Origin of the sequence: Chitinilyticum litopenaei DSM 21440, assembly GCF_000428145.1 — a bacterium.
Taxonomy (GTDB): domain Bacteria; phylum Pseudomonadota; class Gammaproteobacteria; order Burkholderiales; family Chitinibacteraceae; genus Chitinilyticum; species Chitinilyticum litopenaei.
In genome coordinates, this window is record NZ_ATZJ01000016.1 from 1 (window position 1) to 57,671 (window position 57,671).

Here is a 57,671-nt window from a genome sequence, read left to right on the forward strand (position 1 = left end):
ATGCAAGGGCTTTGCAACGCCGTGTCAGGCCAAAAACAGCCAAACCCGGCGGGCTGGGCGCTTTTTGCGCCGACTCTGCGTTGTCGCTTCGCTGACATAACCGGTTATGCGGCGCTCGCAACGCCTTGATTCGGCGCGAAAAGTGCTCCAGCGTGAACGCAAACAAAACGTCAACAGAACCTAGGCCGCATCCGGTAAACTGTCGGGCTATCCATTTTGCCTAAGTCATTGTGAACAAAGCCGCTTTTTCCTCGCTCGCCCTGCCGCCCGCCTTTTTGCAAAACCTCGACAGCCTCGGCTATCAGCAGATGACGCCCATCCAGGCCGCCAGCCTGCCCGATGCGCTCGACGGTCGCGACCTGATCGCCCAGGCCAAGACCGGCAGCGGCAAGACGGCCGCCTTCGGCATTCCCATCCTGCACAAGCTCAATCCGCGCTTTTTCGGCGTGCAGGCGCTGGTGATGTGCCCGACGCGCGAGCTGGCCGACCAGGTCGCCAACGAACTGCGCCGGCTGGCGCGCCACATCGACAATGTGAAGATCGTCACGCTGTGCGGCGGCGTGCCGATGGGCCCGCAGATCGGCTCGCTGGAGCATGGCGCGCACATCGTCGTGGGCACCCCCGGCCGCCTGCAGGACCATCTCTACCGCGAAACGCTGGATCTGTCGCGCGTGCACACGCTGGTGCTCGATGAAGCCGACCGCATGGTCGACATGGGCTTTGTCGACGACATCACCCGCATCGTCCGGGCCTGCCCGAAATTCCGCCAGACGCTGCTGTTCTCGGCCACCTACCCCGATGCCATCCGCAAGATCGCCGCGCCTTTTCTGCGCAGCCCGCTGGAAATCCGCATCGAAAGCCAGCATTCGGACAAGCTGATCGAGCAGCGTTTCTATGCCGTTGCGCACGAAGAGCGCAATGCACTGGTGTCCGAGCTGCTGCGCCACTACCGCCCGGTGTCGGCGCTGGCGTTTTGCAATACCAAGATCCACTGCCGCGAGCTGGTCGAACAATTGCAGGACGCCGGCTTTGCCGCGCTGGCGCTCTACGGCGAGCTGGAACAGCGTGATCGCGACGAAACGCTGGCGCAGTTCGCCAATCGCAGCATCACGGTACTGGTGGCCACGGACGTGGCCGCGCGCGGGCTGGACATCTCCGGCATCGATCTCGTCATCAATGTCGACATCGCCAAGGACACCGAGGTGCACATCCACCGCATCGGCCGCACCGGCCGCGCCGGCGACAAAGGCCTGGCGGTGAGCATCGCCAGCCCGCAGGAAAAGAAGTGGGTGCGCTTCATCGAGGAATACCAGGGCGGCCCGGTACGCTGGTTCGAGCGCGACACGCTGACCGACACCGATCCCGCGCCGCTGCTGCCTCCGATGCGCACCCTGCAGATCGCCGGCGGCAAGAAGGACAAGCTGCGCCCCGGCGACATCCTGGGCGCGCTGACCGGCGACGGCAAGCTCAGCGCAGGCCAGGTCGGCAAGATCAGCGTGTTTGACCAGCACTGCTTTGTCGCCATCGCCAGCGACGTCGCCGACGCGGCATTCCGGCGGCTGGAGCACAGCAAGATCAAGGGCCGGCAATTCAAGATGCGCTGGCTGGGCTGAGTGCCGAGCCGGACTTCCCGCCCCACACTTTCGCAATCGTACTCATGCAAACGACCATTTCACGCGCAATAAGAGCGAGCATCCACCTGCTGTTACTGGTGCTGCCAAACGTCGCGACACAGGCCGCTGCCGGCACGGATAGCCGCTTCAGCGACCCGGAAGACGGGCAATTTGATCTCAGCGAACATCTGCTGAACCACAAGGGCTTTCTGCCGATTCCGCTGATCATCACCGAGCCGGCGCTCGATTTTGGCGGCGGCGTGGGCCTGCTGTGGTTCAGCGATTCGCTGGCCAGCTCCGGCGAACGCGCCAAGACCGGTCATGGCCGCTTCACCCCCCCTGCCATGGGTGGCCTGTTCGGCTTTCGCAGCGGCAATGGCAGCAAGGGCGCCGGAGGCGGCTATTTCATCCCGCTGGATGATGATCGCCACCGCTATCTCGGCGGCGCCGGCGCCGTTGATCTGCAGCTGGACCATTACAGCCTGCGCGGCGATGCCCGCAGCTATGCGCTCAGTGGCACCGGTCTGGTCCAGCAATGGCTGTCGCGGCTTGGCGACAGTGACTGGTTTATCGGCCCGCGCTATGTGTTTTTCCGCTCGGAGGCGCGCTTTGGCGGCAGCGGCCAGCCAGACCGGCTGCCGCGTGATCTGGACGTGCGCATCAGCCAGCTGACCGCCGTCATCGATTACGACAGCCGGGACAATATGTTCACGCCCAATCGCGGCGACTTTCTGGAAATCGAGCTTGGCACGGTAAACCAGGCGCTGGGCGCCAGCGTCGATTACAACTCGCTCAATGCCCGTGGCTACCATTACGAACCGCTTGGCAAACAGATCGTGCTTGGTCTGCGCGGCGATGCTCGCTCGGTCAGCAGCGGCGCTCCCTTCTTTGCCCAGCCCTATGTCAATCTGCGCGGCGTACCGGCGCTGCGCTACCAGGACAGCCGCACACTGGTGGCCGAAACCGAAGTCCGCTGGAATGTGACGCCGCGCTGGGCCGTGATCGGCTTTGCCGGTGCGGGCAAGGCCTTTGGCGAGCGCAGCAGCTGGGACGGCAGTGAAACGGTGCATGCGGGCGGCATCGGCCTGCGCTATCTGCTGGCACGCAAGCTGGGTCTGTATGGCGGCATCGATCTGGCACGCGGCCCGGAGGATAACGCCGTCTATATCCAGATCGGCAGCGCCTGGCGCTGAAACCCGCCCGCTGACCTTTAGCGCCTGAGCAGCTGTCCGTTCTCCAGCCTGACCGGGTCGCCTTGGGCAAAGCCGTGGTCGGCCTCCTCAAGCACCACGCTTTCCTCGCGGCCATCCTCGAAGAGCACGGTGACTTCCCAGGCTTTTTCCACTGCTAGCTGGCGGTCCAGCTCGGCGCCGAGCAGCGCGCCGCCCAGTGTGCCCAGAATGATCGCCAGCGTACGCCCGCTGCCCTCGCCGATCTTGCTGCCCAGCATGCCACCGGCGGCCGCGCCGCCGATGCGCCCCAGCCACGGCCCTTCGCCACGACGCTCGATTTCCTGCACGCGACTGACCACGCCACACTCCCGACAGCCGGTATCGGCCGGCCGGGTCATGGCGCGCTTGAGTTCGGCCTTCTTGCGACTGATGGCTTCGCCGCGACAGGCGGCCTGGCTGGCCTTGTCGAGTTCACGGCACATGCCCAGCAGCAGCTGGTACTGGCTTTCGATCTGCAGCTTCTGGGCAGGCAGATCACCGTCATAGCCGGCAACCGCGGCGTTGCGGTCACGCGCAGTCCACCAGCGCTGATAGGCAAGCTGGCGCTGGGTCTTCGCATCCTGCAGGCAGGCCGGCTGATCGGCGCTGGCAAATTCGTGGCAGATTGCGACTTCCAGCCGGTAATCGCTTTCGATGCGCTCGCGCTGCGCCGGCAGATCGCCGGCCCATGCGAGAGGGCCCAGCAAGACGGCCAGGCAGCCGAACAGACATCCGTGAACAAGGCGGGCCATGGCCGTCTCCTGCTGCGTGCTTGAAAACCCAGCATAGTCTTTGGCACGCCGCCCGGCTGTGACGGCGGCCTCAATCGATGACGAAGACGCCGTGGCTGAGGCGCCTGCCCTGCGGCCGGCGCGCGAAATACACCCAGGCGATCAGCTCCTCGCCCGAGGGGCCGCGCACGCGCACCTGTTCGCGGCAATAGGCATCGGGATGCCCTTCCAGCTCGTCGAGGTCCAGCAGGGTGGCGTAATCGACCAGATACAGCTCGCCGCGCACCGGGTAGCTTTCCTCCTCGCGCACCAGATGCGGCACGGCATCCGCGTAGAGCGTATACCAGTCCACGGTTTCGGCCTCGCCCAGGAGGGTGGCGCCCGCCAGCCAGCGGTGGTTCCAGCCGCCACGCTTGAGCGTGCCATACACAAAGACGGTAATCGGATGCATCATGGCCCGCTCCTGCGCACTGCCGACATACGTTACAACCCATCCACCCACAGCCATTCAACAGAATAGGCTGCATGGCAATACCCACCAATATCAACGCAGGCAGATCAGCAATGCTCGATCTGCAGCTGCACCGCACGCTCACCGCGAAATTCGTTGATACCGATACGATAGGCGGCATGAATCTCGGCCGGCAAGGGCTCGGCGTGCTGGAAGCGCATGGCATCCAGCACGAGGCCGTGCGGCGTGGCCAGGCGCAGTTTCAGATGTTTCTCGCCGACCAGGCGCTGCTCGACGACGCGGAATGCGCCGGTGAACACCGGCGGCGGAAAGCCCTGCCCCCAGACCTGCTGCTCCAGCCGTTCGACCTGGGCAAAGTGATAGCCCTCGGGCGGCAACTCGCCGTCGGTATCGATCTGCTGCTCGGGCAGGCGCCCTTCCAGCAGCTCGCCGCACACCGTCTCGAAGAGGCTGGCAAAACGCGCAAAATCGGCCGGGTGCAGCGACAGGCCGGCGGCCATGGCATGCCCGCCAAAGCGGGCAATCAGGCCTGGCGCGCGCTTGCTGACCAGATCGAGCGCATCGCGCAGGTGCAGGCCCGGAATCGAGCGCCCCGAGCCCTTGATTTCGCTGTCGCTGGCCTGGGCAAAGACGATGGTCGGGCGATGAAAGCGCTCCTTCACCCGCGCGGCGACAATCCCGACGACGCCCTGATGCCAGTCGGGCTGATACAGCGCGACGCTGAAGCGGCCTGCCACATTGACATGCTCGAGAATGCGCTCGGCCTCTTCACGCATGCCGCCCTCGATTTCGCGGCGCGCGCGGTTCATGCGGTCGAGCTCGCGCGCCAGCGGCTCGGCGGCGTCTTCGCTGGCGGCCAGCAGGCAGGCGATGCCCAGGCTCATGTCATCCAACCGCCCGGCGGCGTTCAGTCGCGGCCCGAGCGCAAAGCCGAGGTCAAAGCAGCCGGCGCGCGCCGGATTGCGCCCGGCGATGCGCAGCAGCGCGAGAATGCCCGGCGCACAGCGACCGGCGCGAATGCGGCGCAGACCCTGCTCGACCAGAATGCGGTTGTTGGCATCCAGCCTGACCACGTCGGCCACTGTTCCCAGCGCGACCAGATCAAGCAGCATGCCCAGATTGGGTTCGGTTTTTCCGGCAAAGGCGCCGCGCTCGCGCAGCACGGCGCGCAGCGCCATCAGCACGTAAAACATCACGCCGACGCCGGCGAGGTTCTTGCTGGGAAATTCGCAGCCCGGCTGGTTGGGGTTGACGATCAGCGCCTCGGGCAAGGCATCGCCGGGCAGGTGGTGATCGGTGACCAGCACCTCCATGCCGAGTTCGCGCGCGCGCGCCACGCCGGCCACGCTGGCGATGCCGTTGTCCACCGTGATCAGCATAGCGGGGGAGCGCGTGGCGGCCTCGTCGACGATTTCCGGCGTCAGGCCGTAGCCATATTCGAAGCGGTTGGGAACGATGAAGTCGACCAGCGCCCCCATGGCCGCCAGACCGCGCATGGCGACCGCGCAGGCGGTCGCGCCGTCGGCGTCATAGTCGGCAACGATGAGCATTTTCTGCCCGGCGGCAATGGCATCGGCCAGGCGCTCGGCCATGACGCGAGCATTGTGCAGCTGCTGCCAGGGCAGCAGCCGGCCCAGTTCGTGCTGCAGTTCGGCCACGCTGGCAATGCCGCGCGCGGCGTAGATGCGCGCCTCCAGCGGCGTGAGACCCTCGGCGGCCAGCCGGGCGGCCAGCCCGGCTTCGACCGGACGGGCCTGCAGGTGAATGGGGCGCAATGCGGCGGACGAGCTCATTCGCGCACCTCCGGCAAGGCGGGACGACGCCAGAAGCACCAGCGCGAGCCGGCGGCAAGCTGACGGCTTTCGCCCAGCTCCGGTGCGATCAGGGTGATGCTGCGGACGGTTCCGGCCTGCCAGGCGGCCAGCAGCGGTGCAAACCAGTCACGTTCCAGCGCCTGCCAGGCGGCAAACCAGGCCACCGGGTTGGCGGCCTGCAGGGCCGGCAGCGCCTGATCCAGAACCGCACAGCGCAGCGGCGGCGCGAAGGCGGCGGGCAGCGGCGTCACCGGCAGGCCGGCCGCCTGCTGGATGGCACAGAGCAGCGCATCACTGCTCGCCACCCCGTCAGTCAGGCCGGCCGGCGACTGCGGCAGGGGCCAGACTCCGCCACCGGAAAGCCACACGCCACTGACCAGCGGCAAGCCCTCGGCCGAGCGCCGGTCGTTCACCGGGTGGGCATAGAGCAGCATCTGGATTTCATTGAGCAGGCCATGCCAGTGCAGGGCATCTGCTCCTTGCGGCAAGGCTGCGCCAATGGCGCGCCCGAGCACCTGCGCCAGTGGCGTGAACGTCACCGCCGGTGCCTGCGGCAGGCGCAGGAACCAGCCATCCGCCACACTGCGGCATTGCCAGCCGTCGCCGGCAAAATGCCGGGCAATGGCATCCAGCAGCGCCGCGCCATCTGCGGCGGGCAGACTGCCGGCCGGCAAGGCATGCAGCACCAGGCCATCGTTCTGCACATCCAGCGTGACCGGATCCATGCGCAGCCAGTAGCCCGGCTCGGGCTGGCTGGCGGCCAGCAGCAGCGGTGCTTCCGGCAAGGGATCCAGCCCGGCCAGCTTGGTGCGCCAGCCGGCCAGACCAGCCTCCGGCACGCGGGCCGGGCGTCCCAGTCCCCACAGCCGGGCCAGTGCCGGCATCGGCAATTCGCGGCGGGCGGCACGATTGATGTCGGCATCGGGCCAGCGCCAGCCAAAAAGATAAAGCGTCATGTCCATGGCGCGATGTTAGCATGAAGCCCGGACCAGCGATTCCGGCCCCGACCCGCCAGACAGCCCCTTGCCCCCTCACCCGCACAGCGACTGCGCAGCGGTTTCGCGTTAAACTGCGCCCCTTGATTCCGACTGTGTTCCGGCATGGCTTTTCTTGCACTCGATACCGCGACCGACCATCTGTCCCTTGCGCTTGCCACGCCCACCGGCCTGGTGGCGCGCGACTGGCACGTCGGCCAGAAACACGCCGAGCTGACGCTGCCGCGCTTGCGCGAGCTGCTGGAAGAAAGCGGCACGCCGCTCGCCGCGCTGGAGGGGCTGGCCTTTGCCGCCGGCCCCGGCTCCTTTACCGGCCTGCGCATCGGTTGCGGCATCGCCCAGGGTCTGGCCTTTGCGCTGGGCATTCCGCTGCTGGGCATTTCCACGCTGGAAGCGCTGGCCGAGGCGGCCCAGGCGACGCATCCGGATCAGCCGCAGCGCGTGTACTGCTGCCTGGATGCCCGCATGAACCAGGTCTATGCCGCCGCCTATGCACGCACGCCGGCCGGCTGGCAGCTGGAAACCGGCCCCGTCGTCTGCGACCCGCAGGCCATTCCCCTGCCCGCCGGTACGGACTGGCTGGGTGCGGGCAGCGGTTTTGCGCTGTATGGCGATGTATTGCAGGCGCGCCTGGGCGAGCAGCTCGCTGGCATCGATGCCACGCTGGCGCCGCGTGCCAGCCACATGCTGGCGCTGGCGCAGCCGCGTTTTGCAGCCGGCCAGGGCGTGCCGCCACACGAAGCCGAGCTGCTCTACCTGCGCGACAAGGTCGCGCTGAAAACCCACGAGCGCGGCTGATGATGGATCAGGGGATTTGCCGGCTGGCCAGCAATGATCTGGCGGAGCTGCAGGCGCTCGATGCCGCCACCAATGCGCACCCCTGGAGCACGGCCGGCTGGCAGTCGTCGCTGGCAGGCGATCTGTGCCTGGGCTGGCGCGCCAGCGGGCAGCTGCAGGGCTTTGCGGTTTGCCAGTTGCTGGCCGGTGAGGCCGAGCTGCTGCTGATCGCGGTTACCCCCGAACACCAGAGACAGGGTATTGCCTCGAAACTCTTTCAGGCATTGGGCTCAGAGCTGGATACCCGGCAAGTTGAACGGATTTTTCTTGAAGTGCGCGCCAGCAATGCACCCGCGCGCGCCTGCTATGAGCGCCACGGCTTTCGCGAATGCGGACGGCGCAAGAATTACTACCCGGCGGCTGCGGGACGCGAAGACGCCATCCTCTACGCCCTGGAACGCCGTGCCAGCGAGGAGCCGCAATGAACGCACGCAGCGAGAAACTGTCGGCACTGGGCATCGGCCCCTTCTGGCTGCGGCGCGAGCTGCTGGCGGAACTGCGCACCGAAGCGGCCGTAGCACAAGCGGACACGCCACCCGCACAAGCCGCGCCCGCGCCGGAAACCGCTGCACCGGCTACCCTGGCCGGACACGGCACGCCAGTGGGACATGGCACGCCAATCGCGCGCACGGCGCAAAAACTGCTGGAACAGGTTACGCGCGCCGCCAATCCGCTGCTGCAGCAGCGCCATCAGCAAACGCTGCAGCAAGCCGCACGCACCGCGGACGGCGCACCGGCCGACGAGCGCGGTGCGCGCATCGCCATGCTGGACTGGCAGGCGCTGCAGGACGAAGTCGCCGGCTGTCGCGCCTGCGGCCTGTGCGAGCAGCGCACGCAAACCGTCTTCGGCGTGGGCCAGACGCGGCCCGAGGTGGTGGTGGTCGGCGAAGCGCCCGGCGCCGAGGAAGACCGACAGGGCGAACCCTTTGTCGGCGCGGCGGGCCAGCTGCTCGACAATATGCTCAAGGCCGTGCGCCTGTCGCGGCGCGAGCAGGTCTATATCGCCAACGTGCTGAAATGCCGCCCGCCCGGCAACCGTAATCCGGCGCCGGCCGAAGTGACGCAGTGCAGCGTCTTTCTCGATCGCCAGCTGACCCTGCTGCAACCGCAGGTGATCTTCGCCGTCGGGCGCTTTGCCATTTCGCACCTGCTGGGCAGCGATGCGCCAGTCTCCGCCCTGCGTGGCAAGGTGCATGAATGGCGGGGCATTCCGGTCATCGTCAGCTATCACCCCGCCTATCTGCTGCGGAATCTGCCGGACAAATCCAAGGCCTGGTCCGACCTGTTGCTGCTGGAGAACACGCTGGCACAAAAGCGCGGCTAGGCTCCCCATCCCGCGCCGGCTTCGTCTAAAGTTAGTCAAATCATTCCAACAAGCCGCGCAATGACCACCACACTGCACATTGGCCGCCAGCCAATTGTCAACAGATCGGGAGAACTGTTCGCCTACGAGCTGCTGTTTCGGGACAGCCAGATCAATCAGGCGACGGTCATCGACGATCTGGCGGCCACCTCGCAGGTCATCCGCAATGCCTTCAGCGAGTTTGGCGTGCGCCATGTGCTGGAAAACCATCGCGGCTTCATCAATGTCAGCGCCGATCTGCTGATGTCGGATGCCATCGAGCTGCTGCCGCCGCAGGCGGTGGTGCTGGAAATCCTGGAAACCGTGGCGCTCACGCCGGACCTCGTGGCGCGCTGCGCCGAGCTTGTGACGCGCGGCTTCACGCTGGCGCTGGACGATGTGCACCACCTGGCGCCGGAACACCTGCCCATCCTGCCGCACATCAGCTTCATCAAGCTCGATCTGCAGGCCTGCACGCCCGCCGAACTCGCCGAAACCATGGCGGCCTTTCGCCCCTACCGGCTGCAGATGCTGGCCGAGAAAATCGATACCGAGGAACAATTCGCCCATTGCCACGCGCTGGGCTTCGACCTCTTTCAGGGCTATTTTTTTGCGCGGCCGACCATCCTCACCAGCCGCCAGCCGCGCACGCCCAACTGGGCGCTGCTGCAGTTGCTGGGCCTCTTGAACCAGGACGCCGATACCCGCGATCTGGTGCGCGCCTTCCAGCCCTCGCCGCAGCTGAGCTTCACCCTGCTCAAGCTGGTCAATTCGGTGGCCTGCGGCGCGCCCTGCCACATCGACAGCATTGAACACGCCCTGAGCCTGCTGGGCCGGCGACAGCTGATGCGCTGGGTGCAACTGCTGCTGTTCACCCGCAACGACACCGGCCTTGCCCGCCAGGATCCGCTGACCAATCTTGCCGTTTGCCGCGCCCGGCTGATGGAACTGCTGTGCCTGCAGCGTCATCCGGGGCAGCGCACACTGGCCGAACAGGCCTTCATGGTGGGCCTGCTGTCGCTGCTGGAAGCACTCTACCAGGAGCCGCTGGCCGACCTGCTGGCGCAAATGCAGCTGCACGCCGAGATCGAGGCGGCCCTGCTGGCTGGCGAAGGCAGGCTGGGCGAGCTGCTGGGTGAGGTGCTGCTCCTGGAACGCTGCGAAGCCAGCGGCAGCATCGATGCCCGCTGCGCGGCAGCATCCGCCCTGCTGCTCGACGCCATGACCTGGGCCGACCAGCTGCTTGCTGACAGCGCCCAGGATTGAGGCACGCTCCGCCATGAGCCCGAACACCCTCACCTTCGCCCGCAGCCTGATCATTGCCTTCACCCTGCTGGCCATCACGGCCAGTGAGCAGGCCTACCGCATGGTCGACCAGATCGGCCGGAATGCCGAGCAGGAACGGAGCATGGCCGAAATCCAGGCGCGCAGCCAGGTGTTCTGGTACTGGCTGGAAGAACAGGTCACCGCCGGACGCCACCTCGCGCGCTATTGCTGGGCAAGCGGCGCGCCGCCGGCGCCGGACTGCCAGGCCTCCAGCTCGCCACTGAGCAATCGCATCCGCTATGCCTACGTATTGGCTGACAGCCATTCCGCTACCTTGCCTCAGAGCCAATACCCCAGTGGGTTAATGACACCGGGCCCGGTCAGCGATCCGGATTTCCAGCGCGCGATCAGGCACAGCCTGGGCAAGCAGCAGGCCATGTGGTACCAGCACCTGCAGGATCGCCGCGCCATCTATCACCTGCAGCCGCTGGACGCGCAGAGCCTGGTGCTGGGGCGCTTCGAACTTAAGCAACTGGCGCAGCAGCTTGGCAACAGCCAGAACAACCAGTTCAGCGCCCGCCTGGCCGTGGCCACCGGCAGTGACGGCGAATGGCGCTTTGTGCTGGGCGAGCCGGAAACCACGCTGGCCGAGCGCACCCGATTCAGCTGGCAAAGCAAGGCGGGTGCCGGCAGCTGGCAGATTTACTGGCACCACCACACGGCCAGCGGTGCCACCCATGTGCCGGCGGCGCGCTTCATCCGTGTGGGCGGTCTGGCCTTTGCCCTGATCACCCTGCTGTGCGCCTGGTTCGCCCTCAACACCCTGCAGCGCAGCCAGCGCCAGGCCGCCGACCTCAAGGCCCTGACCGACGAGCTGGCCGACAGCGAACGCAATTACCGCCTGCTCGTCGAGCAGATTCCCGGGGCGGTTTTCCGCAGCAAGCCCGGCGACGAGGGCCACCAGCTGCTGCTGGCCAGCCCCGGCATCAGCCTGCTGACCGGTTGCCCGGAGCGCGACTTCCTGCCATCGGGCAACCGGCGCTACATGGACCTCGTGCATCCGGCCGACCGCGAACGCCTGGCCGATACCGTGCGCCGGCATCGCGAGCGCGAAAGCACCTATGAAATCGAATACCGGCTCAAATCGGGCAAGGACCAGTGGCTGTGGGTGCTGGAATGCGCGCAATCGCGCGAGCACCCCAGCGGCGCCATCCTGATCGACGGCATCGTGTTCGACATTACGGCCCGCAAGCTGGCGCAACATGCGCTGCAGGAAAGCGAGGGCATCCTGCACGCCATCATCGACCATACGCCGAACATCGCGATTCAGGGCTACACCATTGACGGTCGCGTGGTGTTCTGGAATCAGGCCAGCCAGTTGCTCTATGGCTGGAGCGAGCAGGAAGCCGTGGGCAAGCGCATCGACGAGCTGATCATTTCCAGCCGGGAAATGCTCGACTTCCTCACCCAGCTGGAATGGGTGGGCTCGCACAATCGCGCCATCGAGCCGATGGAGCTGAAGCTCAACTGCAAGAATGGCGAACGCCGCTGGATGCTGACAACCATCTTCCCCGTCGGGCATTACCGCGGCGAGGAAGTGTTTGTCTGCATGCACGTCGACATCGATGCCCGCAAGAAAATGGAAACCGAGCTGCGCAGCATCCAGCACATTCTGGAAAACGAAGTTTCAGAGAGCCGCACCGAGCTGGAAAGCGCCAATGTGGAGCTGGGGCAGGCGCTGAAACTGCTGATGCACGCGGAAAAACTGGCGGCACTGGGCAGCCTTGTCGCCGGGCTGGCGCATGAGCTGAATACCCCCCTGGGCAATACGCTGACGGTGGCGACCACCTTGCGCGACAATGTGCAGGAACTGAACCGGCAGCAGGAAGACGGCACACTGCGCAAATCCGCCCTGCAGCAGTTCATCGGTTTCAGCGTCGAAGCCGCCGACCTGATCGAGCGCAACGCCCGGCGCGCCAGCGAACTGATCGCGCATTTCAAGTCGGTCGCCACGGACACGACCAGCGACCGGCGGCGCGAATTTGATCTGGGCCTGACGATCACCGAGGTGCTCACCACGCTGAGCCCGCAGCTGAAACACCAGCCGCATACGGTCGAAGTGGCGATTCCCGATGGCCTGCTGCTCGACAGCTACCCCGGGGCACTGGAGCAGATCGTCACCAACCTGATCCAGAACAGCCTGAAACATGCCTTCGGCGCTGGCCAGGCCGGGCATATCCGCATCAGCGCCAGCCGGCTCGAGCTGCCGCAGCCGACCATCCGGCTCGATTACCAGGACGACGGCAGCGGCATCCCGCCGGAGTTGCAGACCCGTGTCTTTGAAGCCTTCTTCACCACCAAACTGGCCGAAGGCGGCAGCGGTCTTGGGCTATACATAGTAAGAAATTTGACGGAAAGCGTTCTGGGCGGCACCTTGAACCTTATCAGCAATCCGGACAGCGGCACCCGCTTCATCCTGGATTTACCCGAACATGCCCCCCGAACCCGCAAGGAGCAGGAATGAGCGAGCTAGAGCATGACGAGCTGCTGCAATGGCAGGAAGAAGACGACACACCACCCGATGAGCCGCTGCACAGCTGGCCCATCCTGGTCGTGGACGACGACGATGCCGTGCATGCCGCCACCCGTCTTGCCCTGCATGGCATCCAGATCCAGCAGCGCGCGCTGGCGCTCACCCACGCCAGCTCCGCCGCCGAGGCGCGCACGATTCTGGAGAAACAGCGCGATTTCGCCGTCATCCTGCTGGATGTGGTGATGGAAAGCGGCCAGGCCGGGCTCGAACTGGTCGGCGACATCCGCAAGCATTACGACATGAATGAATGCCGCATCATCCTGCGCACTGGCCAGCCGGGTTATGCCCCGGAAATTGCGGTGTTCAACGACTACGACATCAACGACTACCGCACCAAATCCGAGCTGACGCGCACCCGCCTGATCACGGCAATTACCGCAGCGCTGCGCTCTTATGACCAGATCCGCACCATCGCCGAAAACCGTCGCGGCCTTGAGCTGATTGTCAGCGCGGTGGCCGACCTGATGGAAAAGCATGCGCTGACCCAGTTCGCCGAAGGCGTGCTCACGCAAATGACTGCGCTGCTGAAGCTGCCGCTGGATGGCATCGTCTGCGCCCAGAAAGGCTCGCCGTTTTCCGATGACAATGACGAGCGCCTCTACATCGTTGGCGCGGCCGGCCGACTGGCCCACCTGATCACCGCCCCCGTGGACGAACTGCACGAGCCGCATATCGAGCACAGCATCCGGCATTGCATCGCCCAGCAGGCTCATGTGTTCGCGCATGATGCGACCACGCTCTACCTGCGCGGCGGCAACCAGGAAGCCGCCGTTTATGTGCATACCGGCAAGCAGCTCACCGAGCAGGACCGGCAATTGCTGGAAGTCTTCGCCGCCAATATCAGCGCCTGCTTTGGCAACGTCAAGCAGGTGGAAATGCTCAACTACGTCGCCTACCACGACACGCTGACCCGGCTGGCCAATCGCAGCTGCTTCATCCTGTGGCTGGACATCGCCACCCGCCAGGTCAACCCGCGCGAGGTGGTCTGCCTGATCGACCTCGACCATTTCGCCGACGTCAACGATGCGCTGGGCCATGATGTCGGCAATGCGCTGCTGGTGGCCGTCGCCGAACGGCTGGAACAGCATCTGGCACCCCACTGCCGCATTGCCCGCACGGGAGCTGACATTTTCGGCCTGCTGGGACCGGAAAACCTGCTCAATCCGGAAAACCTCGAAAACATCTTCAATCAGTCGTTTGCCGTGGGCGAGCACCACCTGCCGGTGACGATTACCACCGGTTATTGCCGCATGCTGGAAGGGGGCGAATCGGGCTTCACGCTGCTCAAGCGCGCCAATATCGCGCTCAATCGCGCCAAGAAGCACTTTCATGAAAGCCACGAATATTTCATGGCCGACATGGAAGACAACACGCGCTGGCGCCTGGAAGTCATCCGCCACCTGCGCCACGATTTTCAGCTCAAGAGGCTGGAAGTCTGGTACCAGCCGCAGATCGAGCTGGCCACCAACAAGGTCATCGGCATGGAAGCACTGCTGCGCTGGCCCTCCGAGGATGGCTTCGTGCAGCCGCCTTCGGTCTTCATCCCGCTGGCGGAATACTCCGGGCTGATCGTCGAAATTGGCGAATGGGTGCTGGCCGAGGCCGCCGATGCCTGGCGCAGCCTGCAGGATCTCTACAATGCCCCCAAGCGCGTGGCGGTCAATGTCAGCATGCCGCAATTCCGCAACCGCCGGCTGATCGACCGCATCGCCGAAATCCTTGGCTCACACCGCCTGCCGCCCACCGCGCTCGAGCTGGAAATCACCGAAAGCATCGCCATGGACGAACCGAAGGTGGTGATCTCGGCGCTGGGCGCCCTGAAGGAACTGGGTGTGCACATTTCCATTGACGATTTCGGCACCGGTTTCTCGTCACTGGGCCAGCTGCGTTCGCTGCCGATCAACTGCCTGAAGATCGACCAGAGCTTCGTGCGCGAGATCGCCGACGGCCGCGGCGGCATGTACGCCGAAACCATTGTCGCGCTGGCCACCAAGCTGGGACTCTCCACCATCGCCGAGGGTGTCGAAACGGCTGAACAGGCCGGCTTCCTGCGCGCGCTGGGCTGCCGCGAGGCTCAGGGCTATCTGTACGCCAGGCCGATGACGCTGAAGGATTTCCGGGGCTGGCTGCAGCAACGCCGCGACTGAGCGGAGAATTTTGCTCCAAATCACTGAATCGCCATTTTCAATGGCGATTCCCGCCAGCCCGGCTTAAGGCCGGGCGTCATCCGGGTTACAATACCGCCATTTTCATCAGTCCATTTCGGGAGCTGTTGCATGACCAAGCTGTTCATTGAAGACCTCGACCTTGCCGGCAAGCGCGTTCTGATGCGCGTCGATTTCAACGTGCCGGTGAAAAACGGCGTCGTGGAAAGCGACAAGCGCATCCGCGCCGCCCTGCCGACCATCCGCCATGCGCTGGAGCAAGGCGCTGCCGTCGTGCTGATGAGCCACCTCGGTCGCCCGAACGGCCAGAAGGTCGAAAAGTACAGCCTGGCGCCGGTTGCCAAGCGTCTGGAAGAATTGCTGGGCAAGCCGGTCACCTTCCTGAACGATTGCGTCGGCGCTGAAGTGGAAGCCGCCTGCGCGAAGCTCGCCGCTGGCGACGTCGTGCTGCTGGAAAACGTGCGTTTCCACATCGAGGAAGAAGGCAAGGCCAAGGATGCCGAGGGCAACAGCGTGAAGGCCGATCCGGCCAAGGTGGCAGAATTCCGCGCCAGCCTTTCGAAACTCGGCGATGTGTTCGTCAACGATGCCTTCGGTACCGCGCACCGTGCCCACTCCTCCATGGTTGGCGTTGATCTGCCGCGTGCATCGGGCCATCTGCTGAAGAAGGAACTGGATTTCCTGGGCGACGCGGTCAACAAGCCGGTGCGCCCGCTGGTCGCCATCATTGGCGGCTCGAAGATCTCCGGCAAGATTGACGTGATCGAAGCATTGCTGCCCAAGGTCGACAAGCTGCTGATCGGCGGCGGCATGGCCTTCACCTTCCTGAAGGCCAAGGGCCATGAAATCGGCAAGTCGCTGTGTGAAAACGACAAGGTCGAACTGGCCCGCGAATTGATGGCCAAGGCTGGCGACAAGCTGGAACTGCCGTCCGACACCATGGTCACCAAGCATCTGGACTTCGATGCCCGCACGCTGGACGGCCTGGTGCAGGTTGATTCCACCGCCATTCCGGCCGATCAGGAAGGTGTGGACGTCGGTGCTGCCACGCGCGCCCGTTACGCTGACATCATCAAGTCCGCCAAGACCGTGCTGTGGAACGGCCCGATGGGCGTCTTCGAAATCGACGCGTCCGCCGAAGGTACCTTTGCCATCGCGCACGCGCTGGTGGACGCCACCGCCAATGGCGCGATTACCGTCGTAGGTGGCGGCGACTCCGTTGCCGCCGTGGAAAAGGCCGGCCTGGAAGACAAGGTCAGCCACGTTTCCACCGGCGGCGGCGCTTCGCTGGAATTCCTCGAAGGCAAGGCACTGCCGGGCGTGGAAGCGCTGAGCGACAAGTAAGCGGCTTCGCGCAGCATGACAAAAGCCCCGCACAGCGGGGCTTTTGTTTTACATCATCGGGTATATGGCTGCAGCCCATTGCATAAAAAGGCTGCAGCCACATACCCTTGGTCAACAATAATCAGGCACGGCGCCAGGTCGTCACGCCCGCCTTGTCTTCCAGGACGATGCCGGCCGCCGCCAGCTCGTCGCGGATGCGATCACCTTCGGCCCAGTTCTTCGCGGCACGGGCGTCGCGGCGCGCGACGATCGCGGCCTCGATGCGCTCGGCCGTCCAGTCACCCGCGTCTCCCGCCCCGCCTTGCAGGAAAGCCTGCGGATCGCGCTGCAGGATGCCGAGAATCGCGCCCAGCGCCTTCAGTTCACCAGCTAGCCGCGCGCCCTCCTCGCTGCCGGCGTGGCGGTTGGCTTCAGACGCCAGGTCAAACAGCACGGCCATCGCGTCGGAGGTGGCAAAATCGTCGTCCATTGCCGTCTTGAAGCGCGCCGCATGCGGTGCGGCCCAGTCGATGGCGACCTCGGCAGGCTTGACATTGTCCAGCGTGGTATAAAGGCGCGTCAGCGCGTTCCTGGCGTCGTTCAGGTGCACATCGCTGTAGTTCAACGGGCTGCGGTAGTGCGCGCGCAGGATGAAAAAGCGCAGCACTTCGGCGTCGAACTTGGCCAGCACGTCGCGGATGATGAAGAAATTGCCCAGGCTCTTCGACATCTTCTCGTTGTCGACATTGATGAAGCCGTTGTGCAGCCAGTAGTTCACATACTGGTGGCCGTGCGCGCCCTCGGACTGCGCGATCTCGTTTTCATGGTGCGGAAACTGCAGATCCTCGCCGCCGCCGTGGATGTCGAAATGCTCGCCCAGATGGTGGCAGCTCATCGCCGAGCACTCGATATGCCAGCCGGGGCGGCCCGCGCCCCACGGCGAATCCCACTTCACTTCAGCAGGTTCCTCGGGCTTGGCCGCCTTCCACAGCACGAAGTCGCGCGGGTCGCGTTTGTTCGGGTCGACCTCGACGCGCTCGCCGGCGCGCTGCTCGTCAAAATCCTTGCGCGAGAGCTTGCCGTAGCCGGCGAAGTCCTTCACCGAGTAGTACACATCGCCATTGGGCGCGGTATAGGCCAGCCCCTTGTCGAACAGCTTGCCGATGATGGCCTGCATGCCGCCGACGTGTGCGGTCGCCCGCGGCTCGTGATCGGGGCGGATGACGCCGAGCGCGGCGAAATCCTCGTTCATCGCGGCAATGAAGCGCTCGGTGAGATGCTGGATCGGCTCGCCATTTTCCACGGCACGCTTGATGATCTTGTCATCGATGTCGGTGATGTTGCGCACGTAATTCACGTGATAGCCGCTGGCGCGCAGCCAGCGCACCATCATGTCGAACACCACCACCATGCGCGCATGCCCGATGTGACAGTAGTCGTACACCGTCATGCCGCACACGTACATATTGACGTGGCCGGGCGTAATCGGCGTGAAGACTTCTTTCTGGCGGCTAAGGGTGTTGTAGAGCGACAGCATGAGCGGCAGTCCGGCGTTGGCAAAAGAATAATTCTAACAAATGCGTCAAGAGCCCGTATGCCGACTTCCGCAGGCAGGCTGGCCGCCACAATCGCGAAACATCAACTCCATGGGTATCAGCGCAGAACCATTCATTGGCAATGGCCATGGGCATATACCCATGAAAAAGACCCGCCGCAGCGGGTCTTTTTCATGCTTGGCGAGCCGTCTTAGCTGCGCTCGACCGCCAGCGCAACGCCCATGCCACCACCGATGCACAGGGTCGCGATGCCCTTCTTGGCATCACGACGCACCATTTCGTGCAGCAGCGTCACCAGGACGCGGCAACCGGAGGCGCCGATCGGGTGGCCCAGCGCAATCGCGCCACCATTCACGTTCACCTTGTCCATGTCCCACTGCATTTCGCGGGCCACGCCCAGCGCCTGGGCGGCAAAGGCTTCGTTGGCCTCGATCAGGTCCACATCGGCCAGTTGCCAGCCGGCACGCTCGAGCACGCGCTTGGTCGCCGGCACCGGGCCCATGCCCATGATGCTCGGATCAACACCGGCGGAAGCCGCCGCGCGAATCGTCGCCAGCGGCTTCAGGCCCAGCTCGGCAGCCTTTTCGGCAGTCATCAGCATCACGGCGGCAGCGCCGTCGTTGATGCCCGAGGCATTGCCGGCGGTCACGCTACCTTCCTTGTCGAAGGCCGGACGCAGCTTGGCCAGACCGTCAGCGGATGCATTGGTCTTGATGAATTCGTCATTGGCAAACACGACCGGGTCGCCTTTTTTCTGCGGAATCACGACCGGAGTGATTTCATCGGCGAAGCGGCCGGCAGCCTGCGCGGCAGCCGCTTTCTGCTGGCTGGCCAGCGCCAGGGCATCCTGCTCTTCGCGGGTGATGCCGTATTTCTTGGCGATATTTTCGGCAGTCACACCCATGTGGTAGCCCTGATACACGTCGGTCAGGCCGTCGTACACCATGCTGTCCACCAGCGAAGCATTGCCCATGCGGAAACCGTCACGGCTGCCGTTGAGGATGTGCGGCGAGGCACTCATGTTTTCCTGGCCGCCGGCAATCACGATTTCGTTCTCGCCACTCAGGATGGACTGCATGCCCAGCGCAACCGCCTTGAGCCCGGAGCCACAGACCTGATTGATGGTCAGCGCCGGTACGGCATCCGGAATGCCCGCCTTGCGCAGGGCTTGGCGGGCCGGATTCTGGCCCAGACCGGCGGTCAGCACGTTGCCGAGGATCACTTCGCTCACGGCCTCCGGCGCCACCCCGGTCTTGGCCAGCAGGTCGCGAATGATGATGGCGCCCAGCTCCGGCGCGGAGACCTTGGCGAGGCTGCCACCAAAATTACCCAATGCAGTGCGCTGCGCAGCAACAATGACGATGTCCTTCATGGAAAATCCCCTTGAGTCTATTTCTATTTAATTAGTCAGGCTGGAGTAAACAACTTCACCACAACTTGCATTGGCATGCAAGCTTCAGATGCGCTCCTTGACGTAGCGCCCCGGTGCCGGCTCGATTTCCGGGTATTGGGTGGTGCCGGTCTTTTTCGGTGCGGCAACCTGGGCGCCAGAGTGCTGGACCAGCCATTGCGTCCAGTCCTGCCACCAGCTGCCCGGACGCGATTCGGCCCCGGCAAACCACTCGTCGTGGTTCTGCGGCAGGTTTTCATTTACCCAGTAATTGCGCTTGTTGGTGGTCACCGGATTGATGGCGCCGGCAATGTGGCCGGATGCGCCCAGTACAAAGCGGATCGGCCCGCTGAAAATGCCGGTGGTACGGTAGGCGGATTGCCAGGGCACGATGTGATCTTCCCGCGCGGCAAAAATGTAGGTGGGCAGATCAACCTTGGTCAGATCGATCGGCACCCCGCACAGGCTGAACGAATTCGGCTTGGTCAGGTTGTTTTCCAGATACATGTTGCGCAGGAAGAAGGTATGCATCGGCAGCGCCAGATTGGCGCCGTCGTTGTTCCAGTACAGCAGGTCAAACGGCGGCGGGGTCTGTCCCTTCAGGTAATTGTTGACGACGTAGTTCCAGATCAGGTCGTTGGCGCGCAGCGAGGCAAAGGTACGCGCCAGCTCCTTGCCCGATACCACGCCGCCGCGCGCGGTCTGGATTTCGCGCTGGATGACGGTGTTCCAGTCAAAGCAGTGGCGGATGTCGCCCGGCTCGGTATGGTCCAGCATCACCGTCATCAGGGTAATCGACTCGAACCAGTCCAGGCCGCGCGCCTTCATCACCGGCACGGTAGTGGAGACGATTTCGCCGCCAATGCAGAAGGACAGCACATTCATCTTCTCGACCGCAGCGGCCTCGCGTACCACGCGCGCGGCTTCCAGTACGCCCTGCTCGATGTAGTCGTCCCAGCGCAGATGCCCCAGTTCCGGAGTGACGGACTTCCAGGACATCAGGTAGGTGGTGTAGCCCTGGCTGACGATGTAGCGCATCATGGAATTGTCGGGCTGCAGATCCATGATGTAGTACTTGTTCACGCACGGCGGCACAACCAGCACGGGCGTAGCGTAGACCTTGGCGGTGGAAGCCTTGTACTGGATCAGCTGGAACAGCTCGTTTTCGAAGATCACGCTGCCCGGCGTGATCGCCAGATTGCCGCCAACCTCGAATTTTTCCTCGTCGGTCATCGTGATCGTGCCGCGTTCCATATCGGCCAGCAGCTTCTTCATCCCTTCCTGCAGGCTTTCACCCTTGGTGTCGATGGCGCGCTTGAGGACTTCCGGATTGGTCAGGGCGAAATTGGCAGGGCTGATGGCATCGACAAACTGGCGGGTAAAGAAGGCAACCTTTTCGCGGGTTGCTTCATCGGAGTGGCTGGTGTCGGCCAGATTCATCAGCCAGCGGCTGGTGATCAGGTAATTCTGCTTGATGTAATCGAACAGCGGGGCTTCCCATTCCGGCGCATTGAAGCGGCGGTCGCCCTTTTCGGTGCTCACCACGCTGGTTTGCGGCTTGGCCCCGATCAGGCCCAGCCACAGATCCATGTGCTGCTGGTAGTAGTTGGTATGGTGTTCCAGCCACTGGCCATGGTTCTGGCTGTAGTGCTGAATCAGATCGTGCAACAAGGTAACAGGCTGGACTGGAGCGGCATCCGGGGCGACCGAATTGATCCAGCCTTGCATCCATTGCTGGTTGGCGTCGGTCAGCTGTTTGAAAAATGCATCCAGGGCGGGGTTTGACAGCACAATTACTCTCCGTTGCGATAAGGGCAAAAACATTCTAGCAACCGGATGATGCAATGCAACATCAAGATTTGCTCGCAGTTGATGAAAGGCCAGTGAAAAACTAAAGTCGCACTTCCAGTTTATTGCCATAAGCCTTGATTTGGCATGACATTTGCCGTTTTCATGCGTAAAATCAGGACTAACTGATACACGTTGTTTTTTGGAGTCGGCGATGCGGAAAATCCTGCTTCGTACGTTTGCACTGGCGCTCAGTGCCTGCCTGGCCCTCAATGCACATGCCGCCAGCAGCAGCGAAAAGGCCGGCAGCAAGGCCAAAACGGTCAAAAAGCAGACCACCGCCAAACAGGTCAGCAACAAGAAGTCGTCCGCCGGCAAGAAGGTGACGATCACCAGCAGGAACAAAACTTCCATTAAAAAACAAGCGGTTGCCAAAGCGCGCCGCGATGTCGACGTAGCCCGCGTGGCCGCCCCGGTCTCGACACTGGACAATCCGGGGCTGCAGTCCGCCAACGCGCTGATCATCAATGCCAGCAATGGCCAGATCCTGTTCGAAAAGAACGCCGACAAGGCTACGCCGATTGCCTCGATCACCAAGCTGATGACGGCAATGGTCGTGCTTGATGCCAGATTGCCACTGAATGAACTGCTGACCATCAGTCAGGAAGATGTCGACACACTGAAGCACACCACCTCCCGACTGCAAGTTGGCACCGAACTCACGCGCGGCGAAATGCTGCTGCTGGCGCTGATGTCATCGGAAAACCGCGCCGCCTCGGCGCTTGGCCGCCATTACCCCGGCGGACGGGCCATGTTCCTCCAGCGCATGAACGAGAAAGCCTTTCAGCTGGGCATGACGCACACCCGCTTTGTCGACAGCAGCGGGCTGAATCCGGGCAATGTCTCCACGCCGCGCGATCTGGCACTGATGGTGAAGGCGGCAGCGCGCTACCCGGAAATCCAGCAGTTCTCCACCAGCAGCGAATACATCCTCACCTCGAATGTCAGCGGGCATGAAATGGCGTTTCGCAATACCAATCCGCTGGTGAAATCGGAAGACTGGGAAATCAATCTGACCAAGACCGGCTACATCAGCGAGGCCGGGCGCTGCCTGGTGATGCAGACCATGATCAATGGCATGCCGGTTGTCATGGTGCTGATGGATTCGGATGGCAAGTTCACCCGTGTCGGCGATGCACAACGCGTGCGCCGCTGGCTTGAACAATACAGCCCCCCCCTGCAAGCCCATCGCGCCGGCTGAACGCCCTCAGAGCTCTTGGCGCAAGCCACAAAATAAAACAGGACTCCACTGGAGTCCTGTTTTTCATGCCCGAGCCGCTTAATGCAAGGTCGGCACGCTCAGGCGCGCACATCGATATTCTGACCAAGATGCGCGGGATTGACACTCGCCGGCCCCGGTGGTGCGGGCAACGCCTCCAGCAGGCTCAGCGCGCTTTGTGCCTGAATATCCATCGCCTTGCGCAGCACCAGGTTGGGGATCGCATTGCCTGAGGTGGCATTGCTTGCCGCGTTGACCAAGGATGCATCCATCAAGATTCTCCCTTTTCCATCACTATCCGCTTATATTACCGCGCTTTTTTCCGACTCGCCGCAAGAATCGACAGACAGCCGCCCCGCTGCCGGACGCATCCTTGTAAAATGCCGCCATGACTACCCCTGCCTTCATCCATCTCCGCTTTCACTCCGAATTTTCCGTCACCGATGGCATCGTCCGCATCGACGATGCCATTGCCCGTGCCAAACAACTTGGCATGCCGGCCATCGGCAGCGCCGACCTGATGAACCTGTTTGGCATGGTCAAGCATTACAAGGCCTGCCGCAGCGCCGGGATCAAACCGATTGTCGGCGTGGATGTCTGGATCGAAAACGAGGACGACCTCGCCGCTCCGACCCGCGTCCAGCTGATCTGCAAGAATCGCGCCGGCTACGGCCGGCTGTGCGAGCTGCTCACCCGCGCCTATCTGGAAAACCAGCAGCGCGCACAGGCCGAACTGAAAAAGGCCTGGCTGCTGGATGGCGACAATAGCGGGCTGATCTGCCTGTCGGGCGCGCATCAGGGTGACATCGGCCAGGCCTTGCTGGCCGGCAACGATGCACTGGCCGAAGAGCTCGCCGACTGGTGGTCGCAACGCTTCCCCGCTTCTTTCTATCTGGAATTGCAACGCTCCGGCAAGCCGGAATGCGAAGCCAGCATACAGGGCCACCTATGGCTCGCCGGCCAAATGGGGCTGCCGGTTGTAGCTACACACCCCATACAATTCATGGACCCGGATGACTTCAAGGCGCATGAAGCGCGCTGCTGCATCGCACAGGGTTATGTGATGGCCGACAAGCGCCGACCCAGGCTCTTTACCGAAGAACAGTATTTCAAGACGCCGGAGCAGATGGCCGAGCTGTTCGCCGACATCCCCGAAGCCCTGGCCAATACCGTCACCATTGCCCAGCGCTGCAACCTGAACGTGCAGCTGGGCAAGAACTTCCTTCCCGACTTCCCGACGCCGGAAGGCATGACACTGGACGACTATCTGGTGCATCTGGCCAAGGAAGGCCTGGAAAAACGCCTCGCCCAGCTCTACCCGGACGAGGAAAAGCGCAATGCCGAGCGCCCGCGCTATCTGGAGCGCCTCAAGTTCGAAACCGACACCATCATCCAGATGGGCTTCCCCGGCTACTTCCTCATCGTTGCGGACTTTATCGTCTGGGGCAAGCAGAACGGCTGCCCGGTCGGCCCCGGCCGCGGCTCGGGTGCGGGCTCGCTGGTGGCCTACGCACTGGGCATTACCGACATCGATCCAACCGCCTACGCCCTGCTGTTCGAGCGCTTTCTGAACCCCGAACGCGTGTCGATGCCCGACTTTGACATCGACTTCTGCCAGGACAACCGCTGGCGCGTGATCGAATACGTGCGCGAGAAATACGGCGCCGAGGCCGTAAGCCAGATTGCGACCTTTGGCACCATGGCCGCCAAGGCCGTGGTGCGCGACGTCGGCCGCGTGCTCGATCTGCCCTACATGTTCTGCGACGGGCTGTCCAAGCTGATTCCGGCGGCGCCCGGCAAGCACTTCAGCCTCGATGATGCCTACGAGATGGTGCCGGAACTGAAGGAGCGCGTCGACAACGAGGACGAAGTCAAACAGCTGTGGGAGCTGGCGAAAAAGCTCGAAGGCATGACGCGCAATATCGGCATGCATGCCGGCGGCGTCCTGATTGCACCGGGCAAGATCACCGACTTCTGCCCGGTCTATCAGGCCAGCGGCGCCGACGCCTCGCCGGTGTCGATGCTCGACAAGGATGACGTTGAACAGATCGGCCTGGTGAAGTTCGACTTTCTGGGCCTGCGAAACCTGACGATTATCGAACTTGCGCTGCAGTACATCCAGAAGCAGACCGGCGAATACCTTGACCTGATGAGTCTGGGTTTTGAAGACCAGGCCGCGTATCAGGTCTTCCGCGATGCCAACACCACCGGCGTTTTCCAGGTGGAATCGGACGGCATGAAACGCCTGCTGGAAAAGCTGCAGCCCGACCGTTTCGAAGACATCATCGCGGTGCTGGCGCTTTATCGCCCAGGCCCGCTGGGCTCGGGCATGGTCGACACCTTCATCAACCGCAAGAAGGGCCTGGAAGAGCCCGACTACTTCCACCCCGACCTGGAAAAATGCCTGGAGCCGACCTACGGCGTGATCGTGTACCAGGAACAGGTGATGCAGATCTCGCAGATCATCGGCGGCTACACGCTGGGTGGCGCCGACATGCTGCGCCGCGCCATGGGCAAGAAAAAGCCCGAGGAAATGGCCAAGCACCGCAGCACCATTGCCGAGGGCGCGGCGAAAAAGGGCTACGACCCGGCACTGGCCGAGATGCTGTTCGACCTGATGACCAAGTTCGCCGAGTACGGCTTCAACAAGTCGCACACGGCGGCCTATGCGGTGGTCAGCTATCACACCGCCTGGCTCAAGGCGCATTACCCGGCCGCCTTCATGGCCGCGACCATGTCGTCCGAACTCGACAACACCGACCAGCTGAAGATTTTCTACGATGACTGCGTCGAGAAAAACCGGCTGGAATTGCTGGCGCCGGATGTGAACCAGAGCTTTTACCGCTTTGTCCCGGTGGGGAAGACCCAGATTCGCTACGCACTGGGCGCCATCAAGGGCGTCGGCGAAGGCGCGATCGAGATGATCGTGAAAGAACGCGAGGCCAACGGCCCGTTCACCGATCTTTACGACTTCTGCCGGCGCACCGACAAGAAGGAAGTCAACAAGCGCGTCATCGAAGCGCTGATCCGTGGCGGCGCCTTCGACAGCATTGACGATCACCGCGCGCGCCTGCTGGCCAATGTCGAACAAGCCATGTCGCTGGCGGAGACTGAGGCCGCCAACCGCAATCAGGGCTCGCTGTTCGATTTGCTCGAAGACGATGCCACACCGGGTGTCGAGATGATCGAAGTGCCGCGCTGGGACGACAAGATCAAGCTCGCCGAAGAAAAAACCGCAATCGGCTTCTACCTTTCCGGCCACCCCTTTGATGCGCACGCCAAGTCGATACGCCCCTTCCTGAAAAACCGCCTCGATCGCCTGCAACCCAAGAAGGAACTGCAAACGATTGCCGGCATCGTCAGCGGCCTGCGCATCAAGGACGGTGATCGGGGACGCATGGCCTTCGTGCAGATCGACGATGGTCACGGCAAGCTGGAAGTATCGGTATTCAGCGAGGTCTACGAGGCCAATCGCAACAAGCTGCGCACGGATGCGCTGCTGGTCATCGAAGGCAAGATCAGCGAAGACCGCTTCAACGGCGGCGTGCGCGTCATCGCCGAGCGCATCTTCGATATTGCTGAAGCACGCAGCCGCTTTGCCCGCAGCCTGGAACTGGCCATCAAGCCCCCGCAAGCGGACAGCCGCGCGCTGCAGGCCCGGCTTGCGCCTTACCGCAGCGACTATGGCTGCAGCGTGGTGGTGAACTACCAGAACAGCCAGGCTGCCTGCCAGGTCCGGCTCGCGCCCGAGTGGCAAATCCTGCTTGACGAGGAACTATTGGGCAACCTGCAGCAGTGGCTTGGTGAAGGACAGGTCCGGGTTGTCTATCAGTAATGCAAGGCCTGCCACTGCGCCTTACCACCTGAACGGGCCCAGCCAGGCGTTGTTGATGGTTGATTGACTCTTACGCGATGGGCTATGTTGCCTCAGGCAAGGCAGTCATCACGCCGCAGTGCTGGCACGTTCAGCGGCGAACACGCTGCAACCAGGCAACATTACGCACCACGGCAAACTGGCGGTACTGCCCTGCGGGCGATGGGCTCTTTTGCCCCATTACGGCGTTATTTGCCACTGACAGTATTCGTACTGCGGCGTGGCAAATGCCTGGTACTCAGGCAAAATAGCCCATCGCGTAAAAATTAATCAAACCTCAACAGAGCCTAGCTGTCTGGTCTCGGATCATAATTTACCTCTCCGCAGTTGGCGACTCTATCTGGCACGTTCGGTTTTGGGTACGCTCTGCACGTCGATCTCCAGGTCAGGCCAATGAATCTCCGTCTGCACGGGCGCGCCCGTACCACTCCGGCTGTTCGTGCCGAAATCCAGGCCGCGCCGGCCGCCATCACCGATGCCGAACTGGCACGCCGCTATGGTGTCAGCAAGCCCACCATTGCCAAATGGCGCCGACGCAGCTCGGTGCACGATGAATCACACACCGCGCATCATCTGCAAACCACACTGACACCCGCCCAAGAGTGCGTCGTCGTCGAACTCCGCAAGCTGCTGCATCTGGCTCTGGATGACTTGCTGGTTGTCGTGCGCGAATTCCTTAATCCCTCGGTCTCGCGAGCCGGCCTTGGCCGTTGCCTGGCCCGCCATGGCGTCAGTCGCCTGCGGGACCTCGAGCCACCGGCATGCCCGGACAAGGGGAAGCCGTTCAAAGCTTATGAACCCGGGTTTGTGCATGTGGATGTGAAGTACCTGCCGCAAATGCCGGATGAAACGGCGCGACGCTATCTGTTTGTTGCCATTGATCGTGCCACCCGCTGGGTATTCGTGCAGATCCGGCCGCACAAGACGGCGGCAGCGGCACAGGCATTTCTGGCCGCCTTGAACAAGGCTGCGCCGTTTCGGATTCGTACAGTGCTGAGCGACAACGGCAGCGAGTTCACGGATCGGCTGTTCAACAAGCAAAAGCAGGCCAGTGGCGAACATGAGTTCGACCGGCTGTGTGCCGCACTGGGCATCGAACATCGCCTGACGAAACCACGCCATCCGCAAACCAATGGGATGGTGGAGCGCTTCAATGGCCGGATCAGCGAGGTGCTGGCCACGCACCGCTTCAACTCGGCGGAGGATCTGGCGCAGACGCTGACGCGTTATGTCTGGCTCTATAACCAGCATTTGCCACAGCGGGCGCTACAGCACCAATCCCCCCTTCAAGCGATGAAGCATTGGCAGAAGCAAAGGCCCGAGCTATTCAAAAAGCGTGTAATCAATCGAGCGGGACTGGACACCTAGCAAGGGGTGAACAATGCCGGCGTTGCATTTTCAGGTTTATGGCAGCGTCCAGGGGGTGGGCTTTCGCTATGCCACCCAGTGCGAGGCGCTGCGACTCGGACTGAATGGCTGGGTGCGCAACCGGCGCGATGGCAGCGTGGAGATCCACGCGGAAGGCGAGGCCGAAGCGCTGGGCAGGCTGGCGGACTGGTTGCAGCATGGCCCGGCCACCGCGCGCGTGAGCCGGGTCGAGCAATCGGAAGCGCGTACCGAGGGGCATGGCGGCTTTCTAGAGCGCCCGACGGGCTGAACCGAGGGGGCGCGGGTTGGCGGGCGCCGTAACGATGCAAGTGCCCTCTTTTGTCCTTTCTTGCCTCCCCACGCTTTTGGCAGCGGCAAACGGTTGCGTGCCAGTCAGCAGCCCTTACCCGCCTCGCATTCCTGGCGGCACTCAGCATAGCCCTGGGGAGTATTAACCCACAACGCCTTATCTGCAATGGCTACAGGGCAATACCTGCTGGACCTGACCTACTTGCTGGATATTGGATCGCGGGGCGGGATGCCACTGATGCCTCGCGCCGGATCAAACCAGCGGGAAAACCATTTGAAAGTGCGGCGATAGGCATCCTGACCCGCCTCGCCCGCCTGCGCTTCACCATGAGTCTCCGCAGCCGCCTTGCTCTGATCGAAATCATGCCGGCCGCCTGGATAACTGACGATATGGAACAGATCCTGCCGGGTCAGCTCACCGAGCTTGCGGCACGCCGCCAAGGGTGCCTGCCGGTCAGCCTCACCGAGCAGCAGCAGTGTCGGTGCAGCCACCCGATAATCACGCTTGCTGTTGAGCGACTGGCATTGCGGGAAAAAGGCGACGGCCGCGCGCGCCCCCGGATCGGCGCGCCCCATCAGCGTCAGCGCGGCGGTGGCGCCATGCGACCAGCCGAGCACGCCCAGCCGGTTGCCATCCAGCTCGCGCCGGGCATTCAGCCAGGACAGCGCATGCTGGGCATCATTGGCGCGAATACCCGCGGACACGCGCGGCCCCTTTCTGGCACTCTTCGGGCAATCCCGGCGCACGCCGCGCCGGCCATAACTGTCCAGCAGCAAGACGCCATAGCCCATTTCCTGCAGCAAATCCTTCATGCGCTCGTAGCGCGGCACCAGTTCGCCCGCCTTGTCATAAAGACCATTGCAGCCATGCAGCAGCAATACGGCCGGCGCCAGCACGTGCGTCTGGCCCTGCGGCGGGAAATACTCGCCGCGCAAGACCAGCGTACCGGCCGGAATCCGTACGGTTTCGGCGCCAACCCCCATCGCACTGAGCAGCAACAGGATGAAAACAACAATGCGCACGTGAACTCCCGGAAATTGGCCGCCCTGCCGACACGCAGGAAAGCCGGCCATTATACCTGCAGCATCCCTGTCAGTGGCTGCCAGCTTGCACTGCACCATTGCAAACAGCCGCCCAAGGGCGGCTGTTGCTCGATATGCCCCACGTCACGGGCGGTAAGGGTGTTTTGTCTGCTTTACAGCACTACGTCGCGCGAGACGCCGTAGCGACGCAAGATGCGGCGCAACTGTTCCAGCGCCTCGATCTGGATCTGGCGCACGCGTTCGCGGGTCAGGTTCAGGTGCGCGGCCAGATCTTCCAGCGTACAGATTTCGTAGCCGTTCAGGCCGTAGCGGCGCTCGATGACCATACGCTGCTTGTCATTGAGCTGCTTGAGCCATTCACGCACATAGCGTTCGATTTCCGCGCCCTGCAGAATGGCCTCCGGGCCTTCGTTCTGCTCGTCGGGGATGGATTCGCCGATGGTCAGCATCGGGTCGATGTCCAGTGGCGCATCCAGTGAAGCCACACGCTCATTCAGGCCCATGATGCGGCGCACATCAGCCACCGGCTTGCCCACCAGCTCGGCCACTTCCTCGACGCTGGGGTCCCGGCCCAGATGCGATTCCAGATGGCGCTGGGCGCGCAGGTAAACATTGAGTTCCTTGATCACGTGCACCGGCAGGCGGATGGTGCGCGACTGATTCATGATGGCGCGCTCGATGGACTGACGGATCCACCAGGTGGCGTAGGTGGAGAAGCGGAAACCACGCTCCGGATCGAATTTTTCCAGCGCGTGCATCAGACCGATATTGCCTTCCTCGATCAGGTCCAGCAGCGTCATGCCGCGGTTGATGTAATGCTTGGCGATGTTCACGACCAGCCGCAGATTGTGCTGGATCATTTTCTGCCGGGCTTCAAAATCGCCCTTCACGACACGGCGGGACAACTCGCGCTCTTCGTCGGGCTTCAGCAAGGGGCTCTGGCCGATCTCGTTCAGGTAAATCTGCGTCACATCCGCAGTCGACTCGGTCGCGTAGCTTTCGACTTCTTCGGCGGCCGCCTGCTCGACCTCCAGCTCGGCATCGGAGGCGTCATCGCCATCCAGTGCGTCTTCGTCCACTACTTCATCGTTTTCCAGGATATCGATTTGTTCACTCATGATCACTCTGCGCTTATATATTTTGTTGGATCAACCGGTTTGCCAAACTTGCGGATTTCAAAATGCAGTTTGATCTCATCGGTGTCGGTATTCCCCATCTCGGCGATCTTTTCTCCCTTTTTGACGACGTCGCCCTCCTTCACCAGCAATTTGCTGTTATGTGCATAGGTCGAGAGATAGCCATTGCCGTGCTGCACAATCACCATCATTCCGTAGCCTCGCAGGCCACTGCCAGCATATACGACCTTACCACCTGCTGACGCAACAACAGACTGCCCTTTTTTTCCTGCTATATCAATCCCTTTACGTTCCTCGGTAAATCCCCTGGTCACCTTACCCGCAGTTGGCCACCCCCAATTGAGGCTGGAATCGGTAGCACTGGCGCCAGCGACTACAGGTTTTTCGGCGGTTTTGCTGGCATTGCCGGTGACGACAGGCTTGTGCTCGGCCGCTGCCGGCACCGACGATGAACTCGACGAGGATTGTGGCTTGGATGCAACGCCTGCGACAGCGCTGGCTGGCGTAGCGGCAGCAACTGCGGAAGCGGTGTAGGGCTGACGCACGGCTTTCGGGCCAGTTTTGACCTCTACACCCGTTGCCACCTTGCCGGCTGCTGGCTGGCTGCCCGGCGCTGCAAGTTGCAGAACCTGCCCGGCTTTCACGTCATCCGGATTGGCAATCGCATTCCAGGCGATGAGATCTCTGGGGGCGACGCCCTGCTCGCGGGCGATCTTGTACAGTGTGTCCCCGCGTTGCACGGTATAGCTGCGGGCAGCGCCAGGCTGTACTGCGACAGGCTGGCCCGCCGGCGTCGCCACGGCTGTCGGTACCGGCGTAAGCACCGAAGAGACAATCTCGCCTTCATTGCCCAGTGGCCGGCTTTCCGCCACCGGTGCCTCGGCAACCGGTCTGGGCGTGGGCTGCGGCCGGGGGGCCGGTGTTGGCGTCTGCCCGACCGGACGTTCACTGATGGGGGCCGGCTGGCTGGGCGTGGACGAACAAGCGGCAAGCAGGATGGCAGCGACAAGACTGCCAAGACGATGGATCACGGCGCGGTGAATCACGAAATACTCCTATGAAATGGATTAATGGGCGACCCCGCCGAGCAGCGGCACAAAACGCACCGGCTCGAGGCGGGATTCCACCCAGTTCCCGTTTTCCTGGCAGATCAGCACCAGCTCCTGGCTGTGCTGGCCGACGGGGACGATCAGCCGGCCATGGGGGGCCAGCTGGGCAATAAGGTGTTCAGGGGAGATCGGCGCGGCGGCGGCAAACAGGATTACATCAAAGGGGGCAGCCTCGGGCACGCCCTTGCTGCCATCGGCATGGCGCAGGCGGGCGTTGTGCACGCCAAGTTCGGCCAGACGGTGGCGACTGGCTTGCGCCAGCGCGCCGATACGCTCGATGGAATAAACGGTTTTGAACAATTGGGCGAGTATGGTTGCCTGGTAGCCGCAACCGGTGCCAATTTCCAGCACCTTATCGCGCGCGCCAGCCCCCAGCGCCAGCTCGGTCATGCGCGCCACAATATAGGGTTGCGAAATGGTCTGGCCATGGCCGATGGGCAGGGAGGTATCGTCATAGGCCTTGTGCTGCAGCGCTTCATCGACAAACAGATGCCGGGGCACCTGCTCCATCACGGCCAGCACCTCGGAGTTGCTGATGCCCTGCTCGCGCAAGCGATCAATCATGCGCGCCCGGGTACGCGCCGAAACCATGCCGGAACCGGCCAGGTGGGCGGAATTCAGTCGGATAGCCATGACTCGACCATATCCATCGATGTATATGACGTCAAATCAGTAGATAAAGGGGTTACAGAGACATACCCCTGAGCAACGGCATGGAAATCGGTGCCTTCACCAGCATCGGCCGCCACACCCGGCGGGCCCACCCACCAGATGGTTTCGCCACGCGGATTGCTGGATTTGATGACCGGCGCCGACTTGTGCCGACGCCCCAGCCGCGTCTGGCGTATGCCCAGTATCTGCTCGTAGGGCAGATCGGGCACGTTCACATTCAGCAAGACCGGCGCACCCAGCGGCTGGCGCTTGAAACGCTGCACCAGCTCGCGGGCCACCCGTGCGGCGGTCTCGAAATGCTGCGGCGTACGCGAAGCCAGCGAAATGGCCACCGCAGGTACGCCAAGCAGATAGCCTTCGGTTGCCGCCGCGACCGTTCCCGAATACACGGTGTCATCACCCATGTTCGCGCCATGATTGATGCCGGAAAACACCATGTCGGGCAATTGCGCCATCAAGCCGGTGGCCGCCAGATGCACGCAGTCGGTTGGCGTGCCATTGACATAGAGAAAACCGCCGGGGGCTTCACGCACGGTCAGCGGGCGATCCAGCGTCAGGGAATTGCTTGCTCCGCTGCGATCCCGCTCGGGCGCGCAGACCATGGCCTCGCCTTCTTCTCCCAGCGCCATCGCCAGCGCGGCGATGCCGGGGGCAAAATAGCCATCATCGTTTGAAACCAGAAAGCGCATGTCCATCTCCGTTGATGAGCTATTCTAGCGGCAGCGCGAGGCGGTGCAAAATAAGCTTAAGCCTGCCTTGCTCCGGAGGGGCGATAACTGCTGAATATGCCACAGGCCACGATCAGCGCGATGCCGAGATAACTCGGCAGGGGCAGACGGTCATCCCAGATCAGCACACCAAACACGGTGGAAAACACCACGGTCAGATAAGCAAGGCTGGCAACAGTCAGCGTCTTGCCCTTGCGATAGGCGCGTGTCATCGACAATTGCGCGACGGTTGCCGCAGCGCCCATGCCGGCCAGATAGAGCGCATCGTGCCAGCCGGGTACATGCAGCCCCTGTTCCTGCAGCAGCATCCAGACAGCGGCGCCAAGCGAAGAGACCAGCGAGAAATAGGATACGGTGCGCCACTCGGGTTCGCCCGCACGTCCCAGTTCATGGACATTCAGATAGGCAATGCTCGCGAGAAAACCGGAGCCCAGCCCGATCAGCGCCGTGAGCGTCTGCTCGGGTGCGAGTGAAGGCCGCAGCAGCAATATCACGCCGGCAAAGCCCAGCAGCACCAGCAGCATTTGCCTGATGGCCAGCGGCTCGCGCCGCCAGAACAGCAGCACCAGCACCAGAAACAGCGGCGAGGTGTAATTGAGCGTCACCGCCGTGGGCAAGGGCAAATGGGCAATGGCATAGAAATACAGCATCAGGGCGAAAAAGCCCGAAATGCTGCGGGTCAGATGCAGGCGCAGCACCGTTGCCGGCACGCGCAGGCTGCGCCCTTGCGGCAGCACGATCACCATGATGCCGATCAGGCCGGCAAGGCAGCGGTAAAACACCAGCTCGGCGGTTGAAAAACCGGCACTGGCCAGCTTGACGAAGACCCCCATCACGCCGAAGGACAAGCCGGCCATCACCATCCAGAATGGCCCGGAATGCCGCCAGTGCGTCAGTAGCGCATGCATGAATGTTCCTGCCCCGGAAATGCAAAAAGCGCCCGACAGGCGCTCTCTGCATTATCGCACGGTCTGCCCTGCGTCATCACGGGCAACGCAGCCAGCGGCTTTCGTCTTCCTTGACGATGGCCGAGCGCAAATCATCGCCACAGTAATAACGGACTTCTGCCTGCTTCAGGTCACCCGGCGACGGATCACCACACCAGCGGTTGCTGGCCTCGAGCAGGTATTCACCACGGCCATTGGCGCGATTGGCCAGATTGCGCGTGAAATCGCAGCTGCGCTTGCCGGAAACATAGCGGGCGCGATCAATGCGGATATCACGACGATACCCGTCATTGTTGTTGCCCCAATTGTTGCCATTATTGTTCCAGCCATTGCCGCCGTTCTGCATCATTTCATAGGCAGCGCGCCAGCCATCCTGGAAGCCTTGCTGATATTCGGAGCTGCGCCCGCTCATTCTTTCCTGCGGAGGACGGGGTTCCGCATGGGCCAGCACGGAGAACACGGCAAGACTGCCGAGCAAAGCCAGTTTCTTCAGCATCATGTTGCACTCCTCCTGATGAATTCAGGGCCGATTATGCAACATGAATACTGAAAAAAACATGAACAATGTCGCAAGTGGAAAACGGCATTATTTCCGCAACAGACCGGCCATCTCGCGGCGGTAAAACTCGTGAAAATGCCGCATGCCGTCTTCCATCGGACTCTGGTAAGGGCCGACTTCGTTGCGGCCGGCGCGATACAGCGCCTCTCGCCCGGCCTCCATGCGATCGATGATTTCGCGATCCTCGACTGCCGTTTCATCGTAGGCCGCCTGCTCGGCCGCGATGAATTCCGGCTCGAAATAGGCGATGTCTTCCGGGTAATAGAATTCGACCACGTTCTTGTAGCTGCGCGGCCCCGTCGGGATGATGGTGGAAATCACCAGGGTGTGCGGATACCACTCGACGGTAATGTTCGGGTAATAGGTCAGCCAGATTGCACCAAATTCCGGCTTTTTGTCGCCGTAATAGGCATTGACCTGCCTGTGCCACTCCTCGTAGGTACGCGAACCGGGCTTGGCCAGACCGTTATGCACCCCTACCGTCTGCACCGAATACCACGGTGCGAACTGCCACTGCAGATCGTTGCACTCGACAAACTGCCCCAAGCCCGGGTGGAACGGCACAACGTGGTAATCCTCAAGGTAGACCTCGATAAAGGTTTTCCAGTTGCCCTGATAGTCGTCGACATGCACCGAATGAAAGACGTAATTCGAGAAATCGAAGTTCCTGGCGACGCCCATGTCTTTGAGGTCAGCCTCGATATCGCGGCCGCTTTCAAAAAGCAGACCATTCCAGCTTTGCAGCGGGGTATCGGGCAGATGCAGGCAGGGGTTGCCCGGAAAATGCGGCGCGCCCATCAGCTGGCCCGCTTCGTCATAGGTCCAGCGGTGCAAGGGGCAGACGGTATGCTTGCCATTGCCGCGGCCATCGAGCATGAAGGCCTGACGATGGCGGCAGATATTGGAAAGGCATTTGACTTCGCCGGCTTCGGTGCGCTTCAGGTATCGCGCGCCATTGCTGGCCTCGAGCACGTGATAGTCACCGGCATTGGGCACCATCAGTTCGTGGCCGATGTATTTGGGGCCTTTGGCGAACAGCCGTTCGAGTTCGGCCTGATAAAGTGTTTCGTCGAAGTAGGATGACACCGGCAATTGCGTGTTCATCTCGAGCTGCAGACCCGCGCCTGGCAGGCCATCATGCAGTTTGGACATATCCCATACCCCCAGTGGTTGAAGGTCTAAGACGTCTTGCCACTTGTGCCGCTACGCTGGCGGCGATGGGTGGGCAAGCCATCGTTTGAAAATGCCGGCGCCTTGCGCAACCGACCCGAAAAAGGGTACGGATTTTCCCCCATCCCTGCCCACCGGGCAAGCTCTTTCGCTGAAACTTGCCATGAATTCAAGCAGATAGATTAGAACAAGCCGCGTACGGCAAAGCAGTTGCCCTGCGGCAAGCCAGCCTGGTCAGCACCACATACACCAAACCGTATACATGTGCAGGCCATGCGGATATTTGCTCGCATTAATATACCCGGCAATTAAGCCAAAAAATCCAATCCAGGCAAGCGCCGTCGGCACACCCTGCTTGCCCGCGCTCGCCAGACTGCTATGCTCGATGACTCCTTTCTTGCCAGGCCATGCCCATGCCCATCACCATCCGCCCGATCCGTGCCGATTTCCTGCTGAAAGCCCGCGAGGCCGGGCTTGACGACCAGAACCAGCCGGTCGTGCGCCTGCTCGCCAAGGGCGGCGAACCGTGCCGCGACGTGCTGCGCAAGGCGCGCCCGGGTGAAGCGCTGATCCTGGCAAGCTACTGCCCGTTCAGCGTTCCCGGCCCCTACAAGGAATACGGTGCGGTCTACATCCTCGCGCAAGCCAGCAACGAAGCGGTGCGCTATGACCGTTTTCCGCTGCCGACCGGCTCGCCGCTCGACTACCTGCGCGACAAGCCCTTTGTACTGCGCGCCTACAGCGCCGATGAACGCATCGTGGACGCCGAGCTGTTGCACCCGGCCCAGGCAGAAGCGGTGCTGGCGCGTTTTTTCGCCAATCCCGAAGTCAGCTTCGTGCTGGCCCGCTTTGCCGCCTATGGCTGCTATGCCCTGCGCATCGACCGCCCTGCCAGCTGATACGCAGGCAAAAACAAAGGCCGCATCAGCGGCCTTTGTTTTATCTCGCGAAGCCGGCCCAAGCCGGCAACACCGAACGATTTAGATCGTTACCTTGGCGGCTTCGGCCTGGTAGCTTGCCATCTCGTTGAAGTTCATATAGCGATAGACTTCGGCGCCCTTCTCGTTGATCACGCCGATATCGGCCATGTACTCCTCGCGGGTCGGGATGCGGCCCAGACGCGAAGCGATGGCGGCGAGTTCGGCCGAGCTCAGGAACACATTGGTGTTCTTGCCCAGACGGTTCGGGAAGTTGCGGGTCGAGGTCGACACCACGGTCGCGCCTTCGCGCACCTGCGCCTGGTTGCCCATGCACAGCGAGCAGCCCGGCATTTCGGTGCGCGCGCCGGCCATGCCGAAGGTGCCGTAGTAGCCTTCTTCGGTCAGCTGCTGCGCATCCATCTTGGTCGGCGGAGCAATCCACAGCTTGGTCGGCAGGTCGCGCTTGCCTTCCAGCAGCTTGCCGGCGGCGCGGAAATGACCGATGTTGGTCATGCACGAACCGATGAAGACTTCATCGATCTTGGTGCCGGCCACGTCGGCCAGTGTCTTCACGTCGTCCGGGTCGTTCGGGCAGGCCAGCAGCGGCTCGACGATTTCGCTCATGTCGATTTCGATGACCGCAGCGTACTCGGCGTCGGCGTCGGCCTTCAGCAGTTCGCCGTTGGCGATCCAGTCTTCCATGGCCTTGATGCGGCGACCCAGGGTCTTGGCATCGCCATAGCCGTCGGCAATCATGGACTTCAGCAGCACGATATTGGACTGCAGGTATTCAACCACCGGCTCGCGGTTCAGCGCCACGGTACAACCGGCGGCGGAACGCTCGGCCGACGCATCGGTCAGCTCGAAGGCCTGCTCGACCTTCAGATCCGGCAGACCTTCGATTTCCAGGATGCGGCCGGAGAAGATGTTCTTCTTGCCCGCCTTGGCAACGGTCAAGAGACCGGCCTTGATCGCGTAGAACGGAATCGCGTTCACCAGATCGCGCAGGGTGATGCCCGGCTGCATGGCGCCCTTGAAGCGCACCAGCACGGATTCCGGCATGTCGAGCGGCATCACGCCGGTCGCGGCACCAAAGGCCACCAGACCGGAACCGGCCGGGAAGGAAATGCCGATCGGGAAGCGGGTGTGCGAGTCACCGCCGGTGCCCACGGTATCGGGCAGCAGCATGCGGTTGAGCCAGGAGTGGATCACGCCGTCGCCCGGGCGCAAGCTGACGCCGCCACGGTTGCGGATGAATTCCGGCAGTTCGTGGTGCATCTTCACGTCCACCGGCTTCGGATAAGCGGCGGTGTGGCAGAACGATTGCATCACCAGATCGGCGGAGAAGCCCAGGCAAGCCAGGTCCTTCAGCTCGTCGCGGGTCATCGGGCCGGTAGTATCTTGCGAGCCGACCGAAGTCATGCGCGGTTCGCAATAGGTGCCCGGACGCACGCCCTGGCCTTCTGGCAGACCGCAGGCGCGACCGACCATCTTCTGACCCAGCGAGAAGCCCTTGTTGCTGGCAACCGGCGACTGCGGCAGGCGGAATTCGGTGGACGCCGGCAGGCCCAGCGCTTCACGCGCCTTGGCGGTCAGCGAGCGGCCGATGATCAGGTTGATACGGCCACCGGCGCGCACTTCGTCGAACAGCACGTCGGACTTGACCTTGAACTCGGCAACGACAGCGCCGTTCTTCTCGATCTTGCCGGCGTACGGGTAGATCTCGATCACGTCGCCCATTTCCAGCTTGGACACGTCGACTTCGATCGGCAGCGCGCCGGAATCTTCCTGGGTGTTGAAGAAGATCGGGGCGATCTTGCCACCAAGGCAAACACCGCCAAAGCGCTTGTTCGGCACGAAGGGAATGTCTTCACCGGTCCACCACAGTACGGAATTGGTCGCCGACTTGCGCGAGGAACCGGTGCCGACCACGTCACCGACGTAGGCAACCGGATGACCCTTGGCCGCCAGATCGCGCAGGAACTGGATCGGGCCGCGCTTGCCGTCTTCTTCCGGCTTAAAGGCCGCGTCGGCGCGGGTGTTCTTCAGCATCGCCAGCGCGTGCAGCGGGATGTCCGGGCGGCTCCACGCATCCGGAGCCGGCGACAGGTCGTCGGTATTGGTTTCGCCCGGCACCTTGAAGACGGTGACGGTGATCTTTTCGGCCACTTGCGGACGGCTGGTGAACCATTCGGCATTCGCCCAGCTTTCCAGCACGGACTTGGCGTTGGCATTGCCCTTGTCGGCCAGTTCCTTCACGTCATGGAAGTAGTCGAACATCAGCAGGGTTTTCTTCAGGCCTTCGGCGGCGATCGCGCCGACTTCGGCGTCGCCCAGCAGGTCGATCTGCGGCTTGATGTTGAAGCCGCCCAGCATGGTGCCGAGCAGCTCGACGGCCTTGGCGCGCGACACCAGGCTACAGGAATCCGCACCACTGGCGACCGCAGCGAGGAAGGCGGCCTTCACCTTGGCGGCGTCATCCACGCCGGGCGGAACACGGTGGGTCAGCAGGTCGACCAGGAAGGCTTCTTCGCCGGCCGGCGGGTTTTTCAGCAGTTCAACCAGCTCGACGACTTGCTGGGCAGTCAGCGGCAGCGGCGGGATGCCCAGCGCGGCGCGCTCGGCTACGTGTTGGCGATAGGCTTCAAGCATGATTCAAGCTTCCGGAGGTAATGGGCAGCGAAACGAGGGCCACACGGGGCGTGCGGCACTCACCGGCTTGTCCTGTCCGCGCGGGCCGGGACGGGCGCGCACGGAGTATGGATGATTTTTTGCCACGCCATGGTACGCGCAATGCCCCGGCCAGACAAACGAGTAATCGCCACAATCAATGTGAGTTAAACTCACAGAACAGCGGCAAGCTGGCGCTGTTTCGGCCGATTAGGCGGCCATCATCGCATCATTCCCGCCAACAGGTTCCATTCCCTCACACCATGACCCAGTCGCTGCCCCCACTCAATGCCCTGCGCGCCTTTGAAGCCGCCGCGCGCCTCAACAGCTTCAGCGCCGCCGCCGACGAACTGCACGTCACGCACGGGGCGATCAGCAAGCAGATCCGCCAGCTGGAGGACTGGCTGGGATTGCGCCTCTTCGAGCGCAGCGGCGGACGCGTCAAGCTCTCGGAAACCGGCTGGCGCTATCTGGTGCAGATCCAGGACGGTTTCGACATCATCAACAGCGCCACCGCGCAGCTGCGCGAACCCTCGGCGCAACGCCGGCTGGTGATCAATTCGACACCGACACTGGCGATGCGCTGGCTCTTGCCGCGCATGGGCGATTTCCAGCGCGCCAACCCGGACATCGAGCTGCGCATCGCCACGTCGGATCGCGACATCACGCGGCTCGATGCGCCATTCGACATCGCCATCCGCCGCGGCCCCGGCGACTGGCCGGGCTATGTCAGCCAGCCCTTTCTGGAGGAATGGGAGCTGCCGCTGATGAGCCCGGCGCTGCTGGAGCGCCATCCGGTGAAAAAGCCCGAAGACCTGGCGCGCCACACGCTGCTGCTGGCCGACACGCGCCCGACCGCCTGGCCGCGCTGGCTGACGCTCGCCGGCGTTCCCGAGCTCAAGCCGGCGGCCAGCCTGCAGTTCGACCACTTCTATCTGGCGCTGCAGGCCGCGATCGATGGCCTGGGCATCACGCTCGGACCCTTGCCGATGATGCAGCACGAACTGAACGCGGGCACGCTGGTCGCGCCGCTGCCGACGCCGGTGGTGCCGGTGCGCGGCTATTGCTGGATCGTGCCGCGCAGCCAGATGGACGACGCGGCGGTCAACGCGTTTTGCAACTGGCTGGAGCGCTGCCAGGCCCCGGCCGGGCAGAGCGCAAGCCTGCCAGATTCAGTCAGCACACCCGGCCGCGACTGATGCAGGCCGAACACCTGGCCTTGCACGAACACACCAACATACCAAATACCCTATATGGCTGTAGCCATTAAGAATAAATGTTCTCAGCCATATACGGTTGTTTTCGCAAAACCCAGCCTGCGACACGGCGACACGCACCAAGACCTTGCAACGCAGAAACGCCGAAGAAAGACCAGACCACCAGCCGCAGCCGGGTTTCTCTGCCTCCTTCCCTCCGCTGCGTCTCTGCGTTGGGTCAAGAGTTCGGCCAAGTCACGCTGCGCTTCAACAAGAAAAAAGCCCGCCTGGTCAGGCGGGCTTTGCAGACTGCGTAGTGCGGGGCGGAATTACATGCCCATCAGCATGCTCGGATCAAACGGCTGACCGTTGAGCTGCATCTGGCCACCCTTGATGGTGAAGTTGCTCTTGATCAGCTTGCCATCGTTCTGCACGAAACCCTGGGCGACGATCTGCTCCAGCGAACCCTGGAACATGGCCAGCGCCATCTCGGCCTCTTCGGCCGGGTTGGTTTCGCGGATGACGCGCTCGATCAGGGCGCCCGGCACCTGCACGGCCAGGCTGGCATCGATCTTCGGCAGCATGGCTTGCGGATTGGCCAGGTCTTCTTCCTTCAGGCCCTTGCTGGCCACGTTCAGCGCCAGCGAGCTGTCGCCTTCCGGGGTCTTCAGCGCGAATTCGTAACCCAGTTTCGGATCCTTCTTCAGCAAGGCCAGCAACAGCTGCTGCATGGCTTGCAGATCGGCCATCGGGTCGGACTTGCACTGCAGGGGGCCCTGCGTCCAGAAGCGGTCGTTGTATTGCTTGAGCGCAGCGGCGTCGAGGTTGTCCAGGTTGTACTTCAGCGTCATGCTGCCGATGTCCTTGCCATTGAGCTGGACGCTGGCGATGCCGCCCTTGGCGCTGCCCGACATCAGCCCGCCAGTGACCTTGCTTTCACCGGTCAGCTCGGTCTTGCCCAGCTTGATGGCCAGCGGCGTGGCCTCATCCTTGAAATTCATGTCCAGGCTGGCCAGCGACATGCCGGAGGTGCCGACATACAGGCCTTCCGCCGAGCGCTTGGCCTGCTGCTCGAAGCTCAGCTCGCCCATGCTGATGTTCTGATTGTCCGGGGTAGCCAGCTCGACGCCGGGCACCTTGAGGGTGGCATCAAAGAAGCTCAGCGCCTCGTCGGACTTGATCGTGGCGGTCAGGCCCTTCCAGTTCAGCTTGCCCTGGGGATCTTCATAAGTCAGCGCCGGGCTGCTGATGGTGGTTTCGTAGGCGCCGGACAGCGCGAACTTGGTCACGATCTGCAGCGGCTCCTTGTCCTTGAAGATCTTGGCCAGCTCGGCCTTGGTCTTCGCGTCGTAAATGATCTCGGTGCTCATGCTCGGCGCAAACGGATGATGGCTGATCGTGTTGCGCAGCGTGACCGTGCCCAGCTCGCCCGGCAGCGACGCACCCTCGACCCCGTCGCAGCCGATGCGGTAGGTCACGTTTTCCACCGATGTGAACAGCCCTTTCTGGAAGTCGCGCTTGACGACCTTGATGATCGGATACTTTTTCAGCAGTTCGGCATTGCGCTCGACCGCACCATCGATCTTCTGGCCGGCATACCAGGCTGCGCCGACATAACCACCACCGGCCAGCAGGGCCGCTCCGGCCACGCCCAGAACAAGCTTGTTCATCGTTGATTCCTTTTTACATTGATCGTTGAAACTGTTAGGCAATTCATTGCGGCGACAGTTATATGCGAAAAATAATTACTTTGGTGTAATTTTTTGTAGGGCTGTGGCGTGGATCACGCTGAAAGCCTCCGTCATGCCAGCACCGCAGCAGCCAGCAGGCCGGGGAAGGCGCAAGCGCTACCCGCCGCGTCGGGCCAGGTGCCCAGGTACAGCAGCATGAGCGCGCAGCAGGCAGCGACAATCTTGGCTGGCGGGCTTGTAGCAATTCCATAATTCGATAATAATGGAATCATTGAAGACTGACACGGCAAAGCAGCGCGGCCGCCCGCCGTGCCGGGCACGGGATGACAGCACGCCATCACACGCCCGCAACAGTGCCGCCGTTTAATCGCTCTGGCACGACGCAGCGACGTCCTGCCTGCGCTGGCGGCCTGTACCGCGGATGGGCGGTCGGGCATCCGGCCACAAAGCAACAGCAGGGTATATAGACCGAACCCAATGCAGCAATGACTTTCAACCACATACCCACAACACAACCAGGGATCATCATGAGCAAGAAATTCAATGTCCTGTTTCTGTGCACCGCCAATTCGGCCCGCTCCATCATGTCCGAAGGCCTGCTGAACCACCTCGGCGGCGAGCGCTTCCAGGCTTACAGCGCTGGCAGCCAGCCCGGAACACAACCCAATCCGCTGGCCATCGAGCTGCTGCAGAAGCTCGGTCACGACACCAGCTATATGTATTCCAAATCCTGGGATGTATTCGAGGGCGAAGACGCGCCGAAGATGGACATCATCATCACCGTCTGCGGCAATGCGGCGAAGGAAACCTGCCCCTACTGGCCCGGTCATCCGGTTACCGCACATTGGGGCTATGACGACCCGCACGGTGAAACCGAAGAAGAAAAGCGCCAGTCCTTCGCCAAGATTTTTCTGCAGATCAAGCATCGCATCGAACTGCTGATCAGTTTGCCGGACGAGAAAATCGCCCATCTGGCCCATATCCGCGAAATCGGTGAACCCGGTGTGCTGGACGGAGTGAAGGCAGAATGAGCCAGCCCGCACTCGGTTTTTTCGAGCGTTACCTCACGCTGTGGGTGGCGCTGTGCATCGTCGTCGGCATCACGGCAGGCCAGCTGATTCCGGCCCCCTTCCGGCTGCTTGGCGAAATGGAAGTCGCCAGGGTCAACCTGCCGGTGGGCGTGCTGATCTGGGTGATGATCATTCCGATGCTGATGAAGATCGACTTCGCCGCACTGAAGGAAGTCGGCCAGCACTGGCGCGGCATCGGCGTAACGCTGGGCGTGAACTGGCTGGTGAAGCCGTTTTCGATGGCGCTGCTGGGCTGGCTGTTCATTCGAGAACTGTTTGCCCCCATGCTGCCCGCCGATCAGATCGACAGCTACATTGCCGGCCTGATTTTGCTGGCGGCGGCGCCCTGCACCGCCATGGTGTTCGTCTGGAGCCAGCTGGTGCGCGGCGAGCCGCACTTCACGCTGAGCCAGGTGGCGCTGAACGATGCCATCATGGTCGTCGCGTTTGCACCCATTGTCGGCCTGCTCCTGGGCATCTCGGCGATTACCGTGCCCTGGGACACGCTGCTGGTGTCGGTCGGTCTTTACATCGTGATTCCGGTCATCCTGGCGCAACTGGCGCGCAAGGCGCTGATCGCGCACGGCAGCCTCGATGCGGCGCTCAAGCGCATCCAGCCGTTTTCACTGTTTGCACTTTTGGCCACGCTGGTGCTGCTGTTTGCCTTCCAGGGCGAGCAGATTCTCAAGCAGCCGCTGGTGATCGCGCTGCTGGCCGTGCCCATCCTGATCCAGGTGGTGTTCAACTCGGGGCTCGCCTACGTGCTCAACAAGAAGCTGGGCGTCGCGCATTGCGTGGCCGGGCCGTCGGCGCTGATCGGCGCGTCGAACTTCTTCGAGCTGGCCGTGGCTGCGGCGATCAGCCTGTTCGGCTTCCAGTCGGGTGCGGCGCTGGCCACCGTCGTTGGCGTGCTGGTCGAAGTGCCCATCATGCTGGCCGTGGTGGCGGTTGTGAACCGCAGCAAGGGCTGGTATGAGGCCACCGCCTGATACATGACTACCGATATGCCTGCGGCCTTTTAGTGCAAATGGCTGCAGGCATATACCCCATAGATAGGCCAGGCATGCGCAAGGCCTGCCAGCTGGCTAGTCCAGACGGGCCTTTCCCGAGCCCGATGCATCGGCTGCAATGTCCAGCGCCTGCAGTACCGGACCAGCATGGCCTGCCCCTGGCCGCGCCCGGCGGCCATTGGTCGCATCGGCGCACCGCACGGACTGAAAACGATTATTCTTAATGGAATCAGTTGGATAGCCAGCACACGGAGGCCAGCATGATCACCAGCCCCATCGGCAGCAATGCCCTCACTCTGCCCGGTACACGCAGCCTGGACAGTGCGCGCGCCGCCCAGGAAAAAACCCTGCAGTCGCTCGCCAGCGGCAAGCGCATCAACAGCGCAGCCGACGATGCCGCCGGCTCGGCCATCGTCGAGCGCTTTGCCGCGCAGATTGCCGGCAACACGCAGGCCGCCCGCAATCTCAACGACGGCATTTCGCTGGCACAAACCGCCGACGGCGCGCTGGCCACGCTCAGCGACAACAGCCAGCGGCTGCGCGAACTGACGGTGGCCGCCGGCAACAGCACGCTCTCGGCCACCGATCGCGCGGCCTTGCAGGCCGAAGCCGACGCGCTGAGCCAGAGCAATCAGGACATCGTGCGCAACGCGCAATTCAATGGCCAGCCGCTGCTGCAAGGCGGCAGCGTCACACTGCAGGCCGGGCCCAATGCCGGCGACCAGCTCACCTTCAGCGGCGGCAGCCTTGCCGCCGGCAACACGGCATTGGGCAGTGTGCAGGGCCGCATTGACCTTTCCAGCCCGAGTGCCGCCAGCCAGTCGCTCGACCAGCTCGACAGCGACCTGAGTCGGCTGGCCGAGCAGCGCAGCCAGCTTGGCGCCGTGCAAAGCCGGCTTGAGGCCGGCATCGGCAATCTGCAGCAAACCGCCATCAGTGAATCGGCAGCAAAGAGCCGCATCGGCGACACCGATTATGCCGCCGCCACCTCGCGCTCGGTGCTGGAGCGCGTGCGCGGCGAAGCAGCGCTGGCCATGCGCGCGCAAGCCAATGCCAGCGCGCCGCAGGTACTCAGCCTGCTGCGCTGACGCCCGTCATCCACTGCGGCCATCATCGACAAGCGCGGGTATAATCCCGCGCTTTTGTCTGCCTGCCGCCATGAGCCAGAAATTCATCTACCTCGCCACGCTGGAGCGCCTGGATACCTGGGTGAAATACCGCGCCAGCCTGTGCAGCGACTGTCAGGCGACCTGCTGCACGATGCCGGTGGAGGTCAAAGTGGGCGACCTGGTGCGCATGGGGGTAGTCGCCCCCTTTGAGGCCGAGCACGAGGCGCCAAAAGCGATTGCCAGGCGTCTGGAGAAGGCCGGCATCATCGAGCACTTCAACTTCAAGCAGAGCATTTTCACGCTGGCCCGCCGCGCCAATGGCGACTGCCGCTACCTGCACGCCGAAACACGGCGCTGCACGATTTACGAGGCACGCCCCAACACCTGCCGCAACCACCCCAAGATCGGCCCGCGCCCGGGCTATTGCGCCTATCGCAACAAGCCCTGACAGAGGTTTTGCCAAACCCGGCCTTGCGCAGCCGGGGCGAGACAAGCAGGCAACAGGCTGCAACACATGAAAAAACGGGAAGGCAGCGCCTTCCCGTTTTTTCAAGCAAGTACCGTAAACCGATCAGCGGTTTTGCTGGATGCCGGCCACCACCCACTGCTGGCCGCTGTCACGCCATTGCGAGAAGTGCCAGATTTCATCAAAGGCCTCGGCAGCAGCGCCTTCGCTCTCGCGGATCTGGCCGTGGAAGCGCACGCTGGCCAGCTGGCGATTGCCTTCAAGCTCGAAATTCACCAGCTCGGACTCCACGCTCACCACATCGGTACGCTGTGTAGCGCTGCCGCGCTCGGCGATGTCAAGCTTGATCTCGGCGAACATTTCCGGCGACGTGAACTGGCGCAGGTCGTTCAGATCGCCCGCATCGTTGGCGGCCTGCATGCGGATGAAGGTCAGCTTCGCTTCGCGGGCAAAGGCGGCGGCGTCAAAGCCCACCGGCAGGTTCAAGGCGGCGACCGGTGCAGCAGCACCGAAACCGCCGGCAGCGCTGGTGAACGCGGCCGGAGCGGCGCTCGGCGTGGGCTGCCAGGCTTGCGGGGCACCGGCTGCCGCATAGTGAGCATGCGGATTGGGGGCGTACGGGTTGGCCGGGGCGCTCGCGCGACGGCGGGACATCAGCAGGCGGATCACGAAGAAGACCGCGACGCCAATCAGCAGCATGGTCAGCAGGCTGCCGAATTCCGCACCCAAGCCGAGCGAGGAAAACAGCGCGGCAAGACCAAGGCCGGCGGCCAGGCCAGCCAGCGGGCCCATCCAGGAGTTTTTCTTGGGTTGCGCGGCAGCGCCAGCCGGAGCCTGTTGCGGCGCAGCCTGCGCCTGCTTCTGGGCTGGAGCTTCACGTTGCACGCCCGAGTTGCGGCCGCCGCCGACACGCTTGGCTTCCGCATCGGGAACCACCATCGCGAATGAGATAAAGACTGCAAACAAGGCAATCAGGATGCGTTTCATGCTTCATCGTCCTCTGTAGTTGTGCTGGCAAACGGATTCACCAGTTGCTGCAGACTCAGGTGGTGGCAAATGGTTCCCATTGCAAGACAGACGCAAGACAGACGCGAGCGCGTGACTTCTTTCCCCGGCCAGCCGGCTTTTGCCGGGTTAGAATCCCGCCATGCCCGCATTCAATCGCCTGCTGCAACACAGCCTCGCCCTGCTCCTGCCGCTACTGCTGCTGGCGTGCAGCACGCCACCGGCCCCCGTCGTCAGCCAGCCGGGCCATTACCGCGTACAAGCCGGTGACACCCTTTACCGCATTGCCAAGGCGCACGGGCGCAGCGTGGCGGAGCTGACGCGCTGGAATCGCCTCAGCGACCCGGCCGACATCCGCACCGGACAACTGCTGCGCGTGACGCCACCCGACGCGCCGGTGACCGGCAAACCGGCGCCGGCACCGCGCCCGACAGCAAGCCCGCGCCCTACACCAAGCCGGCCAGCGGGCACCCCCGCCCCGACCAGCGCGCCAGCCCCGCAGGAAACGCTGCAGTGGCCGGCGGAAGGCGCGCTGCTCTACCGTTTCGATGGTCAGCGCAACAAGGGCATCGGCATCGCCGCCAGCGCTGGCAGCCCGGTGCGCGCCGCCGCCGCCGGCAAGGTCGTGTACGCCGGTGACGGCATCCGCAGCTACGGGCTGCTGCTCATCATCAAGCACGACAGCGGCCTGCTCACCACCTATGCACACAACCGCAAGCTGCTGGTCAAGGAAGGTCAGCGGGTCAGCGCCGGCCAGGCGATTGCCGAGGCCGGCGACAGTGGCGCGGATCGTGTCAAAGTGCATTTCGAAGTGCGGCAGCATGGCCAGGCCATCGACCCGCTGCGCGTGCTGCCGGAGCGCTAAGACCCTGCATACCCATGGCCGTGTCAGTCTGAAGCCATTACTCCAATTAGGCCAGAAGCCAATACCCTTATCAGAGTGCGCGCACCGGGATGGCGATCTGGCAGCCGAAGCGCCGGGTTTCCGCCTCGAAGCCGTGGCGAGGCAGGTAGATTTCGAAGCAGGGGCGATCGTCGAGCTGCAGGCCGCTGTCGGGCAACCACTCGCGGAACAGCGTCATCCACATGTCGCCACATTCCTCGGGCAGGCCGAAGAACTCGTACAGCGCATAACGCCCGCCCGGCAGCTCGCGGATCGCCGCCTCGCCGCTGGCGCTGAAGCCCGCGTCGACGGCCACGGCCGCGTCGTAGCGACACTGCGCGGGCGCGGTGATGGTCGGGTCGTCCAGGCTGATGCCGTACATCGCCCGCCCGCCGTGCAGGCCGTGCGCGCCGCACCACTGGTTGAAGCGCTGCCAGTGCTCCCAGATTCCCGGCCCGCCATACGGGCCGGTGCGGCGCAGGTAGGCGATGCGTACCGGTGCGAGGGTTTCGATGGTGATGGCGTTGGCGTCGAAGGTCATGATGGTCTCCTTGGGCAGCTGCAACCCCGTGGCTGCAGACATGCCGCTATCATCGCCCTGCCCGTCGCCCGGCGCCTGACCGGACTTGCCATCAAGCTGACCGAACTTGCTATTGCCATGCCGCGACTTGCGCTGCGCCGCGTAGCCTTCCTTGCGCCAGACGCTGGGCGAGCAGCCGAACTGCTGGCGAAAGGCCCGCGCAAAGCTCTCGCCCGAGCCAAAACCGCAATCCAGCGCAATGGTCAGCACCGGCTTGTCCGCCTGCATCACCAGGCGCATCCCGGCAATTTCCAGCCGGCGGCGGCGGATATAGTCCGCCAGCGTCTCCCCCTGCCAGGCCAGAAACAAGCGGTGAAAATGAAACGGTGAAAACAGCGCCAGCTCGGCCAGCGTCTCCAGCCGCAGTTCCTCGGCCAGATGATGGTCGATGTAATCGAGCACGCGGTTGAAGCGCGCGGTGTATTCGCGCCGAAACGGGAAATCATTCATTGGAAATTGCCACACTCACCCTGTCCCTGAATAGTCAGAACAAGGAATACACCAACACGGCCACGATCAGGATTGCAAACAGCAGCAGCATGCCATGACTGCTGATCGGCGGCGATGGCGGCATCAAACCCGGATGCAGAAGCAGATAGCGGTCGATCTGCTCCTTGGCTTCCTTCAAACCCACGCCCTGCTCGGTGCGCAGTCGCTTGATGGCGGCAATCTTGTTGCCTTTCACCAGCTCGGCGTACACCGCCGTTGATACCACCACATCCTGCTCTTGCATGGTCACTCCTGGTGCTCGGGAAATCACTACACACAGCCGCGCTGCTTCAGTACAGCCCACTGCTCGGCAGGCAGCCGGGCCTTGAGCGCAGGCAGCGGATCAACCGCCCCGGTGTTATCGGCATAGGCCACCACAAAGTCATCTGCCAGGGTCACCCCCGCCGCCCTGACCATCGCTTCCAGTGGCGCCATCACCTGCTTGAGCACCCGCAGCGCGGACGTATCACTTTGCTTCAACTGCATCAGCTGGGCATGCAGCAGGCAGGCCTCTTTCAGTGCCGGTTCGTCAAGCCAGTAGTCACAGCCAGCCACTTCCGCAGTTATTTCGTCAGGTGCCCACAGGGAATAACTGACGTCTTCCCCTGCTGCCAGAATGTTCTGGCGGTAGGATTCGCGCCCGCAGACCAGAAACGGCGGCCAGGCGGCGGACACATCCCCACTGGTGTAACACAGCAGCAGACAATACAGCGGTTCGTCGCGTGGCAATCGTGCAAGCGCGTCCTGCAAGGCCGCCAGCAGCAAGCTCTGCACGCGCGCTTCAATCGATTTCAGCGTTTCGCCCCTGGGCAAGGCCAGATAGAGCAGGCGCTCAGTGGCGGGCTTGACCTCTCCGGCCGCGTCCAGATATTGCAGATCGATTCTTGCCAGTTGGCCGGCGGCGTCATAGCTGTATAGCTCACGGCAATCCCAGTGCGGTTCACCTGCCGTCCAGTTGCGCGTCACCGTGCATTGCAGGCGCTCTCCCTGATAGACATAGCGTGTCGTGAACCCGTGACTGCGAAAGTGCACCGCATACTCCAGCAATCGACCTGCGTCATAACGGGACATATCAATCGAAGCCAGCCGGTCACCCTCGCCGCAATCGAGCCGAACGCAGCACTGAGGTGTGTGCAGGCTGGCTTGCAGGCGGCACCCGTTCTGCGAACACTCGATCAGAATACGGCCGGCAGCATCCAGCCCGTGGCGGACATGCTTTTCCGGTTTGGCCTTGTCGTCGGTCAGCCAGCGTGCGGGCGCCGCTCCGTACAATTCACGGGCGAACGGGGCAGCGAAACTCATGGATTCCGTCGCCCAGCGCCAGCGCACTACCTGAGCGTGTGCAGCGGCCAGCAAGCGCTCCACCTCTCCAGGCCCGGAGTAATGGGCAAACAGCCCAGCAAGCTCTTCATCCGGACTGGCAGTGTCAAAGCGGTGTTCAAGCATGGCAAAGATTGCCCTCTTGGCTGAGTTAGTGCTTGCCGGTGCTGCCGAAACCGCCTTCGCCGCGGTCGGAATCGGCGAATTCTTCGACCACGTTGAAATCCACCTGCACCACCGGCACGACGATCAGTTGCGCGATGCGCTCCATGGGCTGGATGGTGAAGCTGCTCTGGCTGCGGTTCCACACCGACACGAAGAGCTGGCCCTGATAGTCGGAATCGATCAGGCCCACCAGATTGCCCAGCACGATGCCATGCTTGTGGCCCAGGCCCGAGCGCGGCAGGATCATCGCCGCCAGCCCCGGGTCGGCCAGGTGGATCGCCATGCCGGTGGGGACCAGCGTGGTGGCGCCGGCGGCCAGCTCCAGCGGGGCCTCCAGGCAGGCGCGCAGGTCAAGACCGGCCGAACCCGGCGTGGCGTACGCCGGCAGATTGTCCTTCAGACGTGCATCGAGCACTTTCACATCAAGCGTTGCCATGGGTATGTCTCCTTGACCATTTCAGTTGTTAGCTTGCAGGGCAATACACTGCACTGTATTTACCTGGCGCGCTGCTGCTGCCAGCGCGGGTAGAGCCGCGCGATGTGCGCGATCAGCTTGCGGGCGATGTCCTGCTTGGGCGCGCGTGGCAGGCGGTGCTGGCCGTCGTCGTCCATCAGGATGACCTCGTTGTCGTCGGCACCCATCGCGGTCTGCACCAGATTCGCCACCAGCAGCGGCAGCTGCTTGCGCTTGCGTTTCGCCTCGCCATATTCGAGCAGGTTCTCCGACTCGGCGGCAAAGCCGACACAGAACGGCGGATTGTCCGCGCAGGCGACGCTCGCCAGAATATCGGGATTGGGCGCCAGCTCCAGCGTGAGGATGTGCGCGTCCTTCTTGATCTTGTGCTCGCTCTGGTTGAGCACGTAGTAATCGGCCACTGCCGCCACGCTGATGAAGAGCTCGGCGCCGGCGATGCGCTCGGTGACCGCGCTGAGCATCTCCTGCGCCGATTGCACATTGACGCGCGTGCACCCCAGCGGGGTGGCCAGCGGCGTGTCGCCGGCGACCAGCGTGACGCTCGCGCCGGCCTCGACGGCGGCGCGGGCGATCGCGAAGCCCATTTTCCCGGAGCTGGTATTGGTGATGCCGCGCACCGCGTCGATGCGCTCGAAGGTCGGCCCGGCGGTGATCAGCACCGTCTTGCCAGCCAGGAGCTTGGGCTGGAAGAAGGCTTCCACTTCCTCGAACAGTTCTTCGGGCTCGAGCATGCGCCCCATGCCAACTTCACCGCAGGCCTGGCTGCCGGAGGCCGGCCCGAGCACCAGCGCGCCGTCTTCCTTCAGCTGGTCGATATTGCGCAGGTTCGGCGGGTTTTCCCACATCTGCCGGTTCATCGCCGGGGCGACCGCCAGCGGACACGTGCGCGCGGCGGCCAGCGTGGTCAGCAGGTCGTCGGCGATGCCATGGGCAAGCTTGGCGATGACATTGGCCGACGCGGGCGCGATCAAGAGCAGATCGGCTTCGCGCGTGAGATTGATGTGCGCCATGCTGTTGCCGACCTCGGCATTCCACAGCGCGGTATGCACCGGGTTGCCCGACAGCGCCTGGAAGGTGGCCGGCGTGACGAACTCGGTGGCCGACGCGGTCATCACCACGTGCACGCTGTAACCGGCCTTGACCAGCAGGCGGGTCAGTTCGGCACTTTTGTACGCGGCGATGCCGCCGCTGATTCCCAGTACGATGCGCTTCTGCATTTTTGACTAAACCTGTAAGCACTGCTATAGCGATGAGATAGTTTACCCCGGATAATTCATTGGGACACAGGATGATGGCGAGGCGTTTCGCGAGAGAATTCACACGCTTGCGCCAAGCCCATAGCCGGCCATGAGCGCGAAGCAAGCGTGTGAAGGCACCGCGAAACGGCCGCCAGCGAGCATGCAGGCTCGAAGAGCCGCCTGATGGATTAATTGGGGTTTAACGAGTTTGCCCCTTGCCAAGCAAAGGCAAATCGATTCCGGCCGGCAAAACGGCCTCAAGCTGTCAGCTGTGGAGAACGGCGTGTCCATCACCGACTGGCCCGAAGCGGATCGTCCGCGCGAAAAACTGTTGCGCAACGGCGCGCAAGCGCTCAGCGATGCCGAGTTGCTGGCGATCTTTCTGCGCGTCGGCCTGCCTGGCAAAAGCGCGGTCGATCTGGCGCGCGAACTGCTCGACCACTTCGGCAGCCTGCAGGCGCTGTTTGCCGCGCCGCTGCCGGCGCTGTCGGCCATTCCCGGCATGGGTTCGGCGAAGTTTGCGCAAATCCAGGCGGTATTCGAAATGGCGCGCCGTGCCCTGCACGAAGAACTGGCCGAGCGCGACGCCTTCACCAGCCCGGATGCGGTGCGCAGCCTGCTGGGCCTGCGGCTGCGCGGCCTGCCGCACGAGGAATTCCACGCGCTGTTTCTCGACCAGCAGCACCGCCTGCTGGCCGCCGAAATGCTGTTTCGCGGTTCGCTGTCGGAAACGCGCGTCTACCCGCGCGAGGTGGTCAAGCGCGCACTGGCCACCAATGCCGCCGCCGTGATCGTCGCGCACAACCACCCTTCCGGCGAGGCACGGCCATCCGCGGCCGATCTGGCGCTGACCCAGCAGCTGAAAAGCGCGCTGGAGCTGGTGGAAATCCGCCTGCTCGACCACTTTATCGTTGCCGCTCATCGGATTGTTTCGCTGGCGGAAAACGGACAATGCTAGCTGGCGCACACGCTGCGGCCGCATCGTGAGCCGCTCGCTGCAGCGGCCGGGCAAAAGACTCGTGAAAGCTTCTCAGCAAAGCCCGTTGCGCGCCGATATAGCGCATGACGCCCTTGTTTTGCGGGAGAGCATGATGCGCATCACCGACAGTACCGTAGCCGTGGCGGCCCAGCGCCAGTACAGCCAGCATCGCGAGGAATCGCTGACCATCCGCATCGACCGCCCGGTGGCCAGCACGCCACCGGCAGCCGTGCCGCGGCCGGAGGTCGAGCTGTCCAGTCAGGGACTGGAGGCCAGCCAGGGGCTGGACGAGGACGGGGAAAGCAGCCTTGACCCCAAGCTCAGCCTCATCAAATCGCTGCTGGAGGCCATGCTGGGCATACGCATCAAGCTGGGCGAGGTGCCGCGCAACAGCCCGACGGATGCCGGCGCGGCGCTGCAGGCGCCGCCAGACGCAGCGGACCAGGGCGGCGTGGCGGTGAATTACCGCCGCGTTTTCGAGGAGTCCGAAACCACGCAATTCGCCGCCGCCGGCATCGTACGCACCGCCGACGGCCGCGAGATCAGCTTCAGCAGCGAGCTGACACTGGCGCGCAGCTATCGCGAAGAAATCACCTTCGGCATGGCCAGCGGCAGCCTGGCGCGCCCGAAAAAAGACCCGCTGGTACTCAACTTTGCCGCGCCGGCGGCCACGCTGTCGGCACAGCGCATGGCCTTTGACATCGACAGCGATGGCCAGGCCGACCAGATCGCCACGCTCAATGCCGGCAGCGGCTTTCTGGCGCTGGATCACAACGAGGATGGCGTGATCAACAATGGCCGTGAACTGTTCGGTGCGCAGAGCGGTGACGGCTTTGCCGATCTGGCGCACTACGATGACGATGGCAATGGCTGGATCGATGCCGGCGATGGCGTGTTCGCCAGACTGAAACTGTGGCTGAAAGACGACAGTGGCCAGGATCAGCTGCTGACGCTGGCAAGCATGGGCGTGGGGGCGATCTACCTCGGGCGCGCACAGGGCGATTTCAGCCTCATGGACCACCAGAATGCCGAACTGGGCCAGATCCGTGCCAGCGGCATCTTTCTTGGCGAAGACGGCTCGGTAGGCACCGTGCAGCAGATCGATCTCACCGTCTGAAGGGTGCGCCAGCGACCATTACAGTCACAGCTTTGCCGCCATTTTTCACACACAGTTAGTCACTACTGCGACTGTGCCAGCGCTTTTCCCGGCGAACTGTACCGGTCATCTTACGGGAAATCCCCTATTCACGGCTGCGCAGGCCTGCCCCGATGATGCCGTTCAGCGCATTGGCGCTGCCGTGTTTTGCCCCTGAGCAAGCCGGTTCGCCAGCCACCGCAGCCCGGGTTCAGTTCAGATCAACCCGGCCAGCTCGACTACTTTCGCCCCTGTTTCCGCAAGGATTGATCATGAGCATCTCCCGCCTCAGCCTGATGGCCGTTGCCACCGCCGTCGCCCTCTCCGCCTGCAGCAAGCAGGACGCCAACCAGCCCGCGGCATCCGCGCCGGCCACCGATGCCGCCGCCGGCGGCGACGTGATCAAGATCGGCGTTGCCGGGCCGCTCACCGGCCCGCTGGCCCATATCGGCAAGGACACCGAATTCGGCGTGCGCATGGCGGCCGAGGATGTGAACGCCGCGGGCGGTATCGAACTGGGCGGCAAGAAATACCTGATCGAGATCGTGGCCGAAGACGACCAGGCCGATCCGAAAACCGCGACCGCCGTTGCACAGCGCCTCGTTGACGCCAAGGTGGCCGGCGTTGTCGGCCACGTCACCTCGGGTGCGACCATTCCTGCGTCGAAGATCTACAGCGAAGCCGGCATTCCGCAGCTGACCCCGTCGTCGACCGCCACCGCCTACACCGCGCAAGGCCTGAAAACCACCTTCCGCATGATTGCGAACGACAGCCAGCAGGGCAAGGTGCTGGGCGCCTATGCCACCGAAAAGCTGAAAGTGAAGAAGGTGGCCATCATTGATGACCGCACCGCTTACGGCCAGGGCCTGGCAGACGAGTTCGAGAAGGCCGCCAAGGCCGGTGGCGCCGAAGTCGTGAAGCGCGAATTCACCAGCCCGCAGGAAAACGACTTCTCGTCCATCCTGACCAATGTGAAGTCGGCCCAGCCCGAGCTGATCTTCTTCGGCGGCATGGACGCGCAAGGCGCGCCGCTCAAGAAACAGATGACCAAGCTGGGCGTGAAGGCGCAGCTGCTCGGTGCTGACGGCATGTCGACCGGCGAATTCGTCAAGCTCGCCGGTGCGGATGCCGAAGGCACCATCACCACCCAGCCGGGCCAGCCCAAGGACAGCCTGGCCGGCGGCAGCGCCAAGGATTTCTTCGCCAAGTTCAAGACCAAGTTCAATGTCGATGTGCAGCTTTACGCGCCGAACTCCTATGACGCCCTGATGGTGCTGGTGGAAGCGATGAAGCGCGCGGGCTCGGCCGATCCGGCCAAGTACCTGCCGGAAATGGCCAAGACCGATTACAGCGGCCTGACCGGCAAGATCACCTTCGACGACAAGGGCGACCTGAAAGATGGCGCCATCACCGTCTACCAGGTGAAAAACGGCAAGCAGGAAGTGCTGGAAGTGGTTGGCGGCGCGCCCGCAGCACAGTAATCGTTGCATTGCAGCAACAGCACAACAGGGTGGCCGCGGCCACCCTGTTTTGTCTTGATCCTTGCGTCGCCGGCTCCCGGAGCAGCCAGGAAGCTGTTCACGATTTTTTCACGCGCGAAAAGATCGTGAATAGGTTCTAAGTTGATAACTCTGACTGCGGAGACGCCGCAATGCCCTCGCACCCGTCGCTGGCCAGCCTGGAAGGCCTGCTCGACCTCTCCGACGACGTCCTGCTCGCCGAACTCGACCGCCACTCCGGCGCCGCGCTGGATGGCGCGCTGCACAAGTCCGCAGCCCTGGCAGTCGGGCTGGCGGGTGAACTGGCGCAAGCCCGCCAGCGCCAGGGCGGGGTGGACACCCTGCTCGCCGAATTCCCCATCCAGGAACCCAGTGGCCGGGCCTTGCTGGAGCTGAGCGAGGCCATGCTGCGCATTCCCGATCAGGCCACGGTCGACGCGCTGATCCGCGAAAAACTGCAGCAGGCGCACTGGCACGGCCAGTCGGGCGCGCAGGCCCCCTGGCTGGTGCGACTGGCCGGCTGGGCCTTGCAGCATGCCAGCAGCTGGTCAATGAGCGGCGTTGGCGAGCAGATCGTCCGCCCGGCACTGAAACTGGCCATCGAGCAGCTGGGCCGGCAGTTCGTGATTGCCCGCGATATCGAGACCGCCCTGGCGCGCCGCCAGGAGGCGTTTCTGTATTCCTTTGACATGCTGGGCGAGGCCGCGCTGGGCCACGACGATGCCGAACGCTATTTCGCGGCCTATCTGCACGCCATCCGCGCCGTCGGCCACGCGGCGGACGGCATGGGGCCGCGCCTGGGGCCGGGCGTATCGATCAAGCTGTCCGCCCTGCATCCACGCTTTCAGCCCTTGCAGCGCGAAACGCTGTTTGCCGAACTGCTGCCGCGGCTCGCAACACTGGCGCAAGCGGCGCGCGAGGCCGACATCGGCCTGACCATCGACGCCGAAGAAAGCGAGCGCCTGATCATCACGCTGGAACTCTTCGAGCGCCTGGCGCTCTCGCCCGCGCTGGCCGGCTGGGACGGACTGGGCCTGGCCGTGCAGGCCTACCAGAAACGCGCAGCCGGCGTGATCGACTGGCTGGCGCATCTGGCGCACCGGCGCGGCAGCAGCCTGATGGTGCGGCTGGTCAAGGGCGCTTACTGGGATACGGAAATCAAGCGCGCCCAGCAACTGGCGTTGCCAGCCTATCCGGTCTTTACCCGCAAGCAGTTCACCGACCGCGCCTACCTGCATTGTGCGGCGCGACTTTTCGAGGCTGGCAACTGGCTGTATCCGCAATTCGCCACGCACAATCCGCACACGCTGGCCGCCGTGCTGCAGCTGGCTGACCCTGAGGCCGAGTACGAATTCCAGTGCCTGTATGGCATGGGCGAAAGCCTCTACCGTCTGCTGCCCAGACACGGCATCAGCGCCAGTTGCCGGGTCTATGCGCCGGTCGGCGAACAGACGACCCTGCTGCCCTATCTGGTGCGCCGCCTGCTGGAAAATGGCGCAAACACCTCTTTCCTGCATCGCCTGCATCTGGCCGAGGCGGCAGAAGATAGTAGCCAGGCGCTGCCGGCGCCCGATGCCATCCATGCGCCGCGCACCAGCCAGCCGGGGCTGGACCTGAACCGCCCGCTGGCGCTGGCTGCGCTGCTGGACGCCAGCCTGACAGCCGCCGGCCACCACGCCAGCGCCGCTCCCATCCTCGCCAATGGCATACCCGAAGGGGATAGGCTGCTAACCGCCGTCAACCCTGCCTTGCCAAGCGATACATTGGGCAGTATTACTCCGGCCAGCCTCCGGGACATCGAGCAGGCACTCGCTGCGGCCAGCCAGCCCGCCACGCCGCCCTGCAGTGAACAGACCGCGGCCTGGCTGGAGGCCTGCGCCGAGCAGCTGGCGCAGGCACAAGCGGAACTTGTGCAACTGCTCTTGCGCGAGGCTGGCAAGGCACTGCCCAACGCCTTGTCCGAAGTGCGCGAAGCCTGTGATTTCTGCCGTTACTACGCCAGTGAAGCGCGGCGCAACTGGCCAGAGGGGCCACTGGCGCCGCTGGGCGTACTGGTGGTGATCAGCCCCTGGAATTTCCCGCTGGCCATCCTCACCGGCCAGATCGCCGCGGCGCTGGCCACCGGCAATCGCGTACTGGCCAAGCCCGCCCCGCAAACCGGGCTGATTGCCACTCGGCTGGTCCATCTGCTGCACCAGGCCGGCGTGCCGCGTACCCATCTGCAACTACTGCCCGGGGATGGCGACACCGGCACGCGGCTGTGCGCCGACGCACGCATCGCCGGCGTGCTCTTCACCGGCTCGCTGCCGACCGCGCAGGCCATTCGCCGCAGCCTCGCCGCGCGGGATGAGCCGCGCGTGCTGATTGCGGAAACCGGCGGCGTGAATGCGCTGATCGTCGACAGCAGCGCCCAGCTCGACCAGGTCGTGCAGCAGGCCATCGAATCGGCTTTCGACAGCGCCGGCCAGCGTTGCTCGGCC

48 protein-coding genes (1 of these 48 running past the window's edge) are annotated in these 57,671 nt (G+C 63.2%); 24 read left to right on the top strand and 24 right to left on the bottom strand.

The window, feature by feature from the left end; genetic code table 11:
- The first annotated feature begins 230 nt into the window (after positions 1 to 230).
- On the top strand, positions 231 to 1,613 hold the full coding sequence (gene dbpA, locus C515_RS0107880) for an ATP-dependent RNA helicase DbpA (protein WP_028455071.1): 1,383 nt from the start codon (positions 231 to 233) through the stop codon (positions 1,611 to 1,613).
- A 44-nt stretch (positions 1,614 to 1,657) separates the two neighbouring features.
- Positions 1,658 to 2,806 (top strand): BamA/TamA family outer membrane protein, encoded by a 1,149-nt coding sequence (locus C515_RS0107885; protein ID WP_211234011.1) that lies wholly within the window; start codon positions 1,658 to 1,660, stop codon positions 2,804 to 2,806.
- A gap of 17 nt (positions 2,807 to 2,823) precedes the next feature.
- Here C515_RS0107885 and C515_RS20215 read toward each other — a convergent pair whose 3' ends face one another.
- The 4 genes from C515_RS20215 to C515_RS22460 form a co-directional block, all read right to left on the bottom strand.
- The gene (locus tag C515_RS20215; RefSeq protein ID WP_043648700.1) at positions 2,824 to 3,576 is read right to left on the bottom strand and encodes a glycine zipper 2TM domain-containing protein; all 753 of its coding nucleotides are present in this window, start codon (positions 3,574 to 3,576) and stop codon (positions 2,824 to 2,826) included.
- 70 nt (positions 3,577 to 3,646) lie between these two features.
- Entirely contained in the window at positions 3,647 to 4,009 is a 363-nt protein-coding gene (locus tag C515_RS0107895; protein WP_028455073.1) for a gamma-glutamylcyclotransferase family protein, read from the bottom strand.
- Between the two features lie 104 nt (positions 4,010 to 4,113).
- A complete protein-coding gene (gene recJ, locus C515_RS0107900; RefSeq protein ID WP_081686822.1) occupies positions 4,114 to 5,820 on the bottom strand; it encodes a single-stranded-DNA-specific exonuclease RecJ in 1,707 nt (568 codons plus the stop codon).
- Positions 5,817 to 6,797, bottom strand: coding sequence for a hypothetical protein (locus C515_RS22460; RefSeq protein ID WP_144290398.1), 981 nt, complete (start codon positions 6,795 to 6,797; stop codon positions 5,817 to 5,819). Before C515_RS22460 ends, recJ begins: the two co-directional genes overlap by 4 nt.
- Before the next feature lie 144 nt (positions 6,798 to 6,941).
- Between C515_RS22460 and tsaB the strand changes: the two genes are divergently transcribed.
- The 7 genes from tsaB to C515_RS0107940 all read left to right on the top strand — a co-directional run bounded on the left by tsaB (position 6,942) and on the right by C515_RS0107940 (position 16,383).
- The gene (tsaB, locus tag C515_RS0107910; RefSeq protein ID WP_028455075.1) at positions 6,942 to 7,634 is read left to right on the top strand and encodes a tRNA (adenosine(37)-N6)-threonylcarbamoyltransferase complex dimerization subunit type 1 TsaB; all 693 of its coding nucleotides are present in this window, start codon (positions 6,942 to 6,944) and stop codon (positions 7,632 to 7,634) included.
- Positions 7,634 to 8,098, top strand: a complete 465-nt coding sequence (gene rimI / locus C515_RS0107915; protein WP_051304764.1) for a ribosomal protein S18-alanine N-acetyltransferase — start codon at positions 7,634 to 7,636, stop codon at positions 8,096 to 8,098. Before tsaB ends, rimI begins: the two co-directional genes overlap by 1 nt.
- Entirely contained in the window at positions 8,095 to 8,997 is a 903-nt protein-coding gene (locus C515_RS0107920) for a uracil-DNA glycosylase (protein ID WP_028455077.1), read from the top strand. Before rimI ends, C515_RS0107920 begins: the two co-directional genes overlap by 4 nt.
- Positions 8,998 to 9,057: 60 nt before the next feature.
- Positions 9,058 to 10,281 carry an EAL and HDOD domain-containing protein gene (locus C515_RS20225; protein WP_043648703.1) on the top strand — a complete coding sequence of 408 codons (1,224 nt, stop codon included), beginning with the start codon at positions 9,058 to 9,060 and terminating at the stop codon, positions 10,279 to 10,281.
- 13 nt (positions 10,282 to 10,294) lie between these two features.
- Positions 10,295 to 12,805 (top strand): PAS domain-containing sensor histidine kinase, encoded by a 2,511-nt coding sequence (locus C515_RS22465; protein WP_051304765.1) that lies wholly within the window; start codon positions 10,295 to 10,297, stop codon positions 12,803 to 12,805.
- Positions 12,802 to 15,021 (top strand): putative bifunctional diguanylate cyclase/phosphodiesterase, encoded by a 2,220-nt coding sequence (locus tag C515_RS0107935; protein ID WP_028455078.1) that lies wholly within the window; start codon positions 12,802 to 12,804, stop codon positions 15,019 to 15,021. Before C515_RS22465 ends, C515_RS0107935 begins: the two co-directional genes overlap by 4 nt.
- Positions 15,022 to 15,150: 129 nt before the next feature.
- Positions 15,151 to 16,383 carry a phosphoglycerate kinase gene (locus C515_RS0107940; protein ID WP_028455079.1) on the top strand — a complete coding sequence of 411 codons (1,233 nt, stop codon included), beginning with the start codon at positions 15,151 to 15,153 and terminating at the stop codon, positions 16,381 to 16,383.
- A 121-nt stretch (positions 16,384 to 16,504) separates the two neighbouring features.
- Here the strand turns inward: C515_RS0107940 and cysS are convergent, their stop codons facing one another.
- The 3 genes from cysS to C515_RS0107955 all read right to left on the bottom strand — a co-directional run bounded on the left by cysS (position 16,505) and on the right by C515_RS0107955 (position 21,099).
- Positions 16,505 to 17,899 carry a cysteine--tRNA ligase gene (gene cysS, locus C515_RS0107945; RefSeq protein WP_028455080.1) on the bottom strand — a complete coding sequence of 465 codons (1,395 nt, stop codon included), beginning with the start codon at positions 17,897 to 17,899 and terminating at the stop codon, positions 16,505 to 16,507.
- A gap of 209 nt (positions 17,900 to 18,108) precedes the next feature.
- Complete coding sequence (locus C515_RS0107950) at positions 18,109 to 19,290, bottom strand: acetyl-CoA C-acetyltransferase (RefSeq protein WP_028455081.1); 1,182 nt, start codon at positions 19,288 to 19,290, stop codon at positions 18,109 to 18,111.
- An 84-nt stretch (positions 19,291 to 19,374) separates the two neighbouring features.
- On the bottom strand, positions 19,375 to 21,099 hold the full coding sequence (locus C515_RS0107955) for a PHA/PHB synthase family protein (protein WP_028455082.1): 1,725 nt from the start codon (positions 21,097 to 21,099) through the stop codon (positions 19,375 to 19,377).
- 211 nt (positions 21,100 to 21,310) lie between these two features.
- Here C515_RS0107955 and pbpG point away from each other — a divergent pair, with 211 nt between their 5' ends.
- The gene (gene pbpG, locus C515_RS0107960; RefSeq protein ID WP_028455083.1) at positions 21,311 to 22,357 is read left to right on the top strand and encodes a D-alanyl-D-alanine endopeptidase; all 1,047 of its coding nucleotides are present in this window, start codon (positions 21,311 to 21,313) and stop codon (positions 22,355 to 22,357) included.
- Between the two features lie 98 nt (positions 22,358 to 22,455).
- On the opposite strand, the gene C515_RS0107965 is transcribed toward pbpG, so the two are convergent.
- Positions 22,456 to 22,647 carry a YjfB family protein gene (locus C515_RS0107965; protein ID WP_028455084.1) on the bottom strand — a complete coding sequence of 64 codons (192 nt, stop codon included), beginning with the start codon at positions 22,645 to 22,647 and terminating at the stop codon, positions 22,456 to 22,458.
- A gap of 116 nt (positions 22,648 to 22,763) precedes the next feature.
- Between C515_RS0107965 and dnaE the strand changes: the two genes are divergently transcribed.
- The 3 genes from dnaE to yccX all read left to right on the top strand — a co-directional run bounded on the left by dnaE (position 22,764) and on the right by yccX (position 27,906).
- Entirely contained in the window at positions 22,764 to 26,210 is a 3,447-nt protein-coding gene (dnaE, locus tag C515_RS0107970; protein ID WP_028455085.1) for a DNA polymerase III subunit alpha, read from the top strand.
- A gap of 432 nt (positions 26,211 to 26,642) precedes the next feature.
- On the top strand, positions 26,643 to 27,617 hold the full coding sequence (locus tag C515_RS0107975) for an IS481 family transposase (protein ID WP_028455086.1): 975 nt from the start codon (positions 26,643 to 26,645) through the stop codon (positions 27,615 to 27,617).
- A 13-nt stretch (positions 27,618 to 27,630) separates the two neighbouring features.
- Positions 27,631 to 27,906, top strand: a complete 276-nt coding sequence (gene yccX / locus C515_RS0107980) for an acylphosphatase (RefSeq protein WP_028455087.1) — start codon at positions 27,631 to 27,633, stop codon at positions 27,904 to 27,906.
- 218 nt (positions 27,907 to 28,124) lie between these two features.
- On the opposite strand, the gene C515_RS22470 is transcribed toward yccX, so the two are convergent.
- The 8 genes from C515_RS22470 to C515_RS0108020 all read right to left on the bottom strand — a co-directional run bounded on the left by C515_RS22470 (position 28,125) and on the right by C515_RS0108020 (position 35,273).
- Positions 28,125 to 28,949, bottom strand: a complete 825-nt coding sequence (locus tag C515_RS22470) for a dienelactone hydrolase family protein (RefSeq protein WP_158380794.1) — start codon at positions 28,947 to 28,949, stop codon at positions 28,125 to 28,127.
- Positions 28,950 to 29,122: 173 nt separating this feature from the next.
- Positions 29,123 to 30,088 carry an RNA polymerase sigma factor RpoS gene (gene rpoS, locus C515_RS0107990; RefSeq protein ID WP_028455088.1) on the bottom strand — a complete coding sequence of 322 codons (966 nt, stop codon included), beginning with the start codon at positions 30,086 to 30,088 and terminating at the stop codon, positions 29,123 to 29,125.
- Positions 30,089 to 30,090: 2 nt separating this feature from the next.
- Entirely contained in the window at positions 30,091 to 31,152 is a 1,062-nt protein-coding gene (locus C515_RS23020) for a peptidoglycan DD-metalloendopeptidase family protein (protein ID WP_211234012.1), read from the bottom strand.
- Positions 31,153 to 31,173: 21 nt separating this feature from the next.
- On the bottom strand, positions 31,174 to 31,848 hold the full coding sequence (locus C515_RS0108000) for a protein-L-isoaspartate(D-aspartate) O-methyltransferase (protein WP_245575004.1): 675 nt from the start codon (positions 31,846 to 31,848) through the stop codon (positions 31,174 to 31,176).
- Entirely contained in the window at positions 31,833 to 32,576 is a 744-nt protein-coding gene (gene surE, locus C515_RS0108005; RefSeq protein ID WP_028455091.1) for a 5'/3'-nucleotidase SurE, read from the bottom strand. Before surE ends, C515_RS0108000 begins: the two co-directional genes overlap by 16 nt.
- A 56-nt stretch (positions 32,577 to 32,632) precedes the next feature.
- Entirely contained in the window at positions 32,633 to 33,523 is an 891-nt protein-coding gene (locus C515_RS0108010; RefSeq protein ID WP_245575005.1) for a DMT family transporter, read from the bottom strand.
- 76 nt (positions 33,524 to 33,599) lie between these two features.
- On the bottom strand, positions 33,600 to 34,061 hold the full coding sequence (locus C515_RS0108015; protein WP_028455093.1) for a hypothetical protein: 462 nt from the start codon (positions 34,059 to 34,061) through the stop codon (positions 33,600 to 33,602).
- Positions 34,062 to 34,148: 87 nt separating this feature from the next.
- Positions 34,149 to 35,273, bottom strand: coding sequence for an aromatic ring-hydroxylating oxygenase subunit alpha (locus C515_RS0108020; protein ID WP_028455094.1), 1,125 nt, complete (start codon positions 35,271 to 35,273; stop codon positions 34,149 to 34,151).
- Positions 35,274 to 35,704: 431 nt separating this feature from the next.
- On the opposite strand from C515_RS0108020, the gene C515_RS0108025 reads away from it, so the two are divergent.
- The gene (locus C515_RS0108025; RefSeq protein ID WP_081686824.1) at positions 35,705 to 36,190 is read left to right on the top strand and encodes a DUF1203 domain-containing protein; all 486 of its coding nucleotides are present in this window, start codon (positions 35,705 to 35,707) and stop codon (positions 36,188 to 36,190) included.
- A gap of 81 nt (positions 36,191 to 36,271) precedes the next feature.
- On the opposite strand, the gene acnB is transcribed toward C515_RS0108025, so the two are convergent.
- Entirely contained in the window at positions 36,272 to 38,863 is a 2,592-nt protein-coding gene (gene acnB, locus C515_RS0108030; RefSeq protein WP_028455096.1) for a bifunctional aconitate hydratase 2/2-methylisocitrate dehydratase, read from the bottom strand.
- A 281-nt stretch (positions 38,864 to 39,144) separates the two neighbouring features.
- Between acnB and C515_RS20245 the strand changes: the two genes are divergently transcribed.
- Positions 39,145 to 40,080, top strand: a complete 936-nt coding sequence (locus C515_RS20245; RefSeq protein ID WP_051304769.1) for a transcriptional regulator GcvA — start codon at positions 39,145 to 39,147, stop codon at positions 40,078 to 40,080.
- A gap of 326 nt (positions 40,081 to 40,406) precedes the next feature.
- Here the strand turns inward: C515_RS20245 and C515_RS0108040 are convergent, their stop codons facing one another.
- Positions 40,407 to 41,747, bottom strand: coding sequence for a YdgA family protein (locus C515_RS0108040; RefSeq protein WP_028455097.1), 1,341 nt, complete (start codon positions 41,745 to 41,747; stop codon positions 40,407 to 40,409).
- 548 nt (positions 41,748 to 42,295) lie between these two features.
- Here C515_RS0108040 and C515_RS0108050 point away from each other — a divergent pair.
- The 4 genes from C515_RS0108050 (at position 42,296) to C515_RS0108065 (ending at position 45,405) form a co-directional block, all read left to right on the top strand.
- Positions 42,296 to 42,799: an arsenate reductase ArsC gene (locus C515_RS0108050; protein WP_043648706.1), complete on the top strand. Its 504-nt coding sequence runs from the start codon at positions 42,296 to 42,298 to the stop codon at positions 42,797 to 42,799.
- Positions 42,796 to 43,827 carry an ACR3 family arsenite efflux transporter gene (gene arsB / locus C515_RS0108055; protein WP_028455099.1) on the top strand — a complete coding sequence of 344 codons (1,032 nt, stop codon included), beginning with the start codon at positions 42,796 to 42,798 and terminating at the stop codon, positions 43,825 to 43,827. The genes C515_RS0108050 and arsB overlap by 4 nt, the downstream gene beginning before the upstream one ends.
- A 281-nt stretch (positions 43,828 to 44,108) precedes the next feature.
- Positions 44,109 to 44,936 (top strand): flagellin, encoded by an 828-nt coding sequence (locus C515_RS0108060; protein WP_043648737.1) that lies wholly within the window; start codon positions 44,109 to 44,111, stop codon positions 44,934 to 44,936.
- Positions 44,937 to 45,006: 70 nt separating this feature from the next.
- Positions 45,007 to 45,405, top strand: coding sequence for a YkgJ family cysteine cluster protein (locus tag C515_RS0108065; protein ID WP_028455101.1), 399 nt, complete (start codon positions 45,007 to 45,009; stop codon positions 45,403 to 45,405).
- Positions 45,406 to 45,528: 123 nt separating this feature from the next.
- Here the strand turns inward: C515_RS0108065 and C515_RS0108070 are convergent, their stop codons facing one another.
- Entirely contained in the window at positions 45,529 to 46,410 is an 882-nt protein-coding gene (locus C515_RS0108070; RefSeq protein ID WP_028455102.1) for a Tim44 domain-containing protein, read from the bottom strand.
- Positions 46,411 to 46,570: 160 nt separating this feature from the next.
- Here C515_RS0108070 and C515_RS0108075 point away from each other — a divergent pair, with 160 nt between their 5' ends.
- Entirely contained in the window at positions 46,571 to 47,293 is a 723-nt protein-coding gene (locus C515_RS0108075; protein ID WP_043648716.1) for a peptidoglycan DD-metalloendopeptidase family protein, read from the top strand.
- 70 nt (positions 47,294 to 47,363) lie between these two features.
- Here C515_RS0108075 and C515_RS0108080 read toward each other — a convergent pair whose 3' ends face one another.
- The 5 genes from C515_RS0108080 to coaBC are packed head-to-tail and all read right to left on the bottom strand — an operon-like array spanning position 47,364 to position 51,557.
- Complete coding sequence (locus C515_RS0108080; RefSeq protein WP_028455104.1) at positions 47,364 to 48,341, bottom strand: AraC family transcriptional regulator; 978 nt, start codon at positions 48,339 to 48,341, stop codon at positions 47,364 to 47,366.
- Between the two features lie 34 nt (positions 48,342 to 48,375).
- Positions 48,376 to 48,624, bottom strand: a complete 249-nt coding sequence (locus C515_RS0108085) for a hypothetical protein (RefSeq protein ID WP_028455105.1) — start codon at positions 48,622 to 48,624, stop codon at positions 48,376 to 48,378.
- A 26-nt stretch (positions 48,625 to 48,650) separates the two neighbouring features.
- Positions 48,651 to 49,826, bottom strand: a complete 1,176-nt coding sequence (locus C515_RS0108090) for a hypothetical protein (protein WP_051304770.1) — start codon at positions 49,824 to 49,826, stop codon at positions 48,651 to 48,653.
- 25 nt (positions 49,827 to 49,851) lie between these two features.
- Entirely contained in the window at positions 49,852 to 50,301 is a 450-nt protein-coding gene (gene dut, locus C515_RS0108095) for a dUTP diphosphatase (RefSeq protein ID WP_028455107.1), read from the bottom strand.
- A 59-nt stretch (positions 50,302 to 50,360) separates the two neighbouring features.
- Complete coding sequence (coaBC, locus tag C515_RS0108100) at positions 50,361 to 51,557, bottom strand: bifunctional phosphopantothenoylcysteine decarboxylase/phosphopantothenate--cysteine ligase CoaBC (RefSeq protein WP_028455108.1); 1,197 nt, start codon at positions 51,555 to 51,557, stop codon at positions 50,361 to 50,363.
- 304 nt (positions 51,558 to 51,861) lie between these two features.
- On the opposite strand from coaBC, the gene radC reads away from it, so the two are divergent.
- From radC to putA, 4 genes are all read left to right on the top strand, one after another.
- The gene (gene radC, locus C515_RS0108105) at positions 51,862 to 52,536 is read left to right on the top strand and encodes a RadC family protein (protein ID WP_028455109.1); all 675 of its coding nucleotides are present in this window, start codon (positions 51,862 to 51,864) and stop codon (positions 52,534 to 52,536) included.
- Between the two features lie 130 nt (positions 52,537 to 52,666).
- Complete coding sequence (locus C515_RS0108110) at positions 52,667 to 53,674, top strand: SPM autocatalytic domain-containing protein (RefSeq protein ID WP_144290399.1); 1,008 nt, start codon at positions 52,667 to 52,669, stop codon at positions 53,672 to 53,674.
- A 290-nt stretch (positions 53,675 to 53,964) separates the two neighbouring features.
- A complete protein-coding gene (locus C515_RS0108115; protein ID WP_028455111.1) occupies positions 53,965 to 55,173 on the top strand; it encodes a branched-chain amino acid ABC transporter substrate-binding protein in 1,209 nt (402 codons plus the stop codon).
- A gap of 170 nt (positions 55,174 to 55,343) precedes the next feature.
- Positions 55,344 to 57,671 carry the 5' portion of a bifunctional proline dehydrogenase/L-glutamate gamma-semialdehyde dehydrogenase PutA gene (gene putA / locus C515_RS20250; RefSeq protein ID WP_051304771.1) on the top strand. It continues 1,131 nt past the right edge of the window, so 2,328 of the gene's 3,459 nt are visible here — the first part of the coding sequence; its start codon is at positions 55,344 to 55,346; the stop codon falls past the right edge of the window.

Excerpts from the sequence above, each read along its gene's own strand:
- yccX (WP_028455087.1), top strand. The coding sequence starts at position 27,631 with ATGCCGGCGTTGCATTTTCAGGTTTATGGCAGCGTCCAGGGGGTGGGC.
- C515_RS20215 (WP_043648700.1), bottom strand. The coding sequence starts at position 3,576 with ATGGCCCGCCTTGTTCACGGATGTCTGTTCGGCTGCCTGGCCGTCTTG.
- surE (WP_028455091.1), bottom strand. The coding sequence starts at position 32,576 with ATGCGCTTTCTGGTTTCAAACGATGATGGCTATTTTGCCCCCGGCATC.
- C515_RS0107920 (WP_028455077.1), top strand. The coding sequence starts at position 8,095 with ATGAACGCACGCAGCGAGAAACTGTCGGCACTGGGCATCGGCCCCTTC.
- C515_RS0108085 (WP_028455105.1), bottom strand. The coding sequence starts at position 48,624 with ATGCAAGAGCAGGATGTGGTGGTATCAACGGCGGTGTACGCCGAGCTG.
- C515_RS0107975 (WP_028455086.1), top strand. The coding sequence starts at position 26,643 with ATGAATCTCCGTCTGCACGGGCGCGCCCGTACCACTCCGGCTGTTCGT.
- cysS (WP_028455080.1), bottom strand. The coding sequence starts at position 17,899 with ATGCTGTCGCTCTACAACACCCTTAGCCGCCAGAAAGAAGTCTTCACG.
- C515_RS0107935 (WP_028455078.1), top strand. The coding sequence starts at position 12,802 with ATGAGCGAGCTAGAGCATGACGAGCTGCTGCAATGGCAGGAAGAAGAC.
- C515_RS20225 (WP_043648703.1), top strand. The coding sequence starts at position 9,058 with ATGACCACCACACTGCACATTGGCCGCCAGCCAATTGTCAACAGATCG.
- acnB (WP_028455096.1), bottom strand. The coding sequence starts at position 38,863 with ATGCTTGAAGCCTATCGCCAACACGTAGCCGAGCGCGCCGCGCTGGGC.
- C515_RS22460 (WP_144290398.1), bottom strand. The coding sequence starts at position 6,797 with ATGACGCTTTATCTTTTTGGCTGGCGCTGGCCCGATGCCGACATCAAT.
- dnaE (WP_028455085.1), top strand. The coding sequence starts at position 22,764 with ATGACTACCCCTGCCTTCATCCATCTCCGCTTTCACTCCGAATTTTCC.
- C515_RS0108070 (WP_028455102.1), bottom strand. The coding sequence starts at position 46,410 with ATGAAACGCATCCTGATTGCCTTGTTTGCAGTCTTTATCTCATTCGCG.
- C515_RS0107895 (WP_028455073.1), bottom strand. The coding sequence starts at position 4,009 with ATGATGCATCCGATTACCGTCTTTGTGTATGGCACGCTCAAGCGTGGC.
- recJ (WP_081686822.1), bottom strand. The coding sequence starts at position 5,820 with ATGAGCTCGTCCGCCGCATTGCGCCCCATTCACCTGCAGGCCCGTCCG.
- C515_RS0108110 (WP_144290399.1), top strand. The coding sequence starts at position 52,667 with ATGATGCGCATCACCGACAGTACCGTAGCCGTGGCGGCCCAGCGCCAG.
- C515_RS0107940 (WP_028455079.1), top strand. The coding sequence starts at position 15,151 with ATGACCAAGCTGTTCATTGAAGACCTCGACCTTGCCGGCAAGCGCGTT.
- C515_RS20245 (WP_051304769.1), top strand. The coding sequence starts at position 39,145 with ATGACCCAGTCGCTGCCCCCACTCAATGCCCTGCGCGCCTTTGAAGCC.
- C515_RS0108000 (WP_245575004.1), bottom strand. The coding sequence starts at position 31,848 with ATGGCTATCCGACTGAATTCCGCCCACCTGGCCGGTTCCGGCATGGTT.
- C515_RS0108060 (WP_043648737.1), top strand. The coding sequence starts at position 44,109 with ATGATCACCAGCCCCATCGGCAGCAATGCCCTCACTCTGCCCGGTACA.
- C515_RS0108090 (WP_051304770.1), bottom strand. The coding sequence starts at position 49,826 with ATGCTTGAACACCGCTTTGACACTGCCAGTCCGGATGAAGAGCTTGCT.
- tsaB (WP_028455075.1), top strand. The coding sequence starts at position 6,942 with ATGGCTTTTCTTGCACTCGATACCGCGACCGACCATCTGTCCCTTGCG.
- C515_RS0108010 (WP_245575005.1), bottom strand. The coding sequence starts at position 33,523 with ATGCATGCGCTACTGACGCACTGGCGGCATTCCGGGCCATTCTGGATG.
- C515_RS0108050 (WP_043648706.1), top strand. The coding sequence starts at position 42,296 with ATGAGCAAGAAATTCAATGTCCTGTTTCTGTGCACCGCCAATTCGGCC.
- C515_RS0107950 (WP_028455081.1), bottom strand. The coding sequence starts at position 19,290 with ATGAAGGACATCGTCATTGTTGCTGCGCAGCGCACTGCATTGGGTAAT.
- C515_RS0107965 (WP_028455084.1), bottom strand. The coding sequence starts at position 22,647 with ATGGATGCATCCTTGGTCAACGCGGCAAGCAATGCCACCTCAGGCAAT.
- C515_RS0108115 (WP_028455111.1), top strand. The coding sequence starts at position 53,965 with ATGAGCATCTCCCGCCTCAGCCTGATGGCCGTTGCCACCGCCGTCGCC.
- C515_RS0108040 (WP_028455097.1), bottom strand. The coding sequence starts at position 41,747 with ATGAACAAGCTTGTTCTGGGCGTGGCCGGAGCGGCCCTGCTGGCCGGT.
- coaBC (WP_028455108.1), bottom strand. The coding sequence starts at position 51,557 with ATGCAGAAGCGCATCGTACTGGGAATCAGCGGCGGCATCGCCGCGTAC.
- rpoS (WP_028455088.1), bottom strand. The coding sequence starts at position 30,088 with ATGAGTGAACAAATCGATATCCTGGAAAACGATGAAGTAGTGGACGAA.
- C515_RS0108025 (WP_081686824.1), top strand. The coding sequence starts at position 35,705 with ATGCCCATCACCATCCGCCCGATCCGTGCCGATTTCCTGCTGAAAGCC.
- arsB (WP_028455099.1), top strand. The coding sequence starts at position 42,796 with ATGAGCCAGCCCGCACTCGGTTTTTTCGAGCGTTACCTCACGCTGTGG.
- C515_RS0108020 (WP_028455094.1), bottom strand. The coding sequence starts at position 35,273 with ATGTCCAAACTGCATGATGGCCTGCCAGGCGCGGGTCTGCAGCTCGAG.
- C515_RS22465 (WP_051304765.1), top strand. The coding sequence starts at position 10,295 with ATGAGCCCGAACACCCTCACCTTCGCCCGCAGCCTGATCATTGCCTTC.
- pbpG (WP_028455083.1), top strand. The coding sequence starts at position 21,311 with ATGCGGAAAATCCTGCTTCGTACGTTTGCACTGGCGCTCAGTGCCTGC.
- C515_RS0107885 (WP_211234011.1), top strand. The coding sequence starts at position 1,658 with ATGCAAACGACCATTTCACGCGCAATAAGAGCGAGCATCCACCTGCTG.
- dut (WP_028455107.1), bottom strand. The coding sequence starts at position 50,301 with ATGGCAACGCTTGATGTGAAAGTGCTCGATGCACGTCTGAAGGACAAT.
- C515_RS0108075 (WP_043648716.1), top strand. The coding sequence starts at position 46,571 with ATGCCCGCATTCAATCGCCTGCTGCAACACAGCCTCGCCCTGCTCCTG.
- C515_RS0108080 (WP_028455104.1), bottom strand. The coding sequence starts at position 48,341 with ATGAATGATTTCCCGTTTCGGCGCGAATACACCGCGCGCTTCAACCGC.
- C515_RS0108065 (WP_028455101.1), top strand. The coding sequence starts at position 45,007 with ATGAGCCAGAAATTCATCTACCTCGCCACGCTGGAGCGCCTGGATACC.
- C515_RS0108015 (WP_028455093.1), bottom strand. The coding sequence starts at position 34,061 with ATGATGCTGAAGAAACTGGCTTTGCTCGGCAGTCTTGCCGTGTTCTCC.
- rimI (WP_051304764.1), top strand. The coding sequence starts at position 7,634 with ATGATGGATCAGGGGATTTGCCGGCTGGCCAGCAATGATCTGGCGGAG.